Annotated in this window: 58 protein-coding genes; 20 read left to right on the top strand and 38 right to left on the bottom strand. The window is 37.3% G+C overall.

What is annotated here, in order from left to right; genetic code table 11:
* Positions 1-511: 511 nt before the first annotated feature.
* From R2R71_RS09305 to R2R71_RS09295, 3 genes are read right to left on the bottom strand one after another with little or no spacing between them, the layout of a single operon-like run.
* Positions 512-871, bottom strand: coding sequence for a CoA-binding protein (locus R2R71_RS09305; RefSeq protein WP_316830994.1), 360 nt, complete (start codon positions 869-871; stop codon positions 512-514).
* Between the two features lie 3 nt (positions 872-874).
* A complete protein-coding gene (locus R2R71_RS09300; protein WP_316830993.1) occupies positions 875-1,342 on the bottom strand; it encodes a DinB family protein in 468 nt (155 codons plus the stop codon).
* Between the two features lie 33 nt (positions 1,343-1,375).
* A complete protein-coding gene (locus R2R71_RS09295; protein WP_316830992.1) occupies positions 1,376-2,917 on the bottom strand; it encodes an NAD(P)/FAD-dependent oxidoreductase in 1,542 nt (513 codons plus the stop codon).
* 108 nt (positions 2,918-3,025) lie between these two features.
* Between R2R71_RS09295 and R2R71_RS09290 the strand changes: the two genes are divergently transcribed.
* The 5 genes from R2R71_RS09290 (at position 3,026) to R2R71_RS09270 (ending at position 5,957) form a co-directional block, all read left to right on the top strand.
* Positions 3,026-3,607 (top strand): LemA family protein, encoded by a 582-nt coding sequence (locus R2R71_RS09290; RefSeq protein WP_316830990.1) that lies wholly within the window; start codon positions 3,026-3,028, stop codon positions 3,605-3,607.
* An 85-nt stretch (positions 3,608-3,692) separates the two neighbouring features.
* Positions 3,693-4,136 carry a TPM domain-containing protein gene (locus tag R2R71_RS09285; protein ID WP_316830989.1) on the top strand — a complete coding sequence of 148 codons (444 nt, stop codon included), beginning with the start codon at positions 3,693-3,695 and terminating at the stop codon, positions 4,134-4,136.
* A 4-nt stretch (positions 4,137-4,140) separates the two neighbouring features.
* Positions 4,141-4,914: a TPM domain-containing protein gene (locus R2R71_RS09280; protein ID WP_316830988.1), complete on the top strand. Its 774-nt coding sequence runs from the start codon at positions 4,141-4,143 to the stop codon at positions 4,912-4,914.
* Between the two features lie 64 nt (positions 4,915-4,978).
* Positions 4,979-5,365 (top strand): hypothetical protein, encoded by a 387-nt coding sequence (locus R2R71_RS09275; protein ID WP_316830987.1) that lies wholly within the window; start codon positions 4,979-4,981, stop codon positions 5,363-5,365.
* Positions 5,366-5,396: 31 nt separating this feature from the next.
* Entirely contained in the window at positions 5,397-5,957 is a 561-nt protein-coding gene (locus R2R71_RS09270) for an NUDIX hydrolase (RefSeq protein WP_316830986.1), read from the top strand.
* A gap of 79 nt (positions 5,958-6,036) precedes the next feature.
* Here the strand turns inward: R2R71_RS09270 and dnaA are convergent, their stop codons facing one another.
* From dnaA to R2R71_RS09255, 3 genes are all read right to left on the bottom strand, one after another.
* The gene (gene dnaA / locus R2R71_RS09265) at positions 6,037-7,467 is read right to left on the bottom strand and encodes a chromosomal replication initiator protein DnaA (protein WP_056088409.1); all 1,431 of its coding nucleotides are present in this window, start codon (positions 7,465-7,467) and stop codon (positions 6,037-6,039) included.
* Between the two features lie 450 nt (positions 7,468-7,917).
* A complete protein-coding gene (locus R2R71_RS09260; protein ID WP_316830985.1) occupies positions 7,918-9,465 on the bottom strand; it encodes a methylmalonyl-CoA mutase in 1,548 nt (515 codons plus the stop codon).
* A gap of 132 nt (positions 9,466-9,597) precedes the next feature.
* Complete coding sequence (locus R2R71_RS09255; RefSeq protein ID WP_316830984.1) at positions 9,598-10,128, bottom strand: hypothetical protein; 531 nt, start codon at positions 10,126-10,128, stop codon at positions 9,598-9,600.
* Positions 10,129-10,219: 91 nt separating this feature from the next.
* On the opposite strand from R2R71_RS09255, the gene R2R71_RS09250 reads away from it, so the two are divergent.
* Together R2R71_RS09250 and R2R71_RS09245 are read left to right on the top strand one after the other, a co-directional pair.
* Positions 10,220-10,573, top strand: coding sequence for an iron-sulfur cluster assembly accessory protein (locus R2R71_RS09250; RefSeq protein WP_316830983.1), 354 nt, complete (start codon positions 10,220-10,222; stop codon positions 10,571-10,573).
* Between the two features lie 113 nt (positions 10,574-10,686).
* Entirely contained in the window at positions 10,687-11,919 is a 1,233-nt protein-coding gene (locus R2R71_RS09245; protein WP_316830982.1) for an ABC transporter permease, read from the top strand.
* A gap of 9 nt (positions 11,920-11,928) precedes the next feature.
* Here the strand turns inward: R2R71_RS09245 and R2R71_RS09240 are convergent, their stop codons facing one another.
* From R2R71_RS09240 to R2R71_RS09220, 5 genes are read right to left on the bottom strand one after another with little or no spacing between them, the layout of a single operon-like run.
* A complete protein-coding gene (locus tag R2R71_RS09240; protein ID WP_316830981.1) occupies positions 11,929-12,666 on the bottom strand; it encodes a tyrosine-protein phosphatase in 738 nt (245 codons plus the stop codon).
* Positions 12,667-12,681: 15 nt separating this feature from the next.
* Positions 12,682-13,236 carry a hypothetical protein gene (locus R2R71_RS09235; protein ID WP_316830980.1) on the bottom strand — a complete coding sequence of 185 codons (555 nt, stop codon included), beginning with the start codon at positions 13,234-13,236 and terminating at the stop codon, positions 12,682-12,684.
* Positions 13,237-14,259, bottom strand: coding sequence for a UDP-glucose 4-epimerase GalE (galE, locus tag R2R71_RS09230; protein ID WP_316830979.1), 1,023 nt, complete (start codon positions 14,257-14,259; stop codon positions 13,237-13,239). It abuts the gene before it with no gap.
* Between the two features lie 5 nt (positions 14,260-14,264).
* The gene (locus R2R71_RS09225; RefSeq protein WP_316830978.1) at positions 14,265-15,254 is read right to left on the bottom strand and encodes a UDP-glucuronic acid decarboxylase family protein; all 990 of its coding nucleotides are present in this window, start codon (positions 15,252-15,254) and stop codon (positions 14,265-14,267) included.
* 1 nt (position 15,255) lies between these two features.
* Positions 15,256-16,566 (bottom strand): UDP-glucose/GDP-mannose dehydrogenase family protein, encoded by a 1,311-nt coding sequence (locus R2R71_RS09220; RefSeq protein WP_316830977.1) that lies wholly within the window; start codon positions 16,564-16,566, stop codon positions 15,256-15,258.
* A 65-nt stretch (positions 16,567-16,631) separates the two neighbouring features.
* Here R2R71_RS09220 and R2R71_RS09215 point away from each other — a divergent pair, with 65 nt between their 5' ends.
* Positions 16,632-17,861 (top strand): 3-deoxy-D-manno-octulosonic acid transferase, encoded by a 1,230-nt coding sequence (locus tag R2R71_RS09215; protein ID WP_316830976.1) that lies wholly within the window; start codon positions 16,632-16,634, stop codon positions 17,859-17,861.
* Here R2R71_RS09215 and hemH read toward each other — a convergent pair.
* From hemH to R2R71_RS09180, 7 genes are all read right to left on the bottom strand, one after another.
* The gene (gene hemH, locus R2R71_RS09210; RefSeq protein WP_316830975.1) at positions 17,854-18,864 is read right to left on the bottom strand and encodes a ferrochelatase; all 1,011 of its coding nucleotides are present in this window, start codon (positions 18,862-18,864) and stop codon (positions 17,854-17,856) included. The genes R2R71_RS09215 and hemH overlap by 8 nt on opposite strands.
* A gap of 82 nt (positions 18,865-18,946) precedes the next feature.
* Positions 18,947-19,636: a fatty acid desaturase gene (locus R2R71_RS09205; RefSeq protein WP_316830974.1), complete on the bottom strand. Its 690-nt coding sequence runs from the start codon at positions 19,634-19,636 to the stop codon at positions 18,947-18,949.
* A gap of 53 nt (positions 19,637-19,689) precedes the next feature.
* Entirely contained in the window at positions 19,690-20,538 is an 849-nt protein-coding gene (locus R2R71_RS09200; protein ID WP_316830973.1) for a 4-hydroxy-3-methylbut-2-enyl diphosphate reductase, read from the bottom strand.
* Between the two features lie 30 nt (positions 20,539-20,568).
* Positions 20,569-21,225 carry a carotenoid biosynthesis protein gene (locus tag R2R71_RS09195; RefSeq protein WP_316830972.1) on the bottom strand — a complete coding sequence of 219 codons (657 nt, stop codon included), beginning with the start codon at positions 21,223-21,225 and terminating at the stop codon, positions 20,569-20,571.
* On the bottom strand, positions 21,195-22,292 hold the full coding sequence (locus tag R2R71_RS09190; RefSeq protein ID WP_316830971.1) for a glycosyltransferase family 2 protein: 1,098 nt from the start codon (positions 22,290-22,292) through the stop codon (positions 21,195-21,197). The genes R2R71_RS09195 and R2R71_RS09190 overlap by 31 nt, the downstream gene beginning before the upstream one ends.
* On the bottom strand, positions 22,289-22,912 hold the full coding sequence (locus R2R71_RS09185; protein WP_316830970.1) for a lysophospholipid acyltransferase family protein: 624 nt from the start codon (positions 22,910-22,912) through the stop codon (positions 22,289-22,291). The genes R2R71_RS09190 and R2R71_RS09185 overlap by 4 nt, the downstream gene beginning before the upstream one ends.
* A 79-nt stretch (positions 22,913-22,991) precedes the next feature.
* A complete protein-coding gene (locus R2R71_RS09180; protein ID WP_316830969.1) occupies positions 22,992-23,501 on the bottom strand; it encodes a phosphoribosyltransferase family protein in 510 nt (169 codons plus the stop codon).
* 177 nt (positions 23,502-23,678) lie between these two features.
* Between R2R71_RS09180 and R2R71_RS09175 the strand changes: the two genes are divergently transcribed.
* Positions 23,679-24,386: a head GIN domain-containing protein gene (locus R2R71_RS09175; RefSeq protein ID WP_316830968.1), complete on the top strand. Its 708-nt coding sequence runs from the start codon at positions 23,679-23,681 to the stop codon at positions 24,384-24,386.
* Between the two features lie 79 nt (positions 24,387-24,465).
* Here the strand turns inward: R2R71_RS09175 and R2R71_RS09170 are convergent, their stop codons facing one another.
* From R2R71_RS09170 to R2R71_RS09160, 3 genes are all read right to left on the bottom strand, one after another.
* Entirely contained in the window at positions 24,466-24,870 is a 405-nt protein-coding gene (locus R2R71_RS09170; RefSeq protein WP_316830967.1) for a hypothetical protein, read from the bottom strand.
* Between the two features lie 58 nt (positions 24,871-24,928).
* Positions 24,929-26,341, bottom strand: a complete 1,413-nt coding sequence (gene rlmD, locus R2R71_RS09165; RefSeq protein WP_316830966.1) for a 23S rRNA (uracil(1939)-C(5))-methyltransferase RlmD — start codon at positions 26,339-26,341, stop codon at positions 24,929-24,931.
* 172 nt (positions 26,342-26,513) lie between these two features.
* Positions 26,514-26,624 carry a phenylalanyl-tRNA synthetase subunit alpha gene (locus tag R2R71_RS09160; RefSeq protein ID WP_316830965.1) on the bottom strand — a complete coding sequence of 37 codons (111 nt, stop codon included), beginning with the start codon at positions 26,622-26,624 and terminating at the stop codon, positions 26,514-26,516.
* 179 nt (positions 26,625-26,803) lie between these two features.
* On the opposite strand from R2R71_RS09160, the gene R2R71_RS09155 reads away from it, so the two are divergent.
* The 3 genes from R2R71_RS09155 to crtD are packed head-to-tail and all read left to right on the top strand — an operon-like array spanning position 26,804 to position 30,507.
* Positions 26,804-27,262, top strand: a complete 459-nt coding sequence (locus tag R2R71_RS09155; RefSeq protein WP_316830964.1) for a DoxX family protein — start codon at positions 26,804-26,806, stop codon at positions 27,260-27,262.
* Positions 27,263-27,321: 59 nt separating this feature from the next.
* Positions 27,322-29,025: a M28 family peptidase gene (locus tag R2R71_RS09150; protein ID WP_316830963.1), complete on the top strand. Its 1,704-nt coding sequence runs from the start codon at positions 27,322-27,324 to the stop codon at positions 29,023-29,025.
* Positions 29,026-29,034: 9 nt separating this feature from the next.
* Positions 29,035-30,507 (top strand): 1-hydroxycarotenoid 3,4-desaturase CrtD, encoded by a 1,473-nt coding sequence (crtD, locus tag R2R71_RS09145; RefSeq protein WP_316830962.1) that lies wholly within the window; start codon positions 29,035-29,037, stop codon positions 30,505-30,507.
* A 21-nt stretch (positions 30,508-30,528) separates the two neighbouring features.
* On the opposite strand, the gene R2R71_RS09140 is transcribed toward crtD, so the two are convergent.
* The 4 genes from R2R71_RS09140 to R2R71_RS09125 are packed head-to-tail and all read right to left on the bottom strand — an operon-like array spanning position 30,529 to position 33,818.
* On the bottom strand, positions 30,529-31,023 hold the full coding sequence (locus R2R71_RS09140) for a shikimate kinase (RefSeq protein WP_316830961.1): 495 nt from the start codon (positions 31,021-31,023) through the stop codon (positions 30,529-30,531).
* A gap of 41 nt (positions 31,024-31,064) precedes the next feature.
* Complete coding sequence (locus R2R71_RS09135) at positions 31,065-32,120, bottom strand: ABC transporter permease (protein ID WP_316830960.1); 1,056 nt, start codon at positions 32,118-32,120, stop codon at positions 31,065-31,067.
* A complete protein-coding gene (locus tag R2R71_RS09130; protein ID WP_316830959.1) occupies positions 32,121-33,272 on the bottom strand; it encodes a BT_3928 family protein in 1,152 nt (383 codons plus the stop codon).
* The gene (locus tag R2R71_RS09125; protein ID WP_316830958.1) at positions 33,273-33,818 is read right to left on the bottom strand and encodes a DUF1599 domain-containing protein; all 546 of its coding nucleotides are present in this window, start codon (positions 33,816-33,818) and stop codon (positions 33,273-33,275) included.
* Positions 33,819-33,915: 97 nt separating this feature from the next.
* Between R2R71_RS09125 and folP the strand changes: the two genes are divergently transcribed.
* The gene (gene folP, locus R2R71_RS09120) at positions 33,916-34,770 is read left to right on the top strand and encodes a dihydropteroate synthase (protein ID WP_316830957.1); all 855 of its coding nucleotides are present in this window, start codon (positions 33,916-33,918) and stop codon (positions 34,768-34,770) included.
* A gap of 65 nt (positions 34,771-34,835) precedes the next feature.
* A complete protein-coding gene (gene cdaA / locus R2R71_RS09115) occupies positions 34,836-35,627 on the top strand; it encodes a diadenylate cyclase CdaA (protein WP_316830956.1) in 792 nt (263 codons plus the stop codon).
* An 86-nt stretch (positions 35,628-35,713) separates the two neighbouring features.
* Here cdaA and R2R71_RS09110 read toward each other — a convergent pair whose 3' ends face one another.
* The 8 genes from R2R71_RS09110 to R2R71_RS09080 form a co-directional block, all read right to left on the bottom strand.
* Positions 35,714-36,124 (bottom strand): BrxA/BrxB family bacilliredoxin, encoded by a 411-nt coding sequence (locus R2R71_RS09110; RefSeq protein WP_316830955.1) that lies wholly within the window; start codon positions 36,122-36,124, stop codon positions 35,714-35,716.
* 98 nt (positions 36,125-36,222) lie between these two features.
* Entirely contained in the window at positions 36,223-36,678 is a 456-nt protein-coding gene (locus R2R71_RS09105; protein ID WP_316830954.1) for a CCC motif membrane protein, read from the bottom strand.
* A gap of 10 nt (positions 36,679-36,688) precedes the next feature.
* Positions 36,689-37,009 carry a DUF2752 domain-containing protein gene (locus R2R71_RS21165; RefSeq protein WP_410478213.1) on the bottom strand — a complete coding sequence of 107 codons (321 nt, stop codon included), beginning with the start codon at positions 37,007-37,009 and terminating at the stop codon, positions 36,689-36,691.
* Positions 36,993-37,424, bottom strand: coding sequence for a YkvA family protein (locus R2R71_RS09100; RefSeq protein WP_316830953.1), 432 nt, complete (start codon positions 37,422-37,424; stop codon positions 36,993-36,995). Before R2R71_RS09100 ends, R2R71_RS21165 begins: the two co-directional genes overlap by 17 nt.
* 46 nt (positions 37,425-37,470) lie before the next feature.
* The gene (locus R2R71_RS09095; RefSeq protein ID WP_316830952.1) at positions 37,471-38,991 is read right to left on the bottom strand and encodes a GH3 auxin-responsive promoter family protein; all 1,521 of its coding nucleotides are present in this window, start codon (positions 38,989-38,991) and stop codon (positions 37,471-37,473) included.
* Between the two features lie 9 nt (positions 38,992-39,000).
* Entirely contained in the window at positions 39,001-39,741 is a 741-nt protein-coding gene (gene lptB / locus R2R71_RS09090; protein ID WP_316830951.1) for an LPS export ABC transporter ATP-binding protein, read from the bottom strand.
* Positions 39,742-39,830: 89 nt separating this feature from the next.
* On the bottom strand, positions 39,831-41,531 hold the full coding sequence (gene recJ, locus R2R71_RS09085; protein ID WP_316830950.1) for a single-stranded-DNA-specific exonuclease RecJ: 1,701 nt from the start codon (positions 41,529-41,531) through the stop codon (positions 39,831-39,833).
* 101 nt (positions 41,532-41,632) lie between these two features.
* Complete coding sequence (locus tag R2R71_RS09080; RefSeq protein ID WP_316830949.1) at positions 41,633-42,958, bottom strand: sulfatase-like hydrolase/transferase; 1,326 nt, start codon at positions 42,956-42,958, stop codon at positions 41,633-41,635.
* A gap of 111 nt (positions 42,959-43,069) precedes the next feature.
* Here R2R71_RS09080 and R2R71_RS09075 point away from each other — a divergent pair, with 111 nt between their 5' ends.
* A complete protein-coding gene (locus R2R71_RS09075) occupies positions 43,070-43,834 on the top strand; it encodes an MBL fold metallo-hydrolase (protein ID WP_316830948.1) in 765 nt (254 codons plus the stop codon).
* A 412-nt stretch (positions 43,835-44,246) separates the two neighbouring features.
* On the opposite strand, the gene R2R71_RS09070 is transcribed toward R2R71_RS09075, so the two are convergent.
* Complete coding sequence (locus tag R2R71_RS09070; protein ID WP_316830947.1) at positions 44,247-44,834, bottom strand: YceI family protein; 588 nt, start codon at positions 44,832-44,834, stop codon at positions 44,247-44,249.
* Between the two features lie 373 nt (positions 44,835-45,207).
* Here R2R71_RS09070 and R2R71_RS09065 point away from each other — a divergent pair, with 373 nt between their 5' ends.
* Together R2R71_RS09065 and R2R71_RS09060 are read left to right on the top strand one after the other, a co-directional pair.
* Positions 45,208-45,570, top strand: coding sequence for a VOC family protein (locus R2R71_RS09065; protein WP_316830946.1), 363 nt, complete (start codon positions 45,208-45,210; stop codon positions 45,568-45,570).
* Positions 45,571-45,697: 127 nt separating this feature from the next.
* The gene (locus tag R2R71_RS09060) at positions 45,698-46,414 is read left to right on the top strand and encodes an SMI1/KNR4 family protein (protein ID WP_316830945.1); all 717 of its coding nucleotides are present in this window, start codon (positions 45,698-45,700) and stop codon (positions 46,412-46,414) included.
* Between the two features lie 275 nt (positions 46,415-46,689).
* Here R2R71_RS09060 and gcvP read toward each other — a convergent pair whose 3' ends face one another.
* Complete coding sequence (gene gcvP, locus R2R71_RS09055) at positions 46,690-49,566, bottom strand: aminomethyl-transferring glycine dehydrogenase (RefSeq protein ID WP_316830944.1); 2,877 nt, start codon at positions 49,564-49,566, stop codon at positions 46,690-46,692.
* Positions 49,567-50,000: 434 nt separating this feature from the next.
* Here gcvP and R2R71_RS09050 point away from each other — a divergent pair, with 434 nt between their 5' ends.
* Positions 50,001-50,852 carry a hypothetical protein gene (locus R2R71_RS09050; RefSeq protein ID WP_316830943.1) on the top strand — a complete coding sequence of 284 codons (852 nt, stop codon included), beginning with the start codon at positions 50,001-50,003 and terminating at the stop codon, positions 50,850-50,852.
* 2 nt (positions 50,853-50,854) lie between these two features.
* On the opposite strand, the gene R2R71_RS09045 is transcribed toward R2R71_RS09050, so the two are convergent.
* The 3 genes from R2R71_RS09045 to R2R71_RS09035 all read right to left on the bottom strand — a co-directional run bounded on the left by R2R71_RS09045 (position 50,855) and on the right by R2R71_RS09035 (position 53,368).
* Positions 50,855-51,418 carry a hypothetical protein gene (locus R2R71_RS09045; protein ID WP_316830942.1) on the bottom strand — a complete coding sequence of 188 codons (564 nt, stop codon included), beginning with the start codon at positions 51,416-51,418 and terminating at the stop codon, positions 50,855-50,857.
* A gap of 236 nt (positions 51,419-51,654) precedes the next feature.
* Positions 51,655-52,548 carry a DMT family transporter gene (locus R2R71_RS09040; protein ID WP_316830941.1) on the bottom strand — a complete coding sequence of 298 codons (894 nt, stop codon included), beginning with the start codon at positions 52,546-52,548 and terminating at the stop codon, positions 51,655-51,657.
* A gap of 103 nt (positions 52,549-52,651) precedes the next feature.
* Complete coding sequence (locus R2R71_RS09035) at positions 52,652-53,368, bottom strand: pyridoxine 5'-phosphate synthase (RefSeq protein WP_316830940.1); 717 nt, start codon at positions 53,366-53,368, stop codon at positions 52,652-52,654.
* A gap of 84 nt (positions 53,369-53,452) precedes the next feature.
* On the opposite strand from R2R71_RS09035, the gene R2R71_RS09030 reads away from it, so the two are divergent.
* Complete coding sequence (locus R2R71_RS09030) at positions 53,453-55,093, top strand: ArnT family glycosyltransferase (RefSeq protein WP_316830939.1); 1,641 nt, start codon at positions 53,453-53,455, stop codon at positions 55,091-55,093.
* Between the two features lies 1 nt (position 55,094).
* Positions 55,095-55,475, top strand: a complete 381-nt coding sequence (locus tag R2R71_RS09025) for a GtrA family protein (RefSeq protein ID WP_316830938.1) — start codon at positions 55,095-55,097, stop codon at positions 55,473-55,475.
* The last annotated feature ends 97 nt before the right edge of the window (positions 55,476-55,572 follow it).

The raw sequence follows: 55,572 nt of genomic DNA, 5'->3' as shown, positions 1-55,572 counted from the left end.
GTTTGCTTATCCGTGACATCCGCCACTCAAGCTTTTTTTTTTTCCCTTCGTTTCCGTTGGGAGTGCAAAGGTAAGAATCTTTTTTTAACTTCCAAATAAAATAATTTTTATTTTTCAAGCCTCATTTTTCTTCTCAAACCCTCTTTTCAATACTGCCCTTCCGGGCTTCGCTTCCTTCCGAAGCGGGTTGCAAAAGTAGAAAATTTTATCCAACCTCCAAATTTTATTTTAAAATAATTTCTGTCAGTCTTATTTTCTCATCACATTAACCCTCTTCCTCCGAAGCGGGTTGCAAAAGTAGAAAAAATTAACACCCTTACAAATACAAAAACCGTTTTATTTGATGGATTCCCCGTAACTCTATGAACTACAGATAGAAAAAGTTGTCAGTCTACTAAAACATTTTAACTTATTCGTTTGTTAAAGCCTACTTTGTAAGCCTGCGAAGAAAGGTTTTTACCACCTTAGACACCTAAGGACATCCAGATTGTAAGGATTATTTTAATACTTTTTAATACTGCCCAGTGCTTAATAAAACCAAAGTACAGGCTTCGACAGGTTCTATTCCGTTTGCATCCAGCAATTTTTCAAGCTCATCATTTTCAGTTCCCGGATTAAAAATAACTCTTTTTGGTTTTGTGTTAATGATATAATCATGGTATTGTGTCTGCAAATCGGGACCTATATACAATGTAATAGTATCAATATCCGAATGAATGTTACCCGGTTTCTCAATTTCTACTCCTGCAACCTCACCACGTTTTATACCAACATTAACAATTTCATGATTAAAACGCGTTAACATGTGGGCTGCTTTATATGCATATCGAGATGGATCTGGAGATGCACCTATAATAAGTGTCTTTTTCATAAGTTAAAATTTCGACAAGAGTGCAATTTGTCCGGAATGATAAGCGTGATGCTGAATTAAATCGTTTAGCAGTTCGATATTTGTAACACCTGTGCCTAAAGCCGGATTTCGTTCATCTTTTGTGGGACTGTCCCATTCAGAAGTTGCAATTTTTCCGCAAACCCGAATCAATTCTTCATTTGCGATTTTAAAATCAAATATTATTCTTTCCCAAGCTTGTGGGCTTTTTTGACGAACGGCAGGCCAATCGCCCATTTCGGGCTCACTTGCAGGATTACCATTTAAACGAGATGCTACTTCTGTAGTCCAGCTTGTTAAATGCAGTGCAATTTCTGCAATTGAATGTGCATTTGGCACATAGTGCTGAAATGCTTTTTCAGGCAAAACATTATTTAGTGTTTGCATAACATGATTACCATGCCAGGCATCGCCATTAAATGCTTTTTGGATTTCATTGGTAATGTTTAACATATTTAAACAACAAAGGCTATATAGATATGTTTGTTATTGGGCTGTAAGAATTGCATTTGCGCAATTAATCCCATCAATTGCAGCAGAAACTATACCACCAGCGTACCCAGCACCCTCTGCACATGGGTATAAACCTTTAACCTGTGGGTGCTGGAAGGTTTCTTTATCTCGCGGAATACGAACTGGTGAGGATGTTCTGCTTTCGACTCCTACCAAGATGGCCTCGTTAGTATAATAACCTTTTATTTTCTTTCCAAATAGTGGAAGTGCGGTCTTTAAACTTCCTGAAACAAAATCGGGAAGAATATTATCTAACATCGAACTTTTAGTACCAGGCAGATAGGAATTTTTTGGTAAATCAATCGATAACTTATTGTTTACAAAATCAACCATGCGTTGAGCGGGGGCAACAAGGTTTCCTCCTCCGGCAACAAAAGCCAGTTTCTCAATTTCAGACTGAAAATTCAGCATCCTTAACGGGTCGTAACCTTGCACATCATTTAATGTAACCTGAACTACCGTGCCGGAATTAGCATAGGGGTTATTTCTTTTTGAAGGCGACCATCCATTTACCACAATTTCATTCTCGCCAGTAGCACATGGAGCAATAATACCTCCGGGACACATACAAAAAGAGAATACACCACGACTGCCAACTTGTTCTACCAAGCTATAATATGCAGGCGGCAGAAATTCGGAGCGTATATCACAATGGTATTGTGCTGAATCTATAATTTGCTGTGGATGCTCAATGCGAACGCCTAAAGCAAAAGGTTTAGCCTCAATAAGAATATTTTTGCTATTCAGCAATTCATACACGTCCCTGGCAGAATGTCCGGTAGCCAAAATAATATTTTCGGCAAATAATTTATCTTCAAAATTAATTTCGATTCCTTTTATTTTACCAAATTCGATTAAGATATCGGTCATCTGGCTATCAAACATTACTTCTCCTCCAGCATTCAATATGGTATCTTTTATAGCTGTTATGATATGCGGAAGTTTGTTTGTTCCGATGTGAGGACGGGCATCAATAGCAATATCAGGTTCGGCCCCGTGATTTACAAAGACTTGTAAAACCTTATTAATATCGCCACGTTTGTTGGAACGGGTATATAATTTCCCATCAGAATAGGTCCCTGCGCCACCCTCGCCATAGCAATAGTTCGATTCTGTGTTGACTACACCTTGTTTATTAATTGCAGCTAAATCGCGGCGACGTTGTTTAACATCTTTACCACGTTCGATAATAATTGGCTTGAGCCCATTTTCAATACATTGCAGTGCGGCGAACAAACCTGCCGGACCTGCACCAATAATGAGTACTGGCTTTGCATCACTGACATTTTGATAGCTGATTGTATGAATTTCAGGAGCCGGCGCTTCATCAACATAAACTTTTACCTGAAGACGGAAAATAACTTTACGGGAACGCGCATCAATGGAGCGTTTAAGTATTTCGTAGCCTTTTATACGGTTTAAGGAAAGATTTAATCCTTCTGCCAGCTTCTGTTTGATGGTTTCAGTTTGCTCTACCTGATGTGGGAGCAATGTGATTTCGATATCTTTTTGCATACAACTTGTCAGGTTTTTATCCTGAATTGTAACAAAGGTACAGATTTTGTAATCTTATTAGTAAATTGACCTTAATTCAATTTGACAACTTATACAAAAACCATAAAAATGAAAAGATTAGTATTTGGAATTTTAGCTGCTGTAATTGCAGTTAGCACTTTGAGTTCATGCGGATACAACAGCATGGTTAAACTTGATGAAAATGTAAAATCGAAATGGGGAACTGTTCAAACCCAATATCAAAGAAGAGCAGATTTAATTCCGAATTTAGTAAACACTGTTAAAGGTGCAGCAAAATTTGAACAGGGAACCTTAACAGCAGTTGTTGAGGCTCGTGCAAAAGCAACCCAAATGACAGTTAAAGCAGATGATTTAACACCTGAAAACATCCAGAAATACCAGGCAGCGCAGGGGCAGTTAAGTCAGGCTTTGGGCAAATTATTATCGATTACTGAGGCATATCCTGAATTAAGAGCTACCCAACAATTTAGCGACTTATCGGCACAGTTAGAAAGTACTGAAAACAGAATTACCGTAGCACGTAAAGATTTTAACGATGCGGTGCAGGAATATAATGGTAAAATCAGGTCTTTCCCTACTAACCTAACTGCAGGCATGTTCGGTTTCAAACCTAAAGGCTATTTTGAAGCAGACGCAACTGCTAAAGATGCACCTAAAGTAGAGTTTTAATCTTCTCTAAATAATATATAAGGGTAATGGGTGTTTATTTAACTGAACATTTATTACCCTTTTTAATTCAATTTAAAACTAAGACATGTCGTTATTCTCGGATATTGAACAAGATAAAATAGCAAAAGCAATTGCTGATGCAGAGCAGACAACTTCAGGAGAAATTAGAATAGCTATTGATAAACATTGCGAAGGTGATGCTTTCGAAAAAGCTACGGGATATTTTGCCAAGCTTGATATGGATAAAACTGCTCAGCGCAACGGTGTATTGATTTACCTGGCGCATGCAGACCATAAGTTCGCCATAATTGGTGATTCAGGAATTAACAAAGTTGTTCCTGACAATTTCTGGGAAACCACAAAGATTGCTATGACTGCTCATTTTGCGAAGGGCAATTTGGCAGATGGAATTATAGCAGGCATTGCCCTTGCCGGCGAGAAGCTGGCATTATTTTTCCCTTATCAAACCGGGGATATAAATGAATTGCCAAATGATATTGTATACATGGACAGTAAAGAAAACAACTAAGGCAATGAAAAAATTATTCCTCTTATCGTTTTTCAGCTTAATCTTCAGTGTTGTATTTGCGCAGGATTTCCCGGCAAAACCTACAACGCTGGTTAACGATTATACAAATGTTTTGTCTGCTAGCCAGAAAGAAGCCCTCGAACAGAAACTAGTTGCTTTTGACGACTCGAGCTCTACACAAATTGCGATAGCGATTGTGAAATCTGTGGGCGACTATGACATTAATGAATATGCGGTAGAACTTGGCAGAAAATGGGGTGTTGGCCAAAGCGGCAAAAATAACGGTATTATGATTGTAGTCGCCGTAGGCGATCGGAAAATCTCTATCCAGACAGGATATGGCGTTGAAGGTGCTTTACCAGATATTTATGCAAAACGCATCATCGACAATGATATTAAACCAAATTTTAAAGCCGGCGATTATTATGCAGGCTTAGATGCTGGCACAACCTCCATTATAAAATATACCAGGGGCGAGTACAAAAATGATAACCCAAGGGTATCGGCAAAAAAGGGCGGCTCGGTAAGTGCTATCTTGCTTATCATCATTATTATTGTGGTTATCATTATTATGAGAAATGGCGGCGGAGGCAATGGCGAAATTATCGGTAGCCGAGGCGCCTCTAATGCACTATTCTGGGCCATGCTGTTTGGAAGTGGTGGTGGCGGCCGAGGTGGAAGTGGTGGCTGGGGCGGCGGCTCATCCGGAGGCGGAGGCGGCTTTGGTGGTTTCGGCGGCGGAAGTTTTGGAGGCGGAGGCTCAAGCGGAAGCTGGTAACTTGGATTTACGATCTTAGATGAAGATTTACGATTTATCTAGTAACATAATGATAAACTGAAAGATGTACAGAAGAGATTTAATAACTGCAGAAATTGAAAAGCTTACTCAAGTACTGGCCAAAATAATGGGGCTAAAACTTGAGGGGAAGTTAAAGGATGCAAATCTGATTTTTGTAGAAACTATGAAGAACAGTTTCGCACTCCCTGTGGAAACGCTGGAAGGCGAAGATCTAAATACCTTCAGGCAATGGCTTGAAATTACCGACTTGCCGGCAGAAAAACTGGATTCTTTAAGTGAGTTTCTTTATTACGAATTAGGTATCAGTAATGACCGCAACAGGATTATTGCACCAAAACTTAATTTAATTTACAATCTGCTTGCTGATAAACATAAAGTCGTTCATCTCGTTAACTTGCATCGGCAGAAAATAATTCAACAATACATTTGATTTACAATTTTAGATTTACAAAGAACGATTTATGACCAAAATTGAAAAGTGGCAAAAGCTTGCCTCTAAATATTTAGTGAAAGAGAAATGGGCCACCTTACGTGTAGATGAAGTTAAATTACCTGATGGAATTGTAAAAGATGATTATTATGTTTTAGAATACCCAAACTGGGTAAATGCTATTGCCCTAACCGTATCGGGTAAAATTATACTTGTTCGTCAATACCGTCACGCGGCTGATATAATATCCCTCGAAGTTCCTGGAGGTGTAATTGATGGTGATGAAGAGCCGGAATCTGCAATTAAAAGAGAGTTACTGGAGGAAACCGGTTATAGTTTCAAAACCTGTAAGCTTATTGCCGAACTTTATCCGAATCCGGCAACGGCAAATAACCTAACCTTTACCTATGTTTTAACCGGCGGTATAAAAACTCATGAGCAGCATTTGGATGAGCACGAAATCCTGAATGTAGAAGAATACACAATCACAGAAGTAAAACAGCTTTTGAAAGATAATAAAATAGCCCAGGCATTACATGTGGCGGCATTACATTATGGTTTAGCAGAAATCGAAAAAATCAACTTTTCATAAATCTTTGATTCCAGTAAAACAATAAAGGCCTGATTGATATCAATCAGGCCTTTATTGTTTTAAAGTTAAGCTAAATGATTTAGCTCATTTTTAATTTCTTTTGAATATCGTGTACATAAGCCTTAAACTTTTTATCTGTATCGATTAAATCTTCAACAGTTTGACAAGCATAGATTACCGTACTGTGATCGCGGCCTCCAAAGAAAGCACCAATTGTTTTTAATGATGATTTTGTATGGCTCTTAGAAAGGTACATTGAAATCTGGCGGGCCTGTACAATTTCGCGTTTACGTGTCTGCGATTTAACCATATCAACAGGAACTTCAAAATACTCGCAAACCAATTTCTGGATGTATTCCATAGAGATTTCCTTCGAGGTATTCTTGATGAAGTTCTTTAGCATTTGCTTTGCTAAGTTCAAATCGATTTCCTTTTTATTTAAAGTAGCTTGTGCCAGTAAAGAAACCATTGCACCTTCAAGCTCACGTACGTTGTTATCAATGTTGTGCGCAACATATTCTACAACTTCGCCAGGTAATTCAATACCATCAGCATACATTTTCTTTCTTAAAATGGCGATACGCGTTTCTAAATCCGGAATCTGTAAATCAGCAGATAAACCCCACTTAAAACGACTTAATAAACGCTCTTCTAAACCGGCTAAATCTTTTGGAGCTTTATCAGAGGTTAAAATAACCTGCTTACCTGATTGGTGTAAGTGGTTAAAAATATGGAAGAAAATATCCTGTGTTTTTTCTTTACCGGCGAAATTGTGTACATCATCCATGATGATAACATCCATCGCCTGATAAAAGTTAACAAAGTCGTTGATGGTATTATTTTTCAATGAATCAACAAACTGCTGGCAAAATTTTTCGCAACTAACATAGATAACCAGTTTATCAGGCATACTCCTTTTAATCTCGTTACCAATGGCCTGTGCCAGGTGTGTTTTACCCAAACCTACGCCACCATAAATCATTAAAGGATTAAATGATGTACCGCCTGGTTTAGCAGCAACCGCATAACCTGCAGAACGTGCCAAACGGTTACAATCTCCTTCTATGTAATTTTCAAAAGTGTAGTTTGAATTTAACTGTGGATCTACGTTTAATTTTTTTAATCCGGGGATGATAAACGGATTTTTGATATCCTTGTTAATCGATACCGGAATTGGCATGGATTGCACCTTTGCTTCTGCCCCGTTTCCGTTCGAAGGCATATTGGTAGTATAAGGACTTCCACTGTTAGATGATTTATCTACAACAATGTTATATTCCAACCTGCCATCCTCTCCAAGTTGTTTTTTAACGGTTTTACGTAATAAGCCTACGTAGTGCTCTTCAAGCCATTCGTAAAAGAATAAACTTGGTACCTGAATGGTTAGAACCTTACCTTCCAATTTAAGGGCTGTAATAGGCTCGAACCAGGTTTTGAAACTTTGGTTCGGGATGTTATCCTTAATAATTTGAAGACAGTTCTTCCACACTTCTGTACAAGTTTTTTCCATTGCGATTTCTATAATTTATTGGTTTTCAGTTCCGATTCGAATTTACGGGATGGTCCGTTTCGGGACTACGAATATTGAGAAAATTATCAACATTTGAAACAAAAATTTCATTTATTTCGTAACATATTCATAAGCAGTATTCTACCTCTCTTAACCTGAATTTTTAGTGTGGATAACTATTTATTAACATTGGTTTTCCACATCAAAAATCGATTTATCGCTTATTTATGCCGATTATTCCGAATCAAGCCTGGAAAAGCAAATTCCAGGCCAGTAACCCAATCTGACCTGCTTTTTCTCAGAATATAATTTACTTAAAATTAAACTAGCTGAAACCAAAGCGATTATATAAATTGTAACCCATCGATTATTTAATCGACGGATTACAACTGTAAATTATGAGGTTAAAATTTCCCCATTTTGGGTAAAATCCAAATCTGTTTTACACAACTAATATTCGCCGAAGGCATCTCTTAACACATCAGCAATTTCTCCTAATGTAGCATACTTTTCTACGGCCGTTATAATCAAGGGCATTAAGTTAATATCAGATTTTGCAGCATCACTTATATGTCTTAACGCTTCTTTAACCGCATTGTTATCTCTTTCAGCTTTCAATCTGTTTAGTTTTTCAGTTTGCAGCTTCCTTACCGAATCATCAATATTAAAAACCTCGGTTATACCTTCTTCCTTTTGAACAAACCTGTTTACGCCGACCGATACCCTGCTACCATCTTCAATTTCATTTTGATACTGGTAAGCAGCAGAAGCAATTTCCTGTTGCATGTAATCGCTTTCAATAGCATTTACTGAGCCGCCCATCGCATCAATTTTATCAATATAAGCCCATGCTGCTGCTTCGATTTCGTCAGTTAGGCTTTCCACAAAAAAAGAACCTGCCAATGGATCAACAGTATCAGCAACACCACTCTCAAAGCCGATGATCTGTTGTGTACGCAATGCGATTTTTGCAGCAGCTTCTGTAGGTAAAGAAAGTGCTTCGTCGTAACCATTGGTATGCAGCGACTGTGTACCGCCTAAAACTGCAGCCATTGCCTGGTTAGTAACCCGGATAACGTTGTTTAAAGGCTGCTGGGCCGTTAAAGTAGAGCCACCGGTTTGCGTATGGAACCGAAGCATTTGTGCTTTATCGTCAGTTGCCCCAAGTTCCTTTGTAATTTTTGCCCACATCCTCCTTGATGCCCTGAATTTGGCAATCTCCTCAAAGAAATTATTATGGCAGTTAAAGAAGAAGGATAATCTCCTTGCAAAAATATTAATATCTAAACCTTTTGCTATTGCCGCTTTTAGGTAAGTTTTACCATTTGCAAGTGTAAAGGCCAGCTCCTGAACTGCAGTTGATCCGGCTTCCCGGATATGATAACCTGAAATAGAGATGGTATTCCATTTCGGCACTTCCTTACTGCAATATTCAAAAATATCCGTTATTAAACGCATTGATTGTTTAGGCGGATAAATGTAAGTGCCGCGGGCGGCATATTCTTTTAAAATATCATTCTGTATCGTACCTGAAATCTGTTTTAAATCTGCACCTTGTTTTTTGGCCAGTGCAATATACATGGCCAATAAAATGGATGCCGTGGCATTAATTGTCATTGAAGTCGTAATATTCTTCAGTTCAATGCCATTGAAAAGAATTTCTATGTCTCTTAAAGAATCGATTGCAACGCCAACTTTGCCTACCTCGCCATCTGCCATTTCATGATCAGAATCGTAACCGATCTGCGTTGGTAAATCAAATGCAACAGATAAGCCGGTGGTTCCCTGGCTCAATAAATAATGATAACGCTTATTTGATTCTTCTGCGGTAGAGAAGCCTGCATATTGCCGCATTGTCCACAAACGTCCGCGATACATATCTTTTTGAATTCCCCGGGTAAAAGGGAATTCACCAGGTTTCTCTTCCATCGGCTTTGCCGAAGTATAAAGCTCTTTTATCTCGATACCAGAAGTTGTAATATGTTTTTTATCGCTCATATTTGGTTATGTAAATGTTTAACTGTTAAAAACTGATTAATTGGTTAACTGCTCAAATTGGTCGCCAAATTGATTCAGTTTTGCAGATTATGATTAACAGGCATAAACAATTACCCAATTAACCGTACAGAATCAAAACAGCTTGCTGATATCTTTCTTAATAAGCTCAATAGTCAGATCATATGGATTTTCATCAATACCAGCCATATGTTGCAGAATGGCTTTACTTAATTCTATACCATTTGCATCGGCTGGCAAACCCTGCACTGCATTATTTATCATGGCAATGGTATCGTCTTTCAATTTTCTTATAACTCCCCAAGTTACGGTATCAACATAAAGCTGTTGGGTAATATTATGCTGATATTCTGAACGCACTTCGTTTAAAATACCGGCCTGTAAAGTACCTATGCCAATACCCTGTTGATGAAGGCGAACTAATAAATTTGCCGGATTTATTCTATCAACAAAAATAATTAACCGCTCATGCGCCTGTAATCGCAGGGGTAAAATATGGGTGCGGCTCTCTTTATTTAATTCTGCAGTTTTAAGGTTGAAAAAACGCTGAATATCGTTCTTCAAAACATAATAAATAGCAATTAGAGCGATAAAAACCCCTGCTCCTAATATTACGATATCAGTAATTATTTGTTGTACATTCATATATATTGTTTAACTACGGTAATTTTAAAACCTGATAAAAGCAAAAATGTGCATTATTATTTATATTTGTAAGAGTTAAAATTTAAATAACATGAGTACTACAGTTGATACAGCATTTGCACCGGTTACTTTTTCGGAAGGCGCAGCAAAAGAGTTATATAAATTAAAAGATCAGCAAGAGATTGGTGAGGATTATGGTTTACGTGTAGGCGTTGAAGGTGGCGGTTGCGCAGGCATGAACTATGTTCTGGGCTTCGATCAGAAAAAAGACGGCGACCAGGAGTTTCTAATCAATGGGATTAAAGTGTTCATGAATAAAGCACATCAGATGTATTTAATGGGTATGATGATTGACTGGCAGGACGGTTTAAATTCAAGAGGTTTCACCTTTATAAACCCAAATGCAACGAGCACTTGCGGTTGCGGAACAAGTTTTTCGGCATAAAGAAAATAATATTGTAACATATTGCATGGTCCCCTTGTCTAAACATCGGGACTTTTTTATTTTTAAAAGTATCCTGAAAAGGAAAAAACCTTTCAACTACGCTTTATAACTAAATGAATTACAGAGAAAACATCAGGCTGGCCATACAATCCATTAAAAGCAACCGCTTGCGCACCATGCTAACGGCGCTCATTATAGCCATTGGTTTAAGTGCTTTGGTTGGTATTTTAACTACGCTCGATGCTGTAAAAACCAGTATGACTGAAGCATTCAGTAGCATGGGGGCGAATTCATTTACGATTCGTAACCGGGGAACCGGAATAAGGATTGGAGGACAAGGAAAAAGGCCAAAACCTTTCAAATCCATCAGGTACGAAGACGCGATTAAGTTTAAAGATAGCCTTAACACACCTGCCACAGTCGCTGTAAGTGTTTTTGCAAGCAGTGGTTCAACGGTTAAAAACGGGAGTTTAAAAACCAACCCTAATATTAACGTTCAGGGGATTGACGAAAACGGACTGACATCACAAGGCTTAAGTTTATCTGAAGGTAGAAATTTTAGTGTTTCTGAAGTACAAATGGGAAGCAATGTTTGTATTGTTGGTAGTGAGGTTGTAAACAAGCTTTTCAAAAATGAAGACCCTATTGATAAACTGATCAATGTGGGGAATAATCGTTTTAAGATTGTAGGTATATTGGTATCAAAAGGTTCGAGTATGGGTTTTAGTGGCGATAGAGCAGTTTACGTGCCCCTATTAAAAGCAAAGCAGATTAATGCCAATGCTAATCCATCTTACACCATAACAGTAATGGTTCCTACAAACGATATGCAGGAAAATGTTATAGGTGAATCGACAGCACTGTTCAGAAACATCAGAAAAGTTAAAATCAGTGAGCCAAATAATTTTGAAATAACTAAAAGTGATGCCGTTGCTCAAACGCTCTTCGAAAACCTAGCCTTTGTTGCCATTGGGGGCGTTGCTATTGGAATTATAACACTTATAGGTGCTTCGATTGGTTTGATGAATATCATGCTGGTATCGGTTACCGAAAGGACAAGGGAAATTGGTGTAAGAAAAGCAATTGGTGCAAACCCAAAAGTTATTCGCCGTCAGTTTTTAATCGAAGCTGTTGTAATTTGTTTGATGGGTGGCAGTCTGGGTATTTTTCTGGGTATCGTTATCGGCAATCTAATATCACTCGCCATGGGCGGTTCATTTATCATTCCGTGGTTATTTATCTTCGGAGGTTTTGTTGTATGCGTGGGCGTAGGGATTCTATCCGGCTATTATCCGGCTAAAAAAGCTTCACGATTAGACCCTGTTGAAGCCTTAAGGTACGAATAAACAAATCGATTAAAGTAGCTTATTCTTTAATTGGTGAACACTTAAAAGCGTTTGCATTGTTGCCGTATTTAAGCTTTCTTCTAAGGCTGCTGCATGTTTTAAATGGTGCATATCGCTTCCGATAAAATCAATCAGGTGATTTTCAGCCATTTCTTCGGCAACTTTATTTGCGCCTTTACCATAATAACCGGTTAGTGCAATTGAATTTAGTTGCAATAAACATCCAGTGTCTCTTATTTGGAAGTAATTTTCTATTGAAGCGTAATAATAAGGATACCTTTCGGGATGAGCCAATACAGGCTTATAGCCTGCATCCTGGATTAATTTTATAAAATCAATAAGATTTTGTGGCGCATTGATATAAGAAAGTTCAAACAAGAGGTAGTTATCCCCGAAAGTTAAAACTTCTTTTTGCTTTACCTTGCGTTCAAAAGTTTCATCCAAATAATATTCTGCTGCTGCATCTACTTCTAAATCCAGCTGAATTTCCTGTAAGCCTTTTCTTAGCACGTCCAGGCCACGATTAATGGTATCGGGCGTATTGCGAAAGTAATCGGCCATGATGTGTGGCGTAGCGATAAGCTTTTTATAACCTAGAGCTTTAAATTTTTTTGCTAGCGATAAGGAATCGTTAAGGGTTTGTGCACCATCATCAATACCTGGAATAATATGCGAATGCATATCGGTACCGATATTCGAGAAATTAAATTCTGGGATTAGTTTTTTCTTTTTGAAGAATCCAAACATTATTTATGAAGGGTATTAAACCGCCTTTGGTAAGTTAGAAGCCTCGGCTGCCCCTGCTAATTTAGAAGAATAAATTTTAGTAAGCAATTGATTTACAGTTTCAGACAAATCGAACTGTAGATCTTCGTGAAGTTTTGCCAGTTTATTAAGTGTAACCTGAACCGTTTTTATGTAGAAAGTGGCAAAGAGAAAACCAAAATCTTTATAACCAAAAAGTGATCTTTTATAATCCAGAGGAATAATGCTGAGTATAAAGATTTTCAACTCTACCTCTCCAAAAGCATCCTTTGTTACTTTATAAAAATGATTTACACCGGCAATCATCTTACGAACCTTTGCAAGCGCCTCTTTAACATTAAGGCGTTTCAGCTCCGCAAGCTGATCTTCTATATCAGATTTTATCTTTTCTTTTCTATCTTCCAGATCATGCTCATCTTCAAGCAGTTTGTAATGAAGATGTTCGGTTAAAACTTTATCCTTAGCAATCAAGCGAAGCAATAACTTATCTTTCTCTTTAACAGGCAAGCCTGCAATTGCATTTTTTAAGTCTTTATGCTCCGAAAGCTTCATCTAAAATGGATTAGCTTTAATGTACTTTTCCCATTCCCAGGCCGAACGCATCATTTCATTAACATCAAGTTCTGTCTGCCAGCCTAGTAGTTGTTTAGATTTAGTAACATCACCATATATTTGTTCCACATCGCCTTCTCTTCTCGGACCAATCTGGTAATTTAACGTTTCTCCGGTTGAGGCCTCAAAAGCTTTTATAATTTCTAAAACCGAAGAACCTTTTCCGGTTCCAATATTGAAGACTTCGTAATTTGATTCGGCTTTCCCTCCTTCCAACCTTTTTATTGCTGCAACGTGTGCTTTTGCCAAATCAACAACATGAATATAATCTCTTATCGCACTACCATCTGGCGTATTATAATTATCGCCATAAACTGTAATTGGGCCACGTTTGCCAATAGCCGATTGCGTGATAAAAGGCACTAAATTTGCCGGAACACCATTAGGTAATTCACCAATAAGCGCCGATTTGTGTGCACCAACCGGGTTAAAATAACGCAATGCGACAACATTTAGATCTGGTGTTACTGCAGCAGTTTCTACCAGGATTTCCTCGGCTATCTGCTTAGTGTTGCCGTAAGGAGATTCTGCCTGCTTAACTCTTTCTAATTCTGTAACCGGCAAGTTATCTGGCTGACCATAAACCGTACAAGATGAAGAGAAAACAAAATCTATTTTCCGGTTAAAGGCAGTTAGCAGGTTAATCAAGCTAAAAAAGTTATTCTTATAATATTTTAAAGGTTTCTGAACAGATTCGCCAACTGCTTTAAATGCTGCAAAATGAATGATACCTGAAATATCATTATATTTTGCAGCAAATTCATTAACCTTTTTAGTGTCACATAAATCGAATTGATGGAATTCGGGTTTTATGCCGATAATCGCCTCAATCTGGTCTAAAATCTTAATACTTGAGTTAGATAAATCATCAACAATCACAACTTCATAACCTGCATTGTGTAGTTCAACAACTGTATGAGAACCTATGTATCCGGTACCTCCGGTAACTAGAATTTTAGACATTTATATTAACGATTGTATTTTTGGAAATCTTTATGTTCAATTTTTGCCAAGGCCTCTTCCGGTAATGACTTAAAGTAATCGTAGGTAATTTTTAAACCTTCAGCACGACCAACCTTTGGCTCCCAGTTTAGTAAAGCCTTAGCTTTGGTAATATCGGGCCTGCGTTGTTTAGGATCATCCTGAGGAAGTTCTTTGTAAACAATTTTTTGTGATGTTCCGGTTAACTTAATAATTTCTTCGCAGAATTGTTTAATTGTAATTTCATCCGGATTACCAATGTTTACTGGCTGAGCGTAATCACTCATCAGCAGACGATAAATACCCTCAATCAAATCATCAACATAACAAAATGAACGAGTTTGGCTACCATCGCCAAATACAGTTAAATCTTCTCCTCTTAATGCCTGACCTATAAATGCTGGTAAAACACGTCCGTCATTCAAACGCATTCTAGGTCCGTACGTATTAAAAATACGTACGATACGAGTTTCAACGCCGTGGAAAGTATGGTAAGCCATAGTAATGGCTTCCTGAAAACGTTTGGCTTCATCATATACACCACGAGGACCAACAGGGTTAACATTTCCCCAATACTCTTCTGGCTGAGGGTTAACACTTGGATCACCATATACCTCTGAAGTTGAGGCAATCAGCATTCTTGCGCCTTTAGCCCTTGCTAATCCCAATAAATTATGGGTACCCAACGAACCTACTTTTAGAGTCTGGATAGGAATTTTCAGGTAATCAATCGGGCTTGCTGGTGATGCAAAGTGTAAAATATAATCCAACTGGCCAGGGATATGAACAAATTTAGAAACATCGTGGTTATAAAACTCAAAGTTTTCTAAATGGAATAAATGCTCAATATTAGTTAAATCGCCTGTGATCAGGTTATCCATACCAATAACGTGGTAACCTTCCTTTATAAATCTATCGCAAAGGTGTGAGCCTAAAAAGCCTGCCGCACCTGTAATTAAAATTCTTTTAGCGCTCATATTAATCTACCAGTTTACGGCCAATACTATTATAGTAATATCCTAAATCAATCATTTTCTGAAGGTCGTATAAGTTTCTTCCGTCGAAAATAACTTTATTTTTAAGTATCGATTCTATTTTATCGAAGTCCGGATTACGGAAAACCGACCATTCAGTTGCGATTAACAAAGCATCAGCATTTTCCAACGCTTCGTATTGGTTTTCAGCATACTTCACTTTATCACCAATTACACCTTTAACATTTGGCATACCTTCAGGATCGAAAACAGTAACTGTTGCCCCAGCTCTAACTAATGCATCAATAATATACAATGCTGGCGCTTCACGGATATCATCGGTTTCTGGTTTGAAAGCCAGCCCCCAAAGTGCAAAATGCTTGCCTGCAATGTCGTTTTTATAATATTTTAAAATTTTATCCACCAAAATTGTTTTCTGGCGCTCATTTACTTCCATTACTGATTTTAAAATCTGGAAATCGTAAACATTTTCATCAGCCGCTTTTACCAATGCCTGAACATCTTTAGGAAAGCAAGAACCACCATAACCAATTCCAGGAAAAAGGAAGCGTTTACCGATACGGTCATCTGAACCAATGCCTCGTCTTACCGAATCTACATCGGCACCTACCAGCTCGCAAAGGTTTGCAACCTCGTTCATGAAGGTAATTTTTGTAGCCAAAAATGAGTTCGCAGCATATTTAGTTAATTCTGATGAGCGCTCGTCCATAAACAAGATAGGATTACCCTGACGTACATAAGGTCCGTAAAGTTCTGTCATTAATTTTATTGCCCTTTCACTCTTTGTTCCCAATACAACACGGTCAGGCTTCATAAAATCTTCAACAGCTACCCCTTCACGTAAAAACTCGGGGTTTGATACCACATCAACTTCTACAGTTGTGTTTTCTTTAAACACTGCCCTAACTTTATCTGCTGTTCCAACCGGAACGGTAGATTTGTTTACAATGATTTTATAGTCTTTAATAATTTTTGAAATGTCTTTTGCAGCACCTAAAATGTAAGATAGATCGGCTGCTCCGTCTCCTCCCGGAGGCGTTGGTAAAGCCATAAAAATAATCTGTGCTTCATTAATTGCTTCGGCAAGGTTGGTGGTAAAATGTAACCTGCCCTGCTCGATATTTCTATGGAAAAGCAAATCCAAACCTGGCTCATAAATTGGCACTTGGCCTTCTTGCATTTTTTTTACTTTGGCTTCATTTATATCGACACAGATTACATTGTTTCCTGTTTCTGCCAAACAAGTTCCGGTAACTAAACCTACGTATCCGGTACCAACTACAGCTATTTTCATATATTTAATAAGGGATTTTAAATATTTTCGTTTTATCTTGGCACGAAGATAATAAAATCCAATCAATGCTTTTACTTTATAACATAGGAATTAAAATTTATAGCTTAATTATTTGGATTTTCTCGTTTTTCAATAAAAAAGCGGCACTTTTTATTTCGGGCAGAAAACAGATTTTCAGACAGATAGCCGAAAAAACGGATTCATCCGATCAAAGTATATGGTTTCATTTCGCCTCGCTTGGAGAATTTGAACAAGGCCGACCAGTTCTTGAAAAATTAAAGCAACTTCACCCTCAAAAAAAGATATTTATTACTTTTTTTTCTCCTTCGGGATATGAAATCAGGAAAAACTATGCTTTGGCAGATGGAATTTTTTATTTGCCTTTGGATACTAAAAAGAACGCACAGCGTTTCCTTGAAATTATAAATCCGGAAATGGCAATTTTCACCAAATATGAATTTTGGTATTATTACTTTAAAGAACTAAATAGCAGAAATATCCCCTTATATGTGATATCAGGGATTTTCAGGAAAGAACAGATTTTCTTTAAAAGTTATGGCAGTTTTTATAGAAACATCCTGAAAAACGTAACCCATTTTTTTGTACAAAACCAGGAAAGCAGTACATTGCTTAAATCTATAGGCTTAAATAATGTTACCTTAAGCGGCGATACGAGGTTTGATCGGGTTTTTGAAAATGCTCAAAATCCGAAGCGTCTACCAGAAATAGAAAAATTTTGCGACAACTCTCCTGTATTAATCTGTGGCAGTACCTGGCCTGAAGACGAAAAACTTTTGGCAGAATTGCCCTTAAAATATCCAGACTGGAAATTTATCATTGCCCCACATGAGGTACATGAAAATCATATCGAAAGTATTGAGAAACTTTTTAAAACTAATTGTTTAAGATTTTCCGCTTTAAGCGAACAAGATAACATTGAAACCCAAAGTTTAAAAATCCAGGTTCTAATTATAGATAATATTGGGATGCTATCAGCTTTATATCAGTATGGAAAAATCGCTTATATCGGCGGGGGGTTTGGTGCAGGCATCCATAATACACTCGAGGCTGCAGCCTTTGGCCTAGCTGTAATTTTCGGCCCAAAATTCAATAAATTTCAGGAAGCAAAAGATTTAATTGAAATTAAAGCTGCAAAAAGCATTTCAAGTAATAACGAATTGCTCAGTGCCTTTGAATATTTTAATGGAAATGAAAATGCATCATCCGCAGCCAAAAAATATGTAGCAGAAAAAAAGGGAGCTACAGAACAAATTTTGAACAATATTACTATTTAACCATCTCAGCCAAAGCCTCTATAAATACCGGGCTATCATTCAGGCTTTCAACTAACTGAACATGCTCTCCACCCAGGGCTTTAAATTCTTCATGATATTCAACCGTAATTTCATAAATGGTTTCAAGGCAATCAGCAACAAAGGCAGGACTAAAAACCAAAAGCCGTTTTTTTCCTTCAGCTGCCAATTTCTTTAAAACATCAGTTGTGTAAGGCTGAACCCATGGTTCTTTACCCAAACGCGATTGAAAACAAACTGTATAGTTTTCTTTAGAAATACCCAGTTCTTTAGCGATTAACCGTGCTGTATCATGGCCTTGTGCTGAATAACAAAACTTATTTGTATCGTTGAGCGTCTGGCAACAATCAGAACTTTTTAAACAATAGTTTCCCGTATGGTCGCATTTTAGTAGCTGACGTTCAGGAAGCCCATGAAAACTAAAAAGAACATGATCGAAGCTTTCAGGATTATGTTTTCGGGCATTTTCGGCAAATACCTTTATCATTAATTCATTGTCATGGAACGAATTCACAAATGAAATTGGCGGAACCGTAGGCCATTTTCCAACCAGTTCCATAACTAATTGCATTACCGAACCTGTACTTGCCGAAGCATATTGCGGAAATAAAGGAATTACCTGAATGCTTTCAACCAGGCCTGCTTTCAGATTTGCCAATGCCGATGCTATTGAAGGATTCTGATAACGCATTGCCAGTTCCACATGGTAATCATCACCTAGCCTTTGCTGCAACATTTTAGCCTGAAGCTTGCTGTAGTATAGCAACGGAGAACCATTTTCATTCCATATTTCAGTATATAATTTTGCAGTTTTAGGGCTACGGAAAGGAACGATAATTCCTTTCACCAACAATGTTCTGTTAAGGGCAGGAATATCAATTACCCGTTCATCCATTAAAAACTGATCTAAGTATTTCTTAACGTCAGAAACTGAAGGACTATCGGGTGTTCCTAAATTTACCAGTAAAATTCCCTTTTTGCTCATTTAAATATGAATATGTTTTGTGCCGCAAATATCGTTTTTTTATTGTTTTGTACCTACCTGAAAAATATGATGCAAAACATTTTTAAGTCAAATTTGAATCAGATTTTGTTTTATATAATTGCCACCAAGCTAAACCAGGACTTTGATGATGTTCAAGGTGGTAGCCAAAAAAATAACAGGTAATAAATGCCATAAGATGATTTTTTTTCTGCGTAGCTGAATAATGCTCGTTATTATGTTCACCTTTATGGGGCAGGTAAGTACCAAAATAAAACAGCTGAAAGGTGCTTAACAATGAGGGTAATACCCAAAACAGCAATAAATTTCTTTCCTCAATCCAGATTTTTAAGATGTTGTATGCTATTGCCATAATAATCAATTGAACAATGGAAATATAGTTCATCATAAAGCGAAAATACCATTTCCAGAAACCATGTGGCGCAAAGTCAGGATCGTTAGCGGTATGGACATGTTTATGATGCTTATGATGTTTGGTGAAAAGTTTATGGTAAAAAAAACCAGCGTAGAGAAAAACCGCGAGGTAACCAAAAAAGTTATTAAGCTTTTTGTTGGTAGAAATTGTTCCATGCATCGCATCATGAGCCGTAATAAACAAACCAGTATACAAATGCATTTGCACAAGAACCGTTACGTAAACTAAGGGGCTGCTCCATTCAAAGTTCCAGCGGAGCAGAAAAAACAGTGAAGTAAACCAACAGCCAATTACAATTATTGCAACAATTATTCCTGTATATACATGCTTTGATTTCAATTGGCCTTTTTCTTGTTAACAGTTTTAAAAGGAAATTGATTTAAAGGGGAGTTTTAATATTGTTCCAATGCGGATTTTACCTTTTCCATTAACCACATAGGAGTTGAGGTTGCCCCACAAATACCAACTTTATCGTTTTCGTTAAACCAGCTTTCATCCAGTTCTTCAACGTTTGAAATAAAATAGGAGTCGTTATTGTATTTTTTACAAACATCATAAAGCACCTTACCGTTCGAAGATTTTTTACCCGAAACAAAAACAATTTTATTGTAATGGCTTACAAAATTTTCGAGTTCTTCGTAACGGTTCGATACCTGCCTGCAGATGGTATCGTTCGCCTTAACCTCGTAACCACGGGATAACAATTCATCCTTAATATGATAAAACTTGTCGACACTTTTAGTGGTTTGGCTGTATAAGGTAAATTTTGAGGGCAATACCACATTATCAAGCTCTGCCAAATCCTGAAATACAATTGCTTTACCATCAGTTTGGCCTTGTAGTCCGATAACTTCTGCATGGCCATGTTTCCCGAAAATCAGAATCTGCTCATCATCATCATGTGAATTTTTAATTCTGTTCTGAAGTTTTAAAACTACCGGGCATGATGCATCAATAAGTGTTAAGTTATTTTCTAAGGCAAGCTGATAAGTAGATGGTGCTTCACCATGTGCCCTGATTAAAACCTTTTCATTATTAAGTGTTTTAAGCACATCGTGATCGATGATTTTAAGCCCCATGTTAGTAAGGCGCTCAACCTCTTCATCATTATGAACAATATCGCCAAGACAATATAAATAACCATCGTTGGCTAAAATATCTTCTGCCATTTCTATTGCATAAACAACGCCAAAGCAAAAACCAGATGATTTATCTATCGTAACTTGTAAATTATAGCTCATTATAATGCAAAATTAAGCAAAAATTCTATATCAAGTTGTCATGTACAAGACAACAAAAAATATTAGCTGCGAAGCAAACATGGTAGCGCCGATGTATTTCTGCTGCTTTAGCCCCAGCGCGTAATAAAATTTAAGTAAGATTACCGAAACAATGAACCAGGCAATATAATTTTGCAAGGGAATTACATGCCAGTCCCAATGCCAGTAATCGAATTTCATTGCAACGGGCTCAAGAAAAAAATCAAAAGTAATCAGGCATAAACCACCAATTAATGAGGCCAGGATACCGTTTCTGATTTTGAAACTTTTTATCATTTGTCCGGCGCTAAAAATCAGGATCACCCAATTTACACCCATCAACAATGGCACGGTAGCAATTTTAAAACCAAGGGTAGTTCCATAATAATAACTCCCAAATATTTTACCGGTTTTTACTCCCAGTACCTCTACCAGAAAACCACAAAGGAATACGCCACTAACAAAAAGCAATAATCTTTTAACATCTGCATTGTACGAAAAAACAATTATAGCAAACATTAAAAGCAGGTGGAAAGGCACCAACTTCATGAAATAAGGCTGTGCCGCCGGGATCAGAAATCCTACTAAGCCAACCAAATGAAAAACGACAATAATGGCTACTGCCAGTTTCTTTATTTTTAAATCGGCTTTATCGATCTGCCCTTCCATGTACCTTTTTTAAACAAGTTATTTAAAATTGATTTAATTGAAATTAAGAAAAAGAACAACATCTGTAAAGGGTGTAGAATTAAATTCAACATTACATTTTGCCCCGATAAAAAAGATATCATTATTCTTCCTAAAACAACTAAAGTTAATGGTAATGCCAGTAGGTTTAAATCATAATTAACAAGTAATATAATCGGCCAGCAAATTACCAAAAGCTGGTAAAGTAATAATATTATGATGTTATTACCAAAACCTGCAAGTAAATTTTTACTAAAGCCATTTATACTTTCTCGAAGGTTTTTATACATCCTGCAGTAAATTAAACCATTAGCCAACAGCGCCTCTGTTCTAAATCCAGCTTGTTTAACAAGCTTCATGAGCTCAACATCTTCCACAACTTTATTTCTTACTTGCTGATGCCATTCATTTTCCAGGTAATTTGAAGCTTCGAAAAACATGCATTGACCACTGGCTGCAGAAAAGGCAGGATTTTTAGAAAATTTAACCAGGCGTAAGGGCAAAAGATTTAGCAGGATAAAGTGCATTAAAGGAACCGTTAACCGTTCGCCTAAACTCAGCATTACCTGATTTGTAAACAGGCTTAGTAAGCTTAGACCATTGTTTGCAAGCCTGAAAATCAAACTATTGATTAAACCACGTTTTATAAGTTCATCAGCATCAACAAACAAGAAATATTTACCTGTTGCCATTTTCGCCAGCTGATGACAGGCATAGTTTTTTCCAAGCCAGCCTTCAGGCAAGTGTTTCCCCTTTACAACTTTAAACTGCGGATTTGTTTTCGCAAAACCAGCAACAAGGTCAAAAGTATCATCCCTACTATCATCATCCAGAACAAAAACTTCATAATTAGTATAGTCTTGTTCTTTTATCGATTGAAGCAGTTGTAAAATATTATCAGCTTCGTCTCTTGCCGGAATGAGTATTGAAATCTTATCGTTAAAATGTTTTATTGTACGCGGCAGTTTCGGATTAGACAAAAAGTTGAACACAGTAACCGAAAACCTGATAACAAGAAAAATTAAAGCGGCGTATATAAAAATTGTCATTCGGTTATTTGTGTTTGTTTAACAACCGAGTTGTCGTAATGTTTATTATAAGCACTTTTTAACAACTGCAAACTAATGTATTCTTCGTTATCCCAATTATGGAGATAGGTAAATGCCGATGCCTTCCTTTTGGCAAAAAAATCGATAAAGGTGGCTGCAAAAACAATATTTATTTTCTTCTTACTGGCATTAATCATTTGCATTACCCCTTTTTCGAAAGTAATGTTTTTAAGGTGGTTAGAGTGTAGTTTACCCTGAGGAAAAACCAAAACCAGGTTATCAGGATGATCAAGTAACTTGCCGGCATAATTCAGTGTTTCCAGAACATCTTTTCCATTATTTTCAACAGCAAAAGCACCTAAAAACTTAAGGAAACCAACTTTATTATAGTTATCCGCATTAACTAATACATGAAACTGTTTTTTAAATACCCTTTTATTGATATAGAAAATCAGGAAACCATCCCACCAGCTGAAATGATTTGCTAGAATTAAAACTGAAGAGTCTTTTTTCAGCTCAATTTTATCAAAATTAAAAACAGCAAAATCTTTATTAATGATAAATTGAATGTACCAGGAGAAAAATTTGTAGATGAATGTGTTTTTTCGGGGATAGTACATTTAGGGAAGTTGCAAAAAAATAGACTTAATTGCAAATTTGTAAGGTCAAACGGTCTTATTGAACCGAAGAGTTCTAATTTTAGCTTAGGTAAACCCTATCTTCTTCACCTTCCACATCCATTACAACATCTACGTGTTCTTTTAAAATTGTTGCCAGTTCCAATCCAACAAAATCTGTGGCAATCGGGAAAATTTTATGACTTCTATCAACAAGAACAACCGTACGGATTTTTTTATGCGGAGTGTTAAGGAAAACACCTAAACCGTAAGCTAAAGTTTTACCACTATTCAGTACATCGTCAACAAGGATGATCACCTTGTTTTTCCACTGGCTTTCGTTTAAATCAGTGGTTGCAACCAATTTACTACTATGCTTTTCCAGGTCGATACGAAGCATAGTAAGCTTAAAATCGGCAATTTTCTTTAAAACTTTCTCTAAACGAAGCGCTAGCTTATAGCCCCTATCCCAAATTCCGGCAAGTACAATTTCCTTCTCGTTAAGGTTATCTTCTAAAATCTGATAAGCAATACGATCAATTTTTTGTTGTATTTGTTTTTTGTTCAGGATAAGTAATTGTGGTGCGGTCATTTTTAAAAATGTTTGAGTACAAAAAGAACAATTTTAAGGGTGAATTTCAAACTATTTGAAAAATATTTTGATTCTGCTGCAACGTTTTGCCTGCTTCTGCGTCTAATATTTTACCAGATAACAAAAACCTAAATATATTATCTCTTTCAGAAAACAAGAATCCAAACCAAATCTATCATGAAAAATTTTCTAAGAACAGGAGCAACCGTATTATTGATGATTGCTGCAAGTCATATCACCAAAGCTCAGGAATCGAAAAATGTAGCAGTAAAAAGCTTTAACAGCATTACCGTTAGCAGTGGTATCGATTTATATCTAACACAGAACGGAAGCGAGAGTTTAACAATTAAAGCAAACGCTGATTTGTTAAAAAATGTTGTTGTAGAGCAAAACGGTGGCAATTTAGTAATCAAAATGAAAGAAGGGCTCAACTGGAGTTCGATGTTTAGAAATCAAAGTATTAAAGCTTATGTGAATTTTAAAACACTTGCGGCTTTAACTGCATCTGGCGGTAGTGATGTTTTCTCTCAGGGACTGATTAAAGCAGATAAATTTGCCTTGCGCTCTTCAGGTGGTTCTGATGTTAAGCTAAATTTAGCCTGCACGGATCTCGAATTACAAACCAGTGGTGGCAGTGATGTTTCTTTAACAGGAAAAGCTGAAAACATGGTATTAAATACCAGCGGCGGAAGTGATGTAGATGCTTATGGTTTTGTAGTAAGTTATGCTAAAGTAAATGCTTCAGGTGGATCTGATGCCAATATACATGTTACAAAAGGATTAGAAGCAGGTGCTTCGGGTGGAAGCGATGTTCATTACAAGGGAAACGCTTCTTTAAAGAAAACATCATCATCTAAAAGTGGTGATGTAACAAAAGTAGATTAGTTAGTTTTAGGTTTAATTAATTTTACTATCGCTTGCTTTGCGGATGCAAAGCAGCGATTTTTTTTATAAACTAATTTCCTTAACCTTTTTTGTAAGGGTAGTAAATGAAATTTGCACCCTCAGGAACAATTACAAAGACACACATAAAGCTTTCCGGCTTTTTATAAACCTTTAAAAACTGCTCTTTTTTTTCTTTATTGATAATCCCTTTTTCTACAAACTCCTCTAAAGTTGAAGCCTGTATTGTCCAGTTTGTATTCAACTCTTCCTTATTTAAAATTATCTCACCAAGCTTAACTTCATGCTGGTGCGCTACAAAAATCGGGTAAGCTGAAATTCCTTCAACCATGATTTCAACGGCAACTTCCTTTATTGCTTCTGAATAAAACTCCAGGTCTTTTTCTAAACTAATTAGCGGACTCTCCTGCTTCTTTTGTGCGCCACTATCTTCAGGTGTCGCATTTAACAACTCTTCTCTATCCATACATATATTGAATTTTGAATGAACGAAATAGCATTCACTCCATCTACAACTCTATATTCTATCCTTTTAACTTTAATAAAACCACATTTTCTACGTGCTGTGTATGCGGGAACATATCCACAGGTTTTATGCGCACTACATCATATTTATCTTTCAGCAATTCCAGATCACGGGCTTGCGTAGCGGCATTACAACTTACGTAAACAATTTTCTCTACCTCCATTTCAAGCAGGCGTTGTACCACATCTGCATGCATGCCTGCCCTCGGCGGATCGGTAATAACCACATCAGGTTTGCCATGAGAAAGAATGAATTCGGCAGTTAAAATATCTTTCATATCGCCGGCGTAAAAAATGGTATTATCAATTCCATTTAATTGTGAATTGAATTTTGCATCTTCTATCGCTGTTGGCACATATTCTACACCTACAACCTGTTTCACATCTTTAGCAACGAAATTTGCAATTGTACCTGCGCCAGTATATAAATCATAAACCAATTCATCACCCTTAAAACCTGCAAATTCTCGTGTTATTTTATACAGTTCAAACGCCTGTTCAGAGTTTGTCTGGTAGAAAGATTTCACACCTATTTTGAAACGGATACCATCCATTTCTTCGAAAATATGATCACGGCCGGCGAAAGTATTTACTTCCTGATCGAAAATTGTATCGTTTTTCTTTTGATTAACAATGTATAGAAGTGAAGTAATTTGTGGGAATTCGGTTTTTAAGAAATTCATCAACCCATCAACCTGTTCTTGTTCCGGATAGGCAAAAACTACGGCCACCATAATTTCACCTGTGCTCGACGTTCTGATGATCAGGTTACGAAGAACACCTTCATGATTTCTTAAATCATAAAAAGAGAGCTTGTTCTCTAAAGCGTATTTGCGAACAGCGTTTCTGATTTGGTTAGATGGTTCATCCTGCAGATAACAATGCTCAATATCTAAAATTTTATCGAAACGCAAAGGTACGTGAAAGCCAAGGGCATTCATGTCGAAATCTTCGTCACGTTCTACATCAGTTTTTTCTAACCAGCGTTTATTCGAAAATGTAAACTCGAGCTTGTTTCGGTAATATTTGTTTTTTACAGAGCCTAAAATTGGTTCGGAAAAAGAGGTGTCTATCTTTCCCAAACGTTGCAAAGCAGCTTCAACGTTTTTTTGTTTGAACTTTAATTGTGCATCGTAACCCATGTGCTGCCATTTACAGCCACCACAAGTACCAAAATGCTGGCAAAATGGTTCGGTACGCAATTCTGACTTTTCATGTAGCTGCTCTATGATGGCTTCGGCAAAGTTTTTCTTCTTTTTGGTTAACCTAACGTCTACAACATCGCCCGGAACGGCTTTGTCAATAAAAATTACCAACTCATCTGCTTTGCCTACACCTTTTCCTTCTTCTGCAATGTCTATTACATGTACGTTTGGAATTATTGTTACCGTACCTGGTTTTCTTCTACTCATTATGCTGCAAAGATAATGGTAAAACCTGAAAGACTAAAGCAGAATGCTCAGGTAAGAATGAATACAAATAAAGGAAGTGTATTTAAATAAAAAGTGTATTTAAAAAAATTTCAGGCGTTAAAATACACTTCAAACAGAAATGATGTTTGACGAGAAAAAACGATACTAAAAATTATTTTCCGAAAATTTTAAATGCAGCTTCCCAGAAGCCATCAAACAGATTAAATTTCAGGTCAAATTTTTCATCCAATTGTACAGAAAACTCTAAAATTTCTTTGCTCATGATAAAAAAAATATGCTATTTAAACAATAATACAAAATTTATACCAAAAACCAAAATGGTTCAAATTAAATTTTATTAAGCCGTATCAAAATAAAACACATTCAGGTTCAATTTGTTATTGATTAAACCGATATAAACCTGTAACTTAATATATCATTCACATAAAAAGGAGGTTCATCATGAACGTTATCCGTAGAATTGAACATTGGGGAGATGTTCATCAAACAAAATGGCTTGATTTTTTACGCATCATTTTAGGCCTGGTTATTTTTGGAAAAGGTGTTTCCTTTATCAGCGACACCAACACCCTTCAGAATTTAATTACAGAAAACAATGTATTTGGATTTTCGGGCATGCTGATTAGCGTAGCCATTCACATTGTCGCCTTTGCGCACCTTGTCGGCGGAATCTTAATTACGTTAGGGCTGGTAACACGTTTTGCAGTGGTTATTCAGATCCCTATTCTGTTGTTCGCCGTATTCTTTGTTAACCTTACCAAAGGTTTTTCAATGCCAAATTCAGAACTCTGGCTTTCAGTATTGGTATTGTTCTTACTCATTTTATTCTGGGTAATTGGTTCAGGACCTCTTTCAGTTGATGAAGGCCTGAAAAATAAAAAAGGAAAGCGTTACGAATAAATAAAGTCCGTAACAATGAAAACTATTCTTAGTATCTTTCAGCTTTTATAGCTTAATTCATGAAAACAAAGATACTATTAGGCCTGCTTTTAGCGGGGTTTACAAGTTACGCCCAAAACACAACAGAACAATATTTTAAACTTACGAGAGCAGGTTTTAAAGAAGCTAACGCCTTTGAAACCACTGCTTTTGTAGAAAAGTACTTTCGCGTGCCAGGAAATACTGGTTTTAATGCCAGTATACATCATGTGGAAGCCATTTTAAAGAAGGCAGGCTTTGTTGAGCAGAAACAAAATGAGTTTGAAGCCCCCCTAACTTACCGCATCGAAAAGCGGGCAATGAAAAATAAAACCTGGGAGCCTGTTGATGCCAGCATCAATATAATCGGCGAAAACCAACCCCTGATAACATACAAAACCAACCGGAATATGATTCCGATTAACTGTGTTTCTACGCCTGCTGAAGGTGTAACTGCCGAGGTTGTTTTTCTAGAAAAGATTATACCCGCAGAGCTTGATAAAATGGACCTGAAAGGCAAAATATTGTTCTCGGAAAACAATCCTTCCCGTTTACTTGCCGCAGCTGTTAAAGCAGGAGCTATAGGTGTTTTAGGTTATTCTATGCCTAAATACACACAACCTGAAATTCACCAAAGCTCAATTCAGTTTGGCAGTATGCGTGCAAACAGCGAGGTATGGACTTTACTCCTCTCTTTTGCAGCGAAAGAAAAACTTAAAGTGGCCTGTAAAAAAGGTGCAACGAAACTAAAGGTTAACATCGAGACAAAAATTTATCCGTCGGAAGAATTAACCGTTGTAGCAAATGTTAAGGGAAGTGAAAAATCTGATGAAAGATTTGTGTTTAGTGCCCATGTACAGGAGCCTGGCGCAAATGATAACGCCAGTGGTGTAGGTACCTTAGCCGAAATGGCAAGATTAACCGCAGAACTTTACCAATCAAAAAAAATCAATCCGAAAAGAACCTTAACATTCTTATGGGGCGATGAAATTGTATCAACAAGAAGATACATTACTGAAGATACTACACGTGCAAAAGGAATTTTGTGGGGAATGAGCTTAGATATGGTTGGTGAAGACACCAAAAAAACCGGCGGATCGTTTTTAATAGAGAAAATGCCCGACCCATCGGCAATCTGGACCCGTGGTACGGATAAACATACCGAGTGGGGTGCTGGCGACGTGCAGGAAAAAGACCTTTTCCCTCATTATTTAAATGATTTTATTTTCGATATATGTAAAGCGCAAGGCAAATATGCAAACTGGACAGTAAATTATAACCCATTTGAAGGAGGAAGTGATCATACACCGTTTCTTCAGAATAAAATCCCGGGATTATTAATGTGGCATTTTACGGATGTTTTTTATCACACGGATAACGACCGGATTGACAAGGTTTCGCCAACAGAAATGAAAAACGTTGGTATTAGTGCTTTAACTGCAGCCTATTCTTTAATATCCGCTGATGAAAACATGGCAGCAAGCACGGTTACCCAAGTAAAAGACGATGCACTTGTGCGGTTGAAAACTGAATTCGAGTTAAGCAAAAAAGCCATTGCCGATGGTAAGCCTGCTACAGAAGAAAAACACATTATCGAGGCCTGGAGCAAATGGTATATTTCCGCCTTGGCAACCATAAATAAGATGCCGGTAAAGGCAGAAACAACCCGGGTAGGTTCAGCCATAAAGGTCGCTACTTTAGCTATTGAAAAACAAACGCAGGCTTATCTGGAGGTTTTAAAGTAAGTAAATTTAATGCCAAAAGCGATAATTATCGGAGCTGGGATTGCCGGAATTGCCTCGGCGATTAGAATGGCTGTAAAAGGCTATGAGGTTGAAATATTCGAAGCTAATACTTATGCCGGAGGTAAACTTGCTGAAATAAATTTAAGTGGATTTCGGTTTGATACCGGGCCGAGTTTATTTACCATGCCTAAGTATGTAGATGAACTTTTCGAACTCGCCGCCAGAAATCCGCAAGATTACTTCACCTACGAAAAGCTTAATGAAATTTGCAAGTATTTTTATGAGGATGGTCTAAAATTAACCGCCTGTTCAGATACAAAACAGTTTGTGCATGAAATTGAAGATAAGACAGCATCATCAGCCGAAGAAGTTTACCGTTTTTTAAAAAAGAGTGAAACAATCTATCGCATTACGCATAGAGTTTTTCTGGAAAGAACTTTGCATAAACTTAAAAGCTATCTTCATTTCGATACTTTAAAATCTGTTTTTCGTTTCGGTAAAATTGATGCTTTTAGAACACAGAATCAGGCAAATAGTCACTTTTTTAAGGATAAAAGAGTTGTGCAGTTGTTTAACCGATATGCAACTTACAATGGTTCAAACCCTTACCAGGCTCCGGCAACATTAAATGTAATTCCACATTTTGAATATCACTTTGGTGCATTTCTACCTAAAAATGGAATGTACAGCATTGTAAAGTCCTTACAAAAACTGGCAGAAGATGTAGGCATTAAATTTCATTTTGGACAAAAAGTTGAAGAAATTCTTTACAAGGATAACAAGATTAAAGGTGTAAAAGTAAATGGCAAAGTGATCGAATCAGCTGCTGTTGTTTCCAACCTGGATATCTGGTTTACCTATAAAAATCTGTTAAAGGATTTTCCTGCTCCAAAAAAACTCCTGACACAGGAAAGAAGCAGTTCTGCACTTATTTTTTATTGGGGAATTAAAGGCAGCCATCCAGAACTTGGGCTACACAATATTTTATTTGCAGCAGATTACGAGCAAGAATTTAAGGCTATCTGGAAAGAAAAAACCATTTATACCGATCCTACAATTTATATCAACATCACCTCAAAAAAGATTAAAAGTGATGCACCTGAAGGTTGTGAAAACTGGTTTGTTATGATTAATGTTCCTGCCAACACCGGACAGGATTGGACACAACTCATCATCGAGGCCAAAGGACACATCCTTAACAAGCTAAACAGAATACTCGGTAAAGATTTTTCGGAAGCAATTATATGTGAACAAATTTTAGATCCGAGGAGTATTGAAAGTAAAACGGGTTCTTACCAGGGTTCATTGTACGGAAATAGCTCAAATAACCAATTTGCGGCATTTTTAAGGCACCCAAATTTCAGCAATAAAATTAAAAACCTGTATTTCTGTGGCGGAAGTGTTCATCCCGGGGGTGGCATACCACTGGCCTTGCTCTCGGCCAAAATAATAGATCAGGATTTTTTTAAGATAAAAAACTGACAGACACAAATGCACTAATCATTACATCAGCTTTTGTTCAAGTGTTTCTGCATCTAAATCAAATGCATTTACAACAACTTTTGCTTTTGTATAAAAAGGATTTCTTTCTTCAAGTTTCACCTTAATAAATTCGAGTAATTGATCATCATCCAAATCCTTAATCAAAGGCCTTTTCTGACGGTTATGCAACCTGGAAACCAATTGAGCGGGCTCCATTTGCAAGTAAACGGTTTCACCATGTGCATTCATCCAATCCATGTTATCGAAAAAACATGGTAAACCACCACCGGTGGCCACAACGCAGGTTTCAGGATAATTGTATGCTTTTAGCATTTCACTTTCATAATCCCTGAACCCGCTTTCGCCGAAAGCCTCAAAAAATTCGGCTATTGTTTTACCTGATTTATTCACAATCTCTGCATCTAAATCTATCACAGGGCAGTTTAAACGATGTGCAAGTTGTTTAGCTTTAGTGCTTTTACCACACCCCATATAACCGATTAAGAAAATTTTCATGCCAATATTTTTTATTTTTTATGCCTGTTAATCTAAATTAGCTATGCCAGCTTCACCCTTGGATCTACATAAGCATATAGAATATCGACCAGGATATTTATTACCACAAACACAAAAGCAATAAACAGAATAGCGCCCATTACTACCGGAAAATCAGACATTTCGAGTGCAGTTACGGTAGTACGGCCGAGGCCATTATAACCAAAAATGTATTCAACAAAGAAAGAACCAGCCAAAAGCGATGCAAACCAACCCGAGATAGCTGTAATTACAGGATTCATGGCATTTTTTAAGGCATGTTTATAAATAATTGTATTTCGACTCAGGCCTTTTGCCCTTGCCGTACGGATGTAATCTTGTGCAAGCACATCAAGCATTGCACTTCTGGTTAACTGAACAATAATCGCAAGGGGTCTTAATCCCAGGGTTACCATCGGAAGCCATAGGTTTCTTAGTGTTAATATTTCACCCTTAAACGGATCGTAACTATATAAACTTCCACTCATTTTTAAACCCGTGTAATTGCTTAGTACAAAGCCAAAAAGCCAGGCAATGATAATTCCAGCAAAAAAAGAGGGTGCAGATATGCCAAGAATAGCAAAAGCATTAGCTGTTTTATCAACCCAGGTATCTTTATATACTGCCGAGAGTATGCCTAGAAACACACCGATGATTGTAGCAAAAATCATTGCCGTTAGGGCAAGAATGAAGGTATTGGGTACGGTTTCAGAAAGTATGGCCGTAACGTCTCTTTTTGTTTGATAAGAGCTTCTGAGGTAAGGCCATTTTAACGCCAACACCTTTTTATCCATGGTGATAAGTCGTACAAAATGATATTTCCTTTGCGTAGTACTATCATTATCCAGGATACTTACTGGCGATAAATCATTTACGTACAAAACAAACTGTACCGGTTTCGATTTATCAAGTCCAAATTCCTTCCTTACCGCCTCCAATGATTGTACATCTGCTCGCTGCCCCATGGTCATACGTGCCGGATCTCCAGGTAAAATATTAAACAATACAAAAACAACAAGCACAACGCCGGCCATAACCAGAAGTCCGTACAGGAGTTTTTTTATGGTATAGGCTAACATTTACTTGCTGAAATATTTATTACTTAACTGGTCAAAAGTTGGTATGCTATGAAAATGCCACTTATTTATCACTACGCCATTCTTTAATAAAAGTATTCCCGGGTTTGCCCTTACCATACTCTTAAGCGGCACCGCATCAGCATAAAAAACCTCTGAAAAAAGATTATTTTTTTTAATGAATTTTTCCGCATCCACCGCCGAATTGGAGGTAAGCAGTACAGTACGTATATTGAACTCGTGAGTAGCATTCATGGCCAGTGCATTTAAATCGCCAATGGCTTTTTCATTTGCATCTTTAAGGTTATAGGCAACAAAAATTAAATTGTAATAGGGGTTTTCAATCAGCTCTTTTGTATAATCGGTACCCGAAGCATCAGTGATGATTAAATCTTTAATTTTTGGTTCGTAACCTTTTTTCACCAGGGTTTTAGAAGGTTCACCTATGATCTCCCAGTTATTATCTTTCCAAATTTCTGTTTTAAGGTAATCCTTATCACTCATGTCTTTTTCAGCTTTAGTAGCTTTATTTTTCAGGTGATACATGATTTGATATTCGTCAGGTTTTTCTCCTGGCGGAATAACCATCAATGAAGGAATATGAGCCCCAACTTTATATGGAAGAAAATCGAGTACCGGTAAGAAATTGTAAGTATATAGGCCAAACAATAAAGATAGGACGATAATGAAAGTAGCTAAATTTCTTTGTGTGGTATTTTTTTGCAAAATCGGTTTAATCGAATCTTTTTTAATAAAGATATAAACGATTAATACCAAAAGAACCAAATCTTTACTAAACGATTGCCATGGTGTTAAGGGTATTGCATCGCCAAAGCAACCGCAGCTGGTTACCACCTTGAAAAATGCCGAGACGAAAGTTAATAGTGTAAAGAAAATGATGAGGAGTAATAAACCCCATGAAACCTTTTTACCCCAAAAGCCAAACAAAAGTAATGCACCCAGGACAATTTCTAAGGTACAAAGCAGGATGGCGATTCCTGTTGCTACAGGACTGAGGAAATCGATATGAAAAACTTCAAAATACTCCTGAAGTTTATAGCCGAAACCTAAGGGATCGTTTGCCTTAATTAATCCTGAAAAGATAAACAGTACACCAACGAAAATTCGGGAAAAGGTTAAAGCTATGTTTTTCATTTATTTTACACCTAATTTAATCAAAGCAAATACCGAGTAATTTAACATATCCTGGTAGTTTGCATTTACGCCTTCTGATACTTGTGTTTGTCCTTCGTTATCTTCTATTTGTTTAACCCTGAAAATCTTTTGCAGAATTAAATCCGTTAAAGAACTGATTCGCATATCTCTCCAGGCTTCACCATAATCGTGGTTCTTGGCAAACATTAAATCTTTTGTTTCCTTAACTTTTGCATCAAAAAGTACCTGCACTTCTTCAACCGGGATTTCCAAAAGGTCACCTTCCTTAAAATCCAGCTGCATCATAGCAATAACACAGTAGTTAATAATTCCGATGTACTCCGGCGTTATGCCCTCACCTACTTTGCTCACTTTTTTTTCTTCCAGGGTCCTGATGCGTTGCGCCTTGATAAAAATCTGATCGGTAATTGAACTTAACCTCAATATGCGCCAGGCTGTTCCATAATCTGTTGTTTTCTTTAAAAATAACGATCTGCAAACTGCAATCACATCATCAAATTCGGTAGCGGTATTTGTTAGTGCCAAAGCCAATATTTATTTAGTTTTAATGTATTTTTGCTTCGAAAAACGAAAGCTAAAGATACATTTTTAAAGCGAAACCCAAATCCCGAAAGGGTTTAATATGGCAGAAAAAAACTTTTTTGAATCAAAACAAACCCTCAATTTAAAAGGAAAAATATTTGATATCAGCAAGCCCAAAGTAATGGGCATCATCAATATTACGCCCGATTCCTTTTATAGCACCAGCCGCATGACCTCCATTGATGAAGCATTGCGTAAAACGGAACAATTTTTAAATGAAGGCGCTTCTTTCGTTGATATTGGCGGCTATTCTTCGCGGCCAGGTGCAAAAAACATTTCGGAGGACGAGGAACTTGAAAGACTAGTTCCAATAATTGAAGCTTTAAATAAAGAAATACCTGAAGCCCTTATATCAGTTGATACCTTCAGGGCAAAAGTTGCCGAGCAAACCATTCTGGCGGGTGCTCACATGATCAATGATATTGCTTCAGGCGATATGGACGAAAACATGTTTGAAACCGTTGCACGCCTGCAGGTGCCCTACATCATAATGCACATGCAGGGCACACCTCAAAACATGCAGCAAAACCCGGTTTACAACAATGTTCTATTGGATGTAATTGATTACCTGGCAAAAAAAATAGCAGCCCTGAAAGCGTTAAACATTCATGATTTAATTATCGACCCTGGCTTTGGCTTTGGAAAAACCATAACGCATAACTATGAGCTTTTAAACCAGATGGAAGATTTTAAAGTTTTCAACTTACCTGTTCTTGCGGGCTTTTCAAGAAAAGGAATGATTCATAAAGTCCTGGAAATTTCTGCTGCCGAGGCGCTGAATGGCACAACGGTTCTGAATACAATTGCCTTGCAAAAAGGAGCAAAAATTTTAAGGGTACATGATGTTAAGGAAGCCGTGGAGTGCGTTAAGCTAATAAGTAGACTGGATGTCTAAACAATTAACCAATTCCTACAATTTAAACAATTAACCATTATCAAACATTTGCTATCTTGGCAGTAATGAAAGGATTAGATTTCGATTTTGTAAAATTTACCGTTACCGATGTGGTAGATATTGTGCTGGTAGCACTTTTAATTTACTACGTTTATACCCTTATCCGCAATACCCTTGCCGTAAATCTCCTGGTTGGTATGCTGATTATCGCTGTTTTTTATAAAGTTGTCGATATCCTGCACATGAAATTGCTCACAACCATCATAGAGAAATTTATGAGTGTTGGCATCATTGCACTCATTGTTATTTTTCACCCCGAAATACGGCGTTTTTTACTTTTGATAGGAAAAAATGCATTCTTACAAAAGAATAAAGCCTGGTGGGGTTACTTATTCGGACGGAAAGAAATTGAAAGAAATAACTTAACCCGTATAAAACCAATTATTGATGCTTGCAAAACGATGAAGAAAACACGTACAGGTGCATTAATTGTTTTCGTTAAGTTTTATGATGAACAATTTTTTGCCAATAGCTGCGAAGTGATTGATGCGAAAATATCAAAGAGATTACTTGAAAGTATATTTCAGAAAAACAGTCCGCTGCATGATGGAGCCGTGGTAATTTCAGAAAACAAAATAAAAAGTGCGAGCTGCATACTACCCTTAACCGATAATGACCAGTTACCGTCTCAGTTCGGATTAAGGCATAGGGCGGGTATCGGTGTTTCGGAAACGACAGATGCCGTTGCTGTAATTATTTCAGAAGAAACCGGGGAGATTTCTTACGCCAAACAAGGCAGGGTAAGGATGAATGTTTCTTTCGGAGAGCTTGAGAAATTACTCAATAAAGATTTTTAATTAAGGCAGATTAAGTGATTTAAAAAGATTACACTGATTAGAATAGTCTAAATCAGTGTAATCCACCTTATCGGTGAAATCACCAATTAACAGTATTGCTCAAAAGCACCGATTAAGTTATCGGCAATCATTTGGGCAGGACGGCCTTCAATCTGGTGGCGCTCAATCATATGAACTAATTTACCATCTTTAAACAAAGCCATAGCTGGTGAAGATGGAGGAAAAGGCATCATATAGCTTCTTGCCTGATCAACCGCTTCTCTTTCCATACCTGCGAAAACAGTTACCAGCTTATCAGGGTGTTTTTCGTGTGCTGCTGCTGCTCTTGCAGCCGGGCGTGCATTCGCTGCTGCGCAACCACATACAGAGTTCACCACAACTAAAACTGTTCCTTCACCTTTAATTGCCTGATCTACTTCTTCAGCATTTTTTAATTCTTCAAAACCTACGTTGGTTAATTCCTTACGCATTGGTTCTACTAAATATTCTGGATACATTATCGTTAGTTTTTAATTACAATTTCAGATTACAAAAATAAGAAAATCGAACAGCATGTGCCATTCGATTTATATTCTTAAGGTAAAAATAACAAATGCTATTTCATGCCTTTGATAATGTTGTCGTACATCTGCGGATTGGTAATTGCACCAACAATAACCAGTACGAAAAATATTATGGTAAGTGCACTCAAAATGGTAGCAATCATGCCGCAAATCTTTCCTGCTTTAGCATTTTTATACGATGATTCAGTATAAGCTGTTGGATTAAGGTTATATTTTTTAACGTCTCCAGCACCAAGAATCCATGCAATGATCCCAAATATTATTCCGAATATCCCGTAGAAGCAACAAGCCGGAATCGCAATGATTCCCAGTACGAGTGCAGCCGTAGCATTTGGCAGGTTTTGTTGGCCCATACCGCCAAAGTGACCAAAAGGCGGAGGTTGCTGAAATGGTGGAGGCGTTACCGGCGGCGTATTCAACGGTGCTGAGGCCTGGTTTTCATTTTGTATCGGTTGATTTTCTTGTGGAATTCCTTGTTCTTCTGACATGTAGATTGTTTTAGTTAATAAGTAGATGGTTGTATATTTTGTAAATGTAATTGATTAGAATAATTACTGCAATACCAATAAACATCAATTTAATCAGCTGAGCGCCAAATCTGAAATCCATCTTTAGGTGAAGCATAGTAAAGCAAAAAAGAAAGATCAAAGGAATAGTAGCTGGATAGATTTTGAAAGAATCGATAATATTTCCTTTCAAAAATGCGATTATTGAACGTTGAAAACCACAACCCGGGCAGTCGAAACCAAAATAGGCTTTGAAGGGACAGGTTAAAAGGTGATGACTTAACCAATCAAAGAAATTAAATTTCTGAGGCATCAGCATCTTCAATCAAATTTACCTGAGCATCTTTCCAGTCCTTATATTTCTCCAAATCTTTAAGTACTTGCTTATAAACCAGATTCAAAACAAAAACATCATCAATAAAACCAAGTACGGGAACAAAATCAGGCACAACATCAATTGGAGATAAAAAGTAAATCAATCCTCCAAGAATGGCAATAATTGAACGTTTAGGGATTTCAGTATAATCGCCATTAACATAATCCTTTGCCACTGCAAAAAGCATAATCATTTTTGCCCAAATGCCCTCTAAATCACCTTTATTGGTAACAGCCTTACCTAGCGCTTCCTTAATAGTGTTACTTGCCTTTGCCTTATCATTCAGTATTACTGTTGCCCTGCTTTCAGATTTTTTAAAGAATTCCAGTATTTTCTTCCTGTTCAATTTCATTGCCTAACGCTTTATATCATCAACGGCTAAATTTCAAATCGAATACTTAAGCCTCAGCTTTTATCATTCCTAATATATCATCAAGATATTTCCGTTCATTAGCCAAACGTGGAACTTTGTGTTGCCCACCTAGCTTATTTTTTGCCTTTAACCAATTGTAAAAAGTATTTGCAGGTACATTATGAACCTTTGGACGACACAAAGCCATGTCTTTAAAACGCTTGGCATCGTAATCTGAGTTGATCTCACGCAAGGTGTTATCCATTACATCAACAAACCTTTCGAAATCATCAGGTTGCTTATCAAATTCAATAATCCATTCATGGCCGCCTGCTTTCTCTCCTTTGAAATAAATCGGTCCGGCAGTATAATCTTTTATTTCGGCACCTGTTGCCCCACAGGCCTTGGTTAAAGCCTGCTCTGCATTATCAATAATAACTTCTTCACCAAAAGCATTTATAAAGTGCTTGGTACGTCCGGTAATTTTTATTCGGTAAGGATTAACAGAGGTAAACTGAATGGTATCGCCTATCATGTACCGCCAAAGACCACCATTTGTAGAAATCACGATTGCGTAATTTTTATGAAGTTCCACTTCGCCAAGTAATAAGGCTTTAGGATTTTCTTCAGCGATATTTTCCAGGGGAATAAATTCATAAAATATGCCATAATCAAGCATTAATAACATTTCTTCTGAATTATCCTGATCCTGAATTCCAAAAAACCCTTCTGATGCATTATAAGTTTCAAGATAATACATCTCATCAGAAGGGATGAGTTGCTTAAACTGCTCGCGGTAAGGCGTAAAATTTACGGCACCATGAACATAGAGTTCGAGATTTGGCCATACTTCAAGCAGGTTATCTTTACCGGTTAATTGTAGCACTTTTTTTGCCAGCACAATGGTCCATGTAGGTACTCCTGAAATACTGGTTACGTTTTCCTGAATAGTGGCTTCGGCCATTCTATCCATTTTTACCTCGTAATTATCCATCAAAGCGATAGACATATCAGGGGTACGGTAATACTCGGCCCAAATAGGTAAATTTTTAATTAATACGGCCGATAGATCGCCATAAAAGCAATCTTCATTTAGCTGATTAACCTGATGGCTTCCTCCCAAAACCAGGCCTTTGCCGGTAAACATCTGGTTATCGGGACGGTTATTGCAGTAAATGGAAAGCATATCCTTTCCACCCTTAAAATGGCATTCTTCGAGCGATTCTTCTGAAACCGGTATAAACTTACTTCGATCACTTGTGGTACCCGATGATTTTGCAAACCATTTGATATCAGATGGCCAGAGAATATTCTGTTCGCCATTAAGCATACGCTCGATATAGGGTTTCAAAGTATCGTAATTCTGAATGGGTACCCTTTCCTGAAATTGTTGTATGGTGAGGATGGTTTTATATTCATATTTCCTACCCCACTCAGTATTCTCTGCGCTATCAATGAGTGAATGAAACCATTCCTCCTGTACATCATGCGGATATTTCATAAAAAGCTCAATCTGATGGATTCGCTTTTTCATCAACCAGGTGAAAATAGAATTTACAATTGCCATGAGCCCGGTTTAAACATCAAATGATTTACGCTTTAACACGAAGTTTGCACCCAGGTACACTTTTCTAACCATCTCATTTTCGGCCAATACTTCCGGCACACCTTGCTCAAGTATTTTACCTTCAAAAAGTAAATAAGCCCTGTCGGTAATCGACAACGTTTCCTGCACATTATGGTCGGTAATCAGAATGCCGATATTTTTATGCTTAAGCTTGGCTACAATACTTTGAATCTCTTCAACAGCAATGGGGTCTACACCGGCAAAAGGTTCATCCAGCAAAATAAAGTTCGGATTCGCTGCCAGTGCCCGGGCAATTTCAGTCCTCCTGCGCTCGCCACCCGATAATAAATCGCCACGGTTTTTACGTACTTTATGCAAGCTGAATTCATTAATCAATTCTTCAAGTTTATCTTTCTGCTCCTCCTTGCTCAGTTTGCTCATTTCAAGAATAGCTAAAATATTTTCTTCAACCGTAAGCTTTCTGAATACAGAGGCTTCCTGAGCAAGATAACCAATACCTTTTTGTGCCCGGCGATACATTGCATCTTCGGTTATATCTTCTTCCTCCAGGAATATCTTCCCTTCGTTTGGCTTAATTAAGCCAACAATCATGTAAAAAGAAGTTGTTTTTCCGGCACCGTTTGGTCCAAGTAAGCCTACAATTTCACCTTGACTTACATTAAAAGAAACGTCGTTAACAACAGTTCGCTGTTTATATTTTTTAACCAGATTTTCGGCTCTTAGTATCATATATCCTGTACTCGTCATCCTGAATTTATTTCAGGATCTCTTCAAATTAAGATGCCGAATCAAGTTCAGCATGACGATTTATTTTAATTTTAATTAACTTTTATTCCTTTAATATTGAGCTGCAGGCGTTTCTTGTCCCGCCAAACGTTTTCTTCTATCGTATAACAAACAGAAAAAGGAACTTTTGGTTGTAGAATATTCTGGTATTCGCCCAAACTAAAACCAATACCTTCAAAAATAGCTGAATTTTGTTGCTTTATATTAACTTTTAAATGATTACCGCCAACTGCCGTTGCATATTGGGCGAGGTACACATTGTGCGTAACAAAAACCGGAGCCATATTTTCAGGGCCAAAGGGGCCCATCTGCGCTAAAACGCGATAAAATTTACCATCAATCTGGGCAAGGTCAATTTCGGCATCGGTTTTAATCATCGGTGTTAAAAGCTCTTCGGTAATCGTTGCTGATACAATTTCCTCAAATTTATCAGCAAAGGCATCAACATTACTTTGTTGCATGGTGAGGCCAGCAGCAAACTTATGGCCGCCATATTGGTCCAATAGTTCGGCGCAGCCACTTAATGCCTCATATAAATCAAAGCCGGCAACCGAACGGCAAGAACCGGCAACATGACCGTTTGATTTGGTGAGTACAATGGTAGGACGGTAATATTTTTCCGTAAGGCGGGAAGCTACAATTCCTATTACACCTTTATGCCAGTTTTCATTAAAAACAACTGTTGTTTTTCTGTTGATTAAGATTTCACTATCACCAATTAGAGCCAATGCTTCGCGGGTTATATCCTGATCGTAGGTTTTACGTTCCGTATTTTTAAGGTTAATCAGCTCACTTTGCTCAAGTGAATTTCCATCTACCTGGCACAGCAACATGGCTACAGCGTGTTTTGCATGGTCAATCCGGCCGGCTGCATTAATCCTTGGCCCTAAGGTAAAAACCACATCGGTAATGGTATAATTTTCTGTTTTACCCGAAACTTCCATTAAAGCCCTTAAGCCTTCGCATGGATTTGTATTGAGTTTGCGGATGCCATAATAGGCTAAAATCCTGTTCTCACCAACAACAGGAACGATATCGGCAGCAATACTCACCATTACCAAATCGAGGTATTGCAAATAAGTTTCCTTAGGCAGATTGTTTTTCAAGGCATAAGCCTGCGCTAATTTAAAACCAATTCCACAGCCTGCCAGTTCTTTAAACGGGTATTTACAATCGCTACGTTTTGGGTCCAGAACCGCGATGGCTTTGGGCAATTCATCACCCGGTAAATGGTGATCGCAAATAATAAAATCTATACCAAGTTCATTGGCGTAATCAATTTTATCGATTGATTTTATGCCACAATCCAGCGCAATAATCAGCGAAAAACCATTATCATTGGCATAATCAATTCCCGCAGTAGAAATACCGTACCCTTCAAGGTAACGATCGGGAATATAATATTCGATATTTTTAGTGAGCTGAGAAAAGAAACTATAAGTAAGTGCTACCGAAGTGGTACCATCAACATCATAATCACCATAAATCAGTATTTTTTCATTTGTTGCGAGGGCATTTTCAATTCTGCTTATGGCCACATCCATATCCTGCATCAGAAAAGGATCGTGCAGTTGATCTAAATCCGGCCTGAAAAAGCTTTTAGCCGAATCAAAATCGCATATATTTCTTTGAACTAATATTTGAGCAAGCGAGCGATCTATATTTAGTTGTTCAGTAAGCGTTGTTATGGCAGCATCATTACAAGCTGATGCTTTTACCCATCTTTTTTCCATTTATTCTGTCTCCGAACAGTAAATATACATTTTAATTGTAAATCGCTGAAGCAAATAATCGGGCATAGATTACTATACCCTTTTACTCAAATGCTTAGCCATTACTTCGAATTTCCGGGATATTCGCCAAAAAGTTTTACCAGATGCGCACGTTGTTGCTGATACTTAGCATCATTGAAGAGATTCACTCTTTCTGACGGATCCCAGGCAAGATTGAAAAGTTCACTCGAATCTTTATCACCATTCTTAGTAATACGCAATTTCCAGTCGCCATCTTTTACACCTTCTAAAACATAGCTATGATAATAAATAGGGCGATGCGGTTTATTGTAGTTTTTAAGGGTTAATAATCCGTCAATAGCTTCCCCATCAAGCGTTTTATCAGGAAGAGGTGCTCCTGTCCATTTAGCAAGCGTGGGCAAAACATCAAGATTTGAAAAAGGCTTTGTAAACTGGTTATCCTTTAAGGTATGTCCTTTCCAATAAATAATAAAAGGCACGCGATGCCCGGCTTCATAAGAAATGCCTTTCGAACCCTTAAAAATACCTGCAGTACCCACATGGTAAAACTTGGTAAAGCCATCATCGTACATACGCTGTGGTGCATTTATCCAGGGGCCGTTATCACTTGTAAAAATAAAAATGGTATTATCAGCCTGTCCGGAAGCAACAACCTGTTTCCATACCTCAGCCAAACCTACATCCATGTCTTCGATCACATCGCCAAGCTCACCACCGGCAGAATGTTGTTTTCTAAATTTCTGTGCTGCAAATGCAACTGGCAAATGTGGCATATTTTGCGCCAGGTATAAAAAGAAAGGTTTTTTCGCCGCAACACTCTTTTTAATGAATTTTACCGATTCGCGGGTGTAGGCGCTGGTCAAGGTACTATCATGTGGTTTAAACACCTCTGGCTTTGTGTTCCTGAAGATTTTGATAACGGTATCTGTTTTGACGTAAGGGCTTCGGTAATCGTGACTGTAAAGTGTTCCGAAAAACTCATCAAAACCTTTTTTATTTGGGAGTGAAACGCCATGATCGCCCAAATGCCATTTGCCAATTAAAGCCGTTTGATAGCCCGATTTTTTCAGCATCTGTGCAATGGTTATTTCATCTTCAGGAATTCCACGTTTATCACCCGGGCCAATAGGACGGGGCAAATCCATCCTGCTGCAATATCTTCCGGTTAGCAAAGAGGCCCTTGATGGCGTACAGGTTGGCGAGGTGGTAACAAAATTAGTAGCCATGATACCTTTATTTGCCATTCCATCCAGAAAAGGTGTTTTAATTACTGGATTGCCGTAGCAGGAAAGGTCGCTATAACCTAAATCGTCGGCCAGCACAATGATGATATTAGGCTGCTTTTGCGCAAAGACAAAATTGTTTAACAGCAATGAACAAATGAGAATCGCAAAAAACCTTTTCATGCTGCCAATTTAGTGATGAAAAATGAAATTAAATATATCGTTCAGGTTATTTAACAAAACGAATAAGTAAATAGATTGTTAACTTTGCATCAGATTAAAAACATCAATATTTTGCAAATCCATACCTTATTTGAAGGAACCTATTCGGTTGATGCAACAAAAAAATTTGTACCCTTCGATTCTGCCATTCATAGTTTTAAAGATAGACCTGCATCTTTATTTATTAATGTACAACCTTTTCTGGTTGAATTAAAAAATGATTTAATTCTCTTCGATACGGGTTTAGGCTTTAGTGATGACCACGGCGAACTGATTTTACATAAGAATATCCGAAATGCGGGCTTTGACCCAACTGATGTAAGCAAAGTTTTAATGTCGCACCTACATTACGACCACTCCGGAGGAATGATTCATAAACTCGGCGATAAAACTGAACTAAGTTTCCCCGATTCCGAATACATCATTAATCGGGGCGAATGGGAAACGGCTTTTAGCAGTACATCATCCTCTTACCATACCGACATTTTCGATTTTGTACAACGCAATGCCCAGTTAACATTTGTAGAGGGTGATGGTGCTATTGATGAAATCATCGCATACGAATTTACCGGAGCGCACTGCCCGAATCATCAGGTATTTTTACTAAGCGAAGGAAAACAAAAGATATTTTTTGGTGGTGATGTTTTGCCTGAACCTGAAGAACTGATTAAGAACTTTATTGCTAAATATGATTTTGATGGTCGCAAGGCTATGGAGTTAAGAAAAGAATTTGGCAAACGTGCTGCGGCGGAAAACTGGGAATGCTTGTTCTATCATGGAAAAAGTGCTGCAACGGGCTTTGTTGATGAAGTAGAAGGTGGGTTTAAAATCAGGTAGAAGCGGAAAGCCGGAAAAGATTAAAGCTAAAAGCATAAAACCCAAATACCTTAAAGCTCATTATCGTCGAGCTTTAGCTGACGGATAAAAGAAAGCATTCAGGATTTTAGTAGAATTTGCAACCTGAGTTTCGTGCAGTTCTATAATTTCTAAACCCGACAGCAGCGAAAATACTTTTTGTTAGCAGCAACCTTAAATATGCTGTCATGCTGAGGCACGAAGCATCTGCAACCAATGAAACAGATGCTTCGTGCCTCAGCATAACAGAAGCCAATAAAAAGATTGAAGCGAATTGGCGGGAAGAAACATTAATAGTTTTACCGCAACAGCTTTCCAAAATCTTTAAGCTTATAAAGCAAAAAAGGTCTCGAAAATAGTGCCGAGACCTTTTTGTTTCCGAGACAATCGAAAATTATTTTTTAGCTACTAATTTAACTGCTAATTCGAAGTTATCATCAATTGCTTTATCACCGATGCTATCGAAAAATGATTTAGAACCGTAACGGATATCGTATTTAGTTCTGTCAACAGTGATTTTACCAGCTAAAGCAGAAACAGTACCATCAGCATTTACAGTTACAGTTGCAGGAAAGCTTAATGGCTTAGTAATACCTTTAATAGTTAAGTTACCTGTTACTGTTACAGCAGCACCCGAACCATCAACTTTAGTAATTACGAAAGTAGAAGTTGGGAATTTAGCAGTACCGAAGAAATCATCAGCTTTTAAGTGACCTTCTAACTTAGCACTACCATCAGCATCTTTAATTGAATTCATATCGATAGTGAAAGTACCACCTGTTACTTTTTTACCGTCAACATTTAAAGTTCCCGATTGTAAAGCAATTGTTCCGTTATGAGAACCTGTAACTTTTTTACCAATCCAGGTAATAGTCGATTTTGCAGCATCAACAGTATATGCAACTGGTTTTTTAATAGTTGTGAAAGCTGATAACGATACAACTGCTACGAACAAAAAGATTGAAGAGATTTTTAATTTCATTTTATGGTTTTTAAATTATGTAACAAAGATATACTTAAGGCCTATCCTTTATTATTGACCTATGTTAAGATTTTCAAAAATAATAGTTTTATTTAAAATCATTCTAATTGACTGCGAAATATTGTGATGGTTTAATTTGAAGGTTTTAAAAACAATTAGAAAAGCAAATGCAGCAGTTTTTTTAATTTAAGTCGGACTTTCCATTAAATCTTTTTTAAATAACCTCAGCATAACAAAACATTTAGCGTTAATGCTATTTAAAAAGTATATCATTTCAATCCCGTTTAAGTGGGCAATGCGGTGCTTCTATTCAAAGTTGCTAGAAGCCAAACCTCAATTTATTATATTAGCTGTCAGATTAAATACAGAAACGATGAAACACAATGCAAAATCGATCCGCCCTTTTATAGGTGCTAAAGATTTCGATATATCCAGAAGCTTTTACCGTGATTTAGGTTTCGAAGAAATAACCTTAGGTAGCGATATGTCGGTTTTTAAATCTGGCAATATGGCTTTCTATCTACAGGATGCCTACGTAAAAGACTGGATTGAAAATACTATGATTTTTATGGAAGTAGATGATGTTGATCGTTTTTACAAAGAACTTTCGGACTTAGATTTACCATCAAAATATGAAAATGTGAGGGTAACACCCGTTAGACATGAAGACTGGGGCAGTGAATGCTTCGTGCACGACCCTTCAGGAATTTTATGGCATTTTGGATTATTTAGATAAGTGAAGTGATGTTGAAATCTAGCGAACTAAACAAGTTAAATGTTATTGTATTAACTCGTTCAAAATGAAAAGAGTTTTTTCAAATCAGTTGATTCTTCTTTCTGCTTAATGCCATGTAAAGCCTACTATGGAAAATATCTATAAAGATTTCTTCACCGCACTTAAAAAACTCATCATTGAACTTAATATTGAAGAAGAATTTAATATAAAGGGCTGTACTGACGAAGAAATTGAATTACTCGAAAAAAGGTATGAAACCCTCCCATTAGCTTATATAGAATATTTAAAGAGCATGGGAAAAGAGTCTTTGTGGCATTTTTTCGACGGCGAAGAGATTTCTTATGAAGATTTAGATGACTTGAATGAGTTTGCTAATAAGAAAATTAAAAAATCTGGAATTAATATAACAAGAAAGATATTAGCCATTTCACATTACAGGTATGATTATTTTACTTTCTTTTATTTAAATGAGAGGCACAAAAATCCTGACCCAAAAATTTGGATGTTTGATCCTAGCCAGAATCTAAAAAAAATAAAATTATCCGAAAATGCCTTCACAGATATGATTTTGTTTTTTCTTGAGAGATCGCTAAAAAATCATCCTAACGGATTTTACTTTGTTAGCGAGGAGGACAAACGAAAAAATCCAAATGTGATTAAAAGCCGATTTTTCGAATGGTTTACTGCAGTAAAGAAGAAATATAATGAAGTTGTAAATATTAACTCAGAAAATTTATTAATTAATGACCTAAATATTAAAATCATCAATTATTATAGTTTAAATAAAATAGAAATTAATAGAGGATTAAGAAAACTCAGAAAAAGTTGGTGGAAATTTTGGTAAAAGAATTAATTACGATCTTGAACCCGATAGCAGCGAAATGGAGAAATCTTTGTCCATTAGTTATCATTACATAGATTTCTCGGCTACGCTCGAAATGACGGGCAAAAAAAAAATCTGCAAGTTTTATGAAAAAGAATTCATAAAACTTGCAGATGATTTTATCTAATCAGATTGCTTCGTCGGCTGAAAAAGCCTTCTCGCAATGACGGAGTTGGGATTAGAGTTTGGATGAGCTATGAAACCATTATCCATCTTAGCTCTTCCCTTTTACATTATTAAGGAACTATTTCTTCCAGATAACTCTCAACCGGAGGACAAGCACAGATTAATGACCTATCGCCATGGCTATCGTTAACGCGACCAACCGAAGGCCAGAACTTGCGCTCTAACACATATGGAAGCGGGAACGCAGCAGTTTGACGGCTATAAGCATGTTCCCATTCATTTGCAGTAATTACTGCAACTGTATGAGGCGCATTCTTTAACGGATTATCTGTTTTATCTAAGGTGCCGTTTTCAACTTCAGTAATTTCCTTTTTAATGGCTATTAATGCATCACAGAAACGATCTAACTCATGTTTAGGCTCAGATTCAGTTGGCTCAACCATTAAAGTACCTGCAACCGGGAATGAAACTGTTGGTGCGTGGAAACCATAATCCATTAAACGTTTTGCAATATCTGTAACCTCAATTCCGAATGCTTTGAACGAACGGCAATCTAAAATCATTTCGTGTGCGCAACGGCCTTGAGCACCTGAATAAAGCACAGGATAATGCTGCTCTAAACGGGCTTTCATGTAGTTTGCATTCAATATTGCATATTTGGTTGCATTGGTTAAACCTTCAGCACCCATCATCGCGATATAAGCGTGAGAAATAATCAAAATTGAAGCTGAACCCCATGGCGCAGAAGATACTGCAGAAATTGATTTTCCTTTTTCAATATCAACTACAGCATGACCAGGAAGATAAGGAACCAAGTGTTTCGCTACACCGATTGGCCCCATACCAGGACCACCACCACCGTGAGGAATACAGAACGTTTTGTGCAGGTTTAGGTGACAAACATCGGCACCAATATTAGCGGGGCTGGTTAAACCAACCTGAGCATTCATATTAGCCCCATCCATATAAACCTGTCCGCCATTGGCGTGAATGGTTTCACAAATTTCGATAATACTTTCTTCAAATACTCCGTGAGTAGATGGATAAGTAACCATCAAACATGATAAGTTATCTTTGTGTAATTCTGCTTTAGCTTTTAAGTCTTCAACGTCAATGTTTCCGTTTTCTAAAGATTTAACCACTACAATTTTCATATCTGCCATTGCTGCAGAAGCAGGGTTTGTACCGTGAGCAGAAGCAGGAATTAATGCTACATTACGGTGGAAATCGCCTCTATCGTGGTGATAAGCACGGATAACCATTAAGCCAGCATATTCACCCTGAGCACCAGCATTTGGCTGTAAACTCATTGCTGCAAAACCGGTAATTTCGCTCAACCATTTATCCAGTTCATTAAAAACTGAATAATAACCTAAAACCTGATCGGCAGGTGCGAATGGATGGATGCGTCCAAAATGAGACCATGTAACGGGAATCATTTCTGCCGTTGCATTCAATTTCATTGTACAGCTTCCCAAAGCAATCATCGAGTGACAAAGCGATAAATCTTTTGCCTCTAACGATTTAATGTAACGCAACATTTCATGTTCAGAATGGTGCGAGTTAAAAATCGGGTGCGTTAAATATTCAGATGTACGTTGTAATTCAGAAGGAATAACAGTCTCTACGTTTTCAACAACTTCTACCTGATCGCCAGCAATGCCTTTTGCTCTTGCAAATATTTTAGCGATTAAGGTAATGTCTTCAAAAGTGGTGGTTTCATCAATAGAAATCGTTACGGTGTTGCCAACGTAATTTAAATTGATTTCGTTATCTAAACAATAAGCATGAATTCCACCTTTTGTATTACCTAAATCGAAACGAATGGTATCAAAATAAGCGGAGTTTAATTGTGTATAACCTAAGTTGGTTAAAGTTGAAGCCAAACTTACAGCCAAACCATGTGTACGTTCAGCAATTGCTTTTAAGCCTTTTGGTCCGTGATAAGCTGCATAGAAACCGGCCATAATAGCTAATAATGCCTGTGCTGTACAGATATTTGATGTCGCTTTATCTCTACGAATGTGTTGCTCGCGGGTTTGAAGCGCCATGCGCAACGCGTAATCGCCGTGGCTATCGATGGTTACCCCAATAATACGGCCAGGGATGGAACGTTTATACTCCTCTTTAGTAGCGAAAAATGCTGCGTGAGGGCCACCAAAACCCATCGGAATACCGAAGCGCTGAGTGGTACCAACTACGATATCAGCACCCCACTCACCCGGAGGCGTTAACAACGTTAAGCTTAAAATATCGGCAGCAACCGTTAATTTAATATTCTGGTTATGTAATTCAGCAGCGAAGTTTTTATAATCGAAAATCTCACCATTGCCAGCCGGGTATTGAACAATCGCACCGAAGAAATCTTCAGTAGCAACAAAATCCAAATGGCTTCCAATAACCAGTTCAATACCGTAAGGATTTGCACGGGTTTTTAAAATATCAATGGTTTGAGCAAAAAGTAACTCTGAAACGAAGAATTTTTTAGCAGCCTGGTTTTTACGTGTACTGTATTGCATAAACATCGCCTCAGCAGCAGCAGTACCTTCATCCAGAAGTGAGGCATTGGCAATTTCCATTCCGGTTAAATCGATAACCATGGTCTGGAAGTTTAACAGGGCCTGTAAACGACCTTGTGCAATCTCTGCCTGGTATGGCGTGTATTGCGTATACCATCCCGGATTTTCAAATACATTACGTAAAATAACACCTGGTGTAATGGTATCGTAGTAACCTTGACCGATAAAACTTTTGAAAACTTTGTTTAATAATGAAGTTTGTTTTAAAGCACCAAGATATTCAGTTTCTGATTTCGCTGCTGGCAAATTTAAAGGCTGTTTTAACCTGATTGCCGTTGGAACAGTTTGTTCAATTAGCTCATCAATAGAATTTACGCCAACTGTATGCAACATTTCAGCTGTATCAGCCTCATTTGGAGCAATATGACGATTTTGAAAATCCTCTTTGTAATGGATATTTAAGCTCATGCGATATGAATAATAAATTTGCGTGCAAAGGTACAAAAAACGATAGTGTTTTTCGCTATAACAAGCTGTAAAAAAGGTGTCTTATTTAAGTTTAAAAGCGACAAAAAAGGTAGATTTTAAATCGTCAAAACCAAATAGTTTGGTTAAAAATTCTTACTTATTTGGAAAGCACCGCCAGTACAAAAATTAAAGTTTGCTCCCGCCATTTGCTGCAATCTTTTTGTTAGTTCATTCATCCTCTTTCATGAAGCATCTGCAGCTAATGAAACAGATGCTTCGTGCCTCAGCATAACAGTTTATTTGAGCTTGCTGAAAACAAAAAGTATTTCCGCGGCTGTCGGGTTTACAAAATTAAGTCTGTGTAAAAATTAAAACCACCCCTTCAGGCAGGCAAAGTTTTATACCTTTGAAAACGAATTCATTTATTTACCTAAATGTCAGAATCAAAAAACAACATCGCCATATTAGTTCAGGCCTGCGACCGTTACGAATTTTTATTTCAAGGTTTTGACTACTTTTTCTCCCGGCATTGGAACTTCAAAATTCCGGGTAAATATTATTTTGCTACAGAAGAGAAAGAGGTAAAAATAAATGGCTTTGAAAATATTCAATCGGGCAGCGGTGCCTGGGCCGACCGCCTGGCTTATCTTTTAAAGAATAAAATTGACGAAGACTATATCCTCTATTTCCAGGAAGACATGTGGTTAAGTAAACCTGTTGACCCACATTTCTTCACCAAGCTTTTCGATTTAATGAAAGAAAACAACTGGAATCAGGTTAAACTCCACAGTGCTGATGTATATAAAACAAAAGCAACCGATCTCTTTATCGATGGGTTTAATGTAACCGAAATCGACAACCAAAAATCAGATTATTTAATGTCGCATCAGGTTACCTTATGGCGAAAAGATTTTTTACTAGCACAGCTGCATAAAAATGAACATCCTTGGAGAAATGAAAGAAGAGCAACCCGCAGGTTAAAAAAACTTAATCCCCAAATTCTTCACATCGATTACTTTGCCGAAAATGGCTGCGCTGAAATCAACGAAAACAAAACAGTCGAAAACCGTAGTGAATACCATGCTGTTTCTTTCAACAGCACCTTAAATTTCAACGTGGTTGAATACATAAAACTGCTGCAAAAAGGCAATGCTGAGCAGAAAAAATATGCAGACGCGTTACAAAACCACTACGATAACAATCTTACCCATGATGGAAAGCCAAAACCGAAAAAGGAGGATATTTTTAAAAGGTTTAAAAACTGGTTTTTGAAGAAGAAAAAGTAAGCTTATTTCTGAACCTTCCAGCCTTCATCTTTACTTAATTTAAGCTTATAGGTTTTCGTAATAAAATTACTGTTTTCATTCGCATTTTTATCGAAGGGCGCAAAATCGGTATTTACCTTTTTTAACGATACCGTCACTTTTGCCGTACTTGAATTTACCTGAGAAAAATCGACTGGTTTTTCATCGGACAATATATATTCAACAACCTTTACAGTTGCTTTATCCTCATCTTGTTTCAAAACCAAGGGACTTGCCTTATCGGTAAGGGTAATCTGATAAACGTAACTGCTATCTTTAGAAAGAAACTTTTTATTGGCTTCCTTTAAACTTAACTTAACCATACCAGCGCTTTCAAGGTTTTTATATTTCACCAAATCTGCTTTATCGCTTTTACTGCTGAATTTTATTTCGCCGAAGCTAAATCTGGTCGTTTTGTATTCAGGGTTAGCGGTTAAATATTCAGTTATTACAGTTCCGGCCTCATCCTGATTAATAGTGGTTTTAGATTTACATCCGGCGAAGCCGATTATAAGAAAGGCTAATATATAAACGCTAAGGTTTTTCATAATAAGAGTTATCTGTTTTTAAAGATATTTATTTTTAGTTTAACCGCAAAGAACGCAGAGGTTTTCGCTAAGAACCGTTATGCTGTAATTATTAGCTTATTCCTCTTTACATACCATCCTCAACTTGTCAAATGGTTAAATCTTCCGTGATTTCCGTGTTTCCGTGGCTAAAAAATAACTGCATTTCCCTTTATAATCTTCGTATTTATGCTTTGCTAACTTTGCGGCTAAGTGCCTTAATTCCTCCATTTAAGATACTTCAGATATGGAAGAATCATTGCTGATAGAATTACAATAACGCCCAGCCAGCGTAAAAGGGAAACCTGTTCCTGCAAAACAAAGCCAGCCATCATTACTGCTATAGGTAGTTCAGCAGCACTTAAAATAGAACTTAATGCAGTACCAATTCGGGGTACACCATCAGCATAAAATAAAGGGGGTATTATAGTGCCAAAAACGGCAATAATTAAACCCCATTTCAGCAAAGTTCCACTTAGCGCACCGCTAAACAGAAATGCAGGTGGAAAAAGTATAAAAATAAGCAAACATGCTCCGGTTATCATTAGGGCACTTTTCTTTAATACCGGATATTCCGTTCCAATCTTCCCGCTTAACATTAAGAATCCGGCATAAGAAAGTGCTGCTAATAAACCAAAACCAATTCCTTTAAAATCCAGACCTGCAATACTGGTTTCCAACATGCCACTGGCCAGAACTGTTCCGCCTAAAACAAGCAAAATCGCCAGAAATTGTAAACTGGTTGGCTTCTTCCCGTAAATAATTAACTCGAGCAGAATGCTCATCCAAATAAATTGCATCAAAAGCACTATCGCTACGGAATTTGGAACAAGTTTCACACACTGATAATATAATACAGATACCAATCCGGTGCTGGTTCCAGCCAAAAGCATTTTCCACCAGGGCGTAACGAGTACTTTTTTCTCAGCTTTATACCTGGATGTTCTGCTTTGAAAAAAGAATAATACCCACAGAATAACCGCTCCAAAAAAAGCCTGGGCACCGGTTACATCACCTAATGTGTAACCATCGTGATAGGCGAGTTTAACAAAGGTAGACAAGATGCCAAAACTACAGGCACCTAAAAAAACAAGGACGATTCCTTTTAACATGTTTAATATTTTATAGATAAGCTCCCAGTGAGGCATTAAGCAACCTTCATAATGAGATTACTCAATGCCTCGCAATGATGGACTTTTTAAAGATGTAAGCTTATTAAGCCAGTTGTTGTAAATATCTTTGAATAGTAGTTTCCAAGCCGAGATAAAGGGCATCGCTGATTAAAGCATGGCCAATAGAAACTTCTAACAACCCCGGAATACTTTGTGCGAAGTAATGTAAGTTATGGAGATCTAAATCGTGGCCCGCATTAAGTCCAAGTTTTAAATGGTTTGCATAATTTGCCGCAGCAATATAATTTACTACCGCCTTTTCGCGGTCAGCGAAATAGTTATGCGCATAAGCTTCAGTATACAATTCAATTCTATCGGTTCCTGTTTCTGCAGCACCTTCCACCATTTCAACTACAGGATCTACAAATATCGAAACACGGATACCTTCCTTTTGAAAAACTGCAACCATCTCTTTCAGGTAATCACGATGTTTTATGGTGTCCCAACCATGATTTGAAGTAATCTGGCCTTCAGCATCAGGAACTAAAGTAACTTGGGCAGGTTTATTTGCAAGCACTAAATCAACAAATTTATCTTCTTTACAGTTTCCTTCAATATTAAACTCAGTAGAAATTGCTGCCTTTAAGTCGTATACATCCTGGTAGCGAATGTGTCGCTCATCAGGACGTGGATGCACGGTAATGCCTTGGGCACCGAAAGCTTCACAATCAAGGGCCACCTTAACCAAATCAGGATTATTACCGCCACGACTATTACGTAATGTGGCAATTTTATTGATATTAACCGATAACTTTGTCATGCGGTAAAGATAAGGCTTTGCTGCTGTTATTGAGAAAGCTTAAATAAATTTGACTTTTTTTTGCTCATATTTGCTCAAAGCAAAATGAATTTAAAGGATACAACACTATACAGATTCTTAATCGTTCTACTTGCACTGGCAAGTATTCCTGCCCTTTTTGGCGGCGTAATGGAACCCGATGGAGCGCTTTATGCCTCCATGTCGAAAAACATCATCCTGTTTAAAGACTGGTTTAATTTATACGGCCGCGGAGCAGACTGGCTTGATAAACCGCACCTTACTTTCTGGATATCGGCAGCATCATTTAAAATATTCGGTATTTCATCGTTTGCCTACAAACTCCCTTCTTTTTTAATTGGTTTATTGGGATCATGGTATGTATTTAAACTGGCAAAAGATATCTATACCGAAAAAACGGGATTAATTAGTGCCTTGATTTTCTTAAGTGCTTTACATATCATTACCTCAACATTCGATGTAAGGGCCGAAATTTACATTACAACTTTTACACTGGCTTCCATTTATCATTTCTATAAAGCGCACAAAAATTCATTCTGGCATGTGGTAGCAGGTGCTTTTTTTGCCGCATGTGCAATTCTCATCAAAGGTATTTTTGTGCTGATTCCGGTTTTTGCAGGTTTTATTATTTACTGGTTATTCACCAAACAATACAAACAGCTGTTAAATCCTAAGTGGTACATCGCCATTTTATTAATTTTTGTTTTTATCACACCAGAATTATACTCGCTATACACACAGTTTGATTTACATCCTGAAAAAATTGTATTTGACCGAACAGGCGTTTCGGGTTTGAAGTTTTTCTTTTGGGACAGCCAGTTTGGCCGATTCTTTAACAATGGCCCCATAAAAGGCAAGGGCGATATTTCTTTCTTTCTACATACGACACTTTGGGCATTCCTGCCCTGGTCGATATTGTTTTATGCTGCTGTTGTTAATCTTTTTAAGAAGAAAAACAGAGCAAATCTCCCTCCCGAAAGCATTATGATTTGGGCAAGTGCAGCAGTTACCTTCTTAATCTTTTCACTTTCAAAATTTCAGCTTCCGCATTACATCCTGATTATTTTCCCGCAGTTTTCAATTATAACGGCTTTGTATCTTCAGCAACTGGAAGGCAAAACGTTTAAAGTTTTTTTCACGGTACAAAACGTTGTTCTGGCCCTGGTTTTCACCTTACTCCTGGTAATCTGGTTCCTCTTTGGGTTTGACAAAGCTTATTTAGTAATGTTTGTGATCCTTGGCGGAGCAGTGATCACTTTCACTTACCTAAAAGGTAAAACACTTAAAACATTGGTTGGCCGGAGTGCAATGCTATCGGTTACCCTATCGTTATTTCTCGCTGTATTTTTCTATCCTGCATTGCTTAAATACCAGTCGGGCATGCATGCGGGGAACTGGCTGAAGGAAAACTATCCGGCTGCCAAGCCTGCGGTTTTAAATTACATTGATGCTTTTTCATTTGATTTTTATGCTCCAGGAGAAGTGAAATACCTTCACAATTATGCTGATTTGGATAAAAGCAAAAACCAGAAAGATCTGGTTATTTATGTATCGGAAACGGAATTGCCCAAATTAAAAGCAGAATACAATGCCGAGGTATTAAAAACGTTTGAATACTTTCACATCACTAAACTAACGGGCAAATTTTTAAACGCGAAAACACGTCCGCAGGTTTTAGAACATTTCTATCTTGTAAAAGTACATTAGTATGAATTTATTTTTTCGCATCATCAAATTTGGGTTGACAGGATTGCTTGGAATGGCGATCGATTTTGGTGCAACCTGGCTTTGTAAGGAAAAAATAAAAATCAATAAATACATCGCTAATGCCATAGGTTTCAGCCTTGCGGTAACCAATAATTATTTGATTAACCGTGTGTGGACTTTTCAAAGTACCAATGCACACTGGGGAACAGAATTCAGTAAGTTTTTAGTGGTAAGTTTAATTGGACTAGGATTGAATACCTTTATTATTTACCTTTTCCATCAAAGAAAAAATGGCACAAACTTTTACGTTGCGAAGTGTTTTGCTATTCTGATTGTTTTTGTGTGGAACTTTTTAGCAAATATGCTTTTTACGTTCAGGTAGTTTAAAGCTTATGTGGTTTTAGGTTACATTTTTACCAACAAAATAAAAAATAACAAGCCAAATGATTCCTTTGATCAGGAAGAATAAAAACCCTACT

Source organism: Pedobacter aquatilis (assembly GCF_032678405.1).
Classification (GTDB): Bacteria; Bacteroidota; Bacteroidia; order Sphingobacteriales; family Sphingobacteriaceae; genus Pedobacter; species Pedobacter aquatilis_A.
This window is presented reverse-complemented; position numbering and strand designations above follow the sequence as displayed.

Coding starts and splice junctions, on each gene's coding strand:
- R2R71_RS09305 (WP_316830994.1), bottom strand. CDS start 871: ATGAAAAAGACACTTATTATAGGTGCATCTCCAGATCCATCTCGATAT.
- R2R71_RS09300 (WP_316830993.1), bottom strand. CDS start 1,342: ATGTTAAACATTACCAATGAAATCCAAAAAGCATTTAATGGCGATGCC.
- R2R71_RS09295 (WP_316830992.1), bottom strand. CDS start 2,917: ATGCAAAAAGATATCGAAATCACATTGCTCCCACATCAGGTAGAGCAA.
- R2R71_RS09290 (WP_316830990.1), top strand. CDS start 3,026: ATGAAAAGATTAGTATTTGGAATTTTAGCTGCTGTAATTGCAGTTAGC.
- R2R71_RS09285 (WP_316830989.1), top strand. CDS start 3,693: ATGTCGTTATTCTCGGATATTGAACAAGATAAAATAGCAAAAGCAATT.
- R2R71_RS09280 (WP_316830988.1), top strand. CDS start 4,141: ATGAAAAAATTATTCCTCTTATCGTTTTTCAGCTTAATCTTCAGTGTT.
- R2R71_RS09275 (WP_316830987.1), top strand. CDS start 4,979: ATGTACAGAAGAGATTTAATAACTGCAGAAATTGAAAAGCTTACTCAA.
- R2R71_RS09270 (WP_316830986.1), top strand. CDS start 5,397: ATGACCAAAATTGAAAAGTGGCAAAAGCTTGCCTCTAAATATTTAGTG.
- dnaA (WP_056088409.1), bottom strand. CDS start 7,467: ATGGAAAAAACTTGTACAGAAGTGTGGAAGAACTGTCTTCAAATTATT.
- R2R71_RS09260 (WP_316830985.1), bottom strand. CDS start 9,465: ATGAGCGATAAAAAACATATTACAACTTCTGGTATCGAGATAAAAGAG.
- R2R71_RS09255 (WP_316830984.1), bottom strand. CDS start 10,128: ATGAATGTACAACAAATAATTACTGATATCGTAATATTAGGAGCAGGG.
- R2R71_RS09250 (WP_316830983.1), top strand. CDS start 10,220: ATGAGTACTACAGTTGATACAGCATTTGCACCGGTTACTTTTTCGGAA.
- R2R71_RS09245 (WP_316830982.1), top strand. CDS start 10,687: ATGAATTACAGAGAAAACATCAGGCTGGCCATACAATCCATTAAAAGC.
- R2R71_RS09240 (WP_316830981.1), bottom strand. CDS start 12,666: ATGTTTGGATTCTTCAAAAAGAAAAAACTAATCCCAGAATTTAATTTC.
- R2R71_RS09235 (WP_316830980.1), bottom strand. CDS start 13,236: ATGAAGCTTTCGGAGCATAAAGACTTAAAAAATGCAATTGCAGGCTTG.
- galE (WP_316830979.1), bottom strand. CDS start 14,259: ATGTCTAAAATTCTAGTTACCGGAGGTACCGGATACATAGGTTCTCAT.
- R2R71_RS09225 (WP_316830978.1), bottom strand. CDS start 15,254: ATGAGCGCTAAAAGAATTTTAATTACAGGTGCGGCAGGCTTTTTAGGC.
- R2R71_RS09220 (WP_316830977.1), bottom strand. CDS start 16,566: ATGAAAATAGCTGTAGTTGGTACCGGATACGTAGGTTTAGTTACCGGA.
- R2R71_RS09215 (WP_316830976.1), top strand. CDS start 16,632: ATGCTTTTACTTTATAACATAGGAATTAAAATTTATAGCTTAATTATT.
- hemH (WP_316830975.1), bottom strand. CDS start 18,864: ATGAGCAAAAAGGGAATTTTACTGGTAAATTTAGGAACACCCGATAGT.
- R2R71_RS09200 (WP_316830973.1), bottom strand. CDS start 20,538: ATGAGCTATAATTTACAAGTTACGATAGATAAATCATCTGGTTTTTGC.
- R2R71_RS09195 (WP_316830972.1), bottom strand. CDS start 21,225: ATGGAAGGGCAGATCGATAAAGCCGATTTAAAAATAAAGAAACTGGCA.
- R2R71_RS09190 (WP_316830971.1), bottom strand. CDS start 22,292: ATGACAATTTTTATATACGCCGCTTTAATTTTTCTTGTTATCAGGTTT.
- R2R71_RS09185 (WP_316830970.1), bottom strand. CDS start 22,912: ATGTACTATCCCCGAAAAAACACATTCATCTACAAATTTTTCTCCTGG.
- R2R71_RS09180 (WP_316830969.1), bottom strand. CDS start 23,501: ATGACCGCACCACAATTACTTATCCTGAACAAAAAACAAATACAACAA.
- R2R71_RS09175 (WP_316830968.1), top strand. CDS start 23,679: ATGAAAAATTTTCTAAGAACAGGAGCAACCGTATTATTGATGATTGCT.
- R2R71_RS09170 (WP_316830967.1), bottom strand. CDS start 24,870: ATGGATAGAGAAGAGTTGTTAAATGCGACACCTGAAGATAGTGGCGCA.
- rlmD (WP_316830966.1), bottom strand. CDS start 26,341: ATGAGTAGAAGAAAACCAGGTACGGTAACAATAATTCCAAACGTACAT.
- R2R71_RS09160 (WP_316830965.1), bottom strand. CDS start 26,624: ATGAGCAAAGAAATTTTAGAGTTTTCTGTACAATTGGATGAAAAATTT.
- R2R71_RS09155 (WP_316830964.1), top strand. CDS start 26,804: ATGAACGTTATCCGTAGAATTGAACATTGGGGAGATGTTCATCAAACA.
- R2R71_RS09150 (WP_316830963.1), top strand. CDS start 27,322: ATGAAAACAAAGATACTATTAGGCCTGCTTTTAGCGGGGTTTACAAGT.
- crtD (WP_316830962.1), top strand. CDS start 29,035: ATGCCAAAAGCGATAATTATCGGAGCTGGGATTGCCGGAATTGCCTCG.
- R2R71_RS09140 (WP_316830961.1), bottom strand. CDS start 31,023: ATGAAAATTTTCTTAATCGGTTATATGGGGTGTGGTAAAAGCACTAAA.
- R2R71_RS09135 (WP_316830960.1), bottom strand. CDS start 32,120: ATGTTAGCCTATACCATAAAAAAACTCCTGTACGGACTTCTGGTTATG.
- R2R71_RS09130 (WP_316830959.1), bottom strand. CDS start 33,272: ATGAAAAACATAGCTTTAACCTTTTCCCGAATTTTCGTTGGTGTACTG.
- folP (WP_316830957.1), top strand. CDS start 33,916: ATGGCAGAAAAAAACTTTTTTGAATCAAAACAAACCCTCAATTTAAAA.
- cdaA (WP_316830956.1), top strand. CDS start 34,836: ATGAAAGGATTAGATTTCGATTTTGTAAAATTTACCGTTACCGATGTG.
- R2R71_RS09110 (WP_316830955.1), bottom strand. CDS start 36,124: ATGTATCCAGAATATTTAGTAGAACCAATGCGTAAGGAATTAACCAAC.
- R2R71_RS09105 (WP_316830954.1), bottom strand. CDS start 36,678: ATGTCAGAAGAACAAGGAATTCCACAAGAAAATCAACCGATACAAAAT.
- R2R71_RS21165 (WP_410478213.1), bottom strand. CDS start 37,009: ATGCCTCAGAAATTTAATTTCTTTGATTGGTTAAGTCATCACCTTTTA.
- R2R71_RS09100 (WP_316830953.1), bottom strand. CDS start 37,424: ATGAAATTGAACAGGAAGAAAATACTGGAATTCTTTAAAAAATCTGAA.
- R2R71_RS09095 (WP_316830952.1), bottom strand. CDS start 38,991: ATGGCAATTGTAAATTCTATTTTCACCTGGTTGATGAAAAAGCGAATC.
- lptB (WP_316830951.1), bottom strand. CDS start 39,741: ATGATACTAAGAGCCGAAAATCTGGTTAAAAAATATAAACAGCGAACT.
- recJ (WP_316830950.1), bottom strand. CDS start 41,531: ATGGAAAAAAGATGGGTAAAAGCATCAGCTTGTAATGATGCTGCCATA.
- R2R71_RS09080 (WP_316830949.1), bottom strand. CDS start 42,958: ATGAAAAGGTTTTTTGCGATTCTCATTTGTTCATTGCTGTTAAACAAT.
- R2R71_RS09070 (WP_316830947.1), bottom strand. CDS start 44,834: ATGAAATTAAAAATCTCTTCAATCTTTTTGTTCGTAGCAGTTGTATCG.
- R2R71_RS09065 (WP_316830946.1), top strand. CDS start 45,208: ATGAAACACAATGCAAAATCGATCCGCCCTTTTATAGGTGCTAAAGAT.
- R2R71_RS09060 (WP_316830945.1), top strand. CDS start 45,698: ATGGAAAATATCTATAAAGATTTCTTCACCGCACTTAAAAAACTCATC.
- gcvP (WP_316830944.1), bottom strand. CDS start 49,566: ATGAGCTTAAATATCCATTACAAAGAGGATTTTCAAAATCGTCATATT.
- R2R71_RS09050 (WP_316830943.1), top strand. CDS start 50,001: ATGTCAGAATCAAAAAACAACATCGCCATATTAGTTCAGGCCTGCGAC.
- R2R71_RS09045 (WP_316830942.1), bottom strand. CDS start 51,418: ATGAAAAACCTTAGCGTTTATATATTAGCCTTTCTTATAATCGGCTTC.
- R2R71_RS09040 (WP_316830941.1), bottom strand. CDS start 52,548: ATGTTAAAAGGAATCGTCCTTGTTTTTTTAGGTGCCTGTAGTTTTGGC.
- R2R71_RS09035 (WP_316830940.1), bottom strand. CDS start 53,368: ATGACAAAGTTATCGGTTAATATCAATAAAATTGCCACATTACGTAAT.
- R2R71_RS09030 (WP_316830939.1), top strand. CDS start 53,453: ATGAATTTAAAGGATACAACACTATACAGATTCTTAATCGTTCTACTT.
- R2R71_RS09025 (WP_316830938.1), top strand. CDS start 55,095: ATGAATTTATTTTTTCGCATCATCAAATTTGGGTTGACAGGATTGCTT.